The 49,433-nt window shown below is 44.5% G+C and carries 43 protein-coding genes and 1 other annotated feature; of the genes, 30 read left to right on the top strand and 13 right to left on the bottom strand.

All coding sequences use genetic code 11. From position 1 onward, the window contains the following. Window positions 1–13: 13 nt before the first annotated feature. The gene (locus AACQ17_RS16605; protein ID WP_013857112.1) at window positions 14–607 is read right to left on the bottom strand and encodes a TfoX/Sxy family DNA transformation protein; all 594 of its coding nucleotides are present in this window, start codon (window positions 605–607) and stop codon (window positions 14–16) included. Between the two features lie 370 nt (window positions 608–977). On the opposite strand from AACQ17_RS16605, the gene AACQ17_RS16600 reads away from it, so the two are divergent. The 5 genes from AACQ17_RS16600 (at window position 978) to AACQ17_RS16580 (ending at window position 6,336) form a co-directional block, all read left to right on the top strand. Then, window positions 978–1,898, top strand: a complete 921-nt coding sequence (locus AACQ17_RS16600) for an HDOD domain-containing protein (protein ID WP_026028826.1) — start codon at window positions 978–980, stop codon at window positions 1,896–1,898. A gap of 24 nt (window positions 1,899–1,922) precedes the next feature. Continuing rightward, the gene (locus AACQ17_RS16595) at window positions 1,923–2,828 is read left to right on the top strand and encodes a lysine exporter LysO family protein (RefSeq protein ID WP_017047741.1); all 906 of its coding nucleotides are present in this window, start codon (window positions 1,923–1,925) and stop codon (window positions 2,826–2,828) included. A gap of 86 nt (window positions 2,829–2,914) precedes the next feature. Beyond that, the gene (locus AACQ17_RS16590; protein WP_017044636.1) at window positions 2,915–3,427 is read left to right on the top strand and encodes a hypothetical protein; all 513 of its coding nucleotides are present in this window, start codon (window positions 2,915–2,917) and stop codon (window positions 3,425–3,427) included. Window positions 3,428–3,526: 99 nt separating this feature from the next. Continuing rightward, window positions 3,527–5,170 carry a pyridoxal-dependent aspartate 1-decarboxylase PanP gene (gene panP / locus AACQ17_RS16585; protein ID WP_017047742.1) on the top strand — a complete coding sequence of 548 codons (1,644 nt, stop codon included), beginning with the start codon at window positions 3,527–3,529 and terminating at the stop codon, window positions 5,168–5,170. Window positions 5,171–5,481: 311 nt separating this feature from the next. Beyond that, window positions 5,482–6,336 carry a MurR/RpiR family transcriptional regulator gene (locus tag AACQ17_RS16580; RefSeq protein WP_010320194.1) on the top strand — a complete coding sequence of 285 codons (855 nt, stop codon included), beginning with the start codon at window positions 5,482–5,484 and terminating at the stop codon, window positions 6,334–6,336. Between the two features lie 57 nt (window positions 6,337–6,393). On the opposite strand, the gene AACQ17_RS16575 is transcribed toward AACQ17_RS16580, so the two are convergent. Beyond that, complete coding sequence (locus AACQ17_RS16575; protein WP_094133527.1) at window positions 6,394–7,635, bottom strand: iron-containing alcohol dehydrogenase; 1,242 nt, start codon at window positions 7,633–7,635, stop codon at window positions 6,394–6,396. A gap of 294 nt (window positions 7,636–7,929) precedes the next feature. Here AACQ17_RS16575 and AACQ17_RS16570 point away from each other — a divergent pair, with 294 nt between their 5' ends. From AACQ17_RS16570 to AACQ17_RS16560, 3 genes are all read left to right on the top strand, one after another. Next, complete coding sequence (locus AACQ17_RS16570) at window positions 7,930–8,196, top strand: GrxA family glutaredoxin (protein ID WP_010320195.1); 267 nt, start codon at window positions 7,930–7,932, stop codon at window positions 8,194–8,196. Window positions 8,197–8,381: 185 nt separating this feature from the next. After that, window positions 8,382–10,064: an aspartate:alanine antiporter gene (locus tag AACQ17_RS16565; protein WP_013857120.1), complete on the top strand. Its 1,683-nt coding sequence runs from the start codon at window positions 8,382–8,384 to the stop codon at window positions 10,062–10,064. 301 nt (window positions 10,065–10,365) lie between these two features. Continuing rightward, entirely contained in the window at window positions 10,366–11,469 is a 1,104-nt protein-coding gene (locus AACQ17_RS16560; RefSeq protein WP_094147364.1) for a phosphoribosylaminoimidazolesuccinocarboxamide synthase, read from the top strand. A gap of 50 nt (window positions 11,470–11,519) precedes the next feature. On the opposite strand, the gene AACQ17_RS16555 is transcribed toward AACQ17_RS16560, so the two are convergent. Next, window positions 11,520–11,897 carry a hypothetical protein gene (locus AACQ17_RS16555; RefSeq protein ID WP_026028577.1) on the bottom strand — a complete coding sequence of 126 codons (378 nt, stop codon included), beginning with the start codon at window positions 11,895–11,897 and terminating at the stop codon, window positions 11,520–11,522. 438 nt (window positions 11,898–12,335) lie between these two features. Here AACQ17_RS16555 and AACQ17_RS16550 point away from each other — a divergent pair, with 438 nt between their 5' ends. The 3 genes from AACQ17_RS16550 to AACQ17_RS16540 all read left to right on the top strand — a co-directional run bounded on the left by AACQ17_RS16550 (window position 12,336) and on the right by AACQ17_RS16540 (window position 15,131). Beyond that, the gene (locus tag AACQ17_RS16550) at window positions 12,336–14,024 is read left to right on the top strand and encodes an NAD-dependent malic enzyme (protein ID WP_017044631.1); all 1,689 of its coding nucleotides are present in this window, start codon (window positions 12,336–12,338) and stop codon (window positions 14,022–14,024) included. Between the two features lie 61 nt (window positions 14,025–14,085). Beyond that, a complete protein-coding gene (locus AACQ17_RS16545) occupies window positions 14,086–14,409 on the top strand; it encodes a DUF3392 domain-containing protein (RefSeq protein WP_017042030.1) in 324 nt (107 codons plus the stop codon). Continuing rightward, a complete protein-coding gene (locus tag AACQ17_RS16540; RefSeq protein ID WP_026028824.1) occupies window positions 14,382–15,131 on the top strand; it encodes a SanA/YdcF family protein in 750 nt (249 codons plus the stop codon). Before AACQ17_RS16545 ends, AACQ17_RS16540 begins: the two co-directional genes overlap by 28 nt. A gap of 55 nt (window positions 15,132–15,186) precedes the next feature. Here AACQ17_RS16540 and AACQ17_RS16535 read toward each other — a convergent pair whose 3' ends face one another. Both AACQ17_RS16535 and AACQ17_RS16530 read right to left on the bottom strand, forming a co-directional pair. After that, window positions 15,187–16,425, bottom strand: a complete 1,239-nt coding sequence (locus AACQ17_RS16535; RefSeq protein WP_094147805.1) for a cysteine desulfurase-like protein — start codon at window positions 16,423–16,425, stop codon at window positions 15,187–15,189. Next, window positions 16,400–17,056: a 2OG-Fe dioxygenase family protein gene (locus tag AACQ17_RS16530; RefSeq protein ID WP_161439592.1), complete on the bottom strand. Its 657-nt coding sequence runs from the start codon at window positions 17,054–17,056 to the stop codon at window positions 16,400–16,402. The genes AACQ17_RS16535 and AACQ17_RS16530 overlap by 26 nt, the downstream gene beginning before the upstream one ends. Before the next feature lie 520 nt (window positions 17,057–17,576). On the opposite strand from AACQ17_RS16530, the gene AACQ17_RS16525 reads away from it, so the two are divergent. The 4 genes from AACQ17_RS16525 (at window position 17,577) to cydC (ending at window position 24,339) form a co-directional block, all read left to right on the top strand. Further along, entirely contained in the window at window positions 17,577–19,607 is a 2,031-nt protein-coding gene (locus AACQ17_RS16525) for a GGDEF domain-containing protein (protein WP_094167819.1), read from the top strand. A 133-nt stretch (window positions 19,608–19,740) separates the two neighbouring features. Then, window positions 19,741–20,700, top strand: a complete 960-nt coding sequence (gene trxB, locus AACQ17_RS16520) for a thioredoxin-disulfide reductase (RefSeq protein WP_094147828.1) — start codon at window positions 19,741–19,743, stop codon at window positions 20,698–20,700. A 137-nt stretch (window positions 20,701–20,837) separates the two neighbouring features. After that, a complete protein-coding gene (gene cydD / locus AACQ17_RS16515; protein ID WP_094147829.1) occupies window positions 20,838–22,625 on the top strand; it encodes a heme ABC transporter permease/ATP-binding protein CydD in 1,788 nt (595 codons plus the stop codon). Beyond that, window positions 22,618–24,339, top strand: coding sequence for a heme ABC transporter ATP-binding protein/permease CydC (cydC, locus tag AACQ17_RS16510; protein WP_094147830.1), 1,722 nt, complete (start codon window positions 22,618–22,620; stop codon window positions 24,337–24,339). Before cydD ends, cydC begins: the two co-directional genes overlap by 8 nt. Window positions 24,340–24,569: 230 nt before the next feature. Here cydC and AACQ17_RS16505 read toward each other — a convergent pair whose 3' ends face one another. The 4 genes from AACQ17_RS16505 to rnm form a co-directional block, all read right to left on the bottom strand. Continuing rightward, entirely contained in the window at window positions 24,570–26,060 is a 1,491-nt protein-coding gene (locus tag AACQ17_RS16505) for a putative bifunctional diguanylate cyclase/phosphodiesterase (protein ID WP_094147831.1), read from the bottom strand. Between the two features lie 276 nt (window positions 26,061–26,336). Further along, window positions 26,337–27,380 carry a 23S rRNA pseudouridine(2605) synthase RluB gene (gene rluB, locus AACQ17_RS16500; RefSeq protein WP_013857138.1) on the bottom strand — a complete coding sequence of 348 codons (1,044 nt, stop codon included), beginning with the start codon at window positions 27,378–27,380 and terminating at the stop codon, window positions 26,337–26,339. A gap of 121 nt (window positions 27,381–27,501) precedes the next feature. Then, window positions 27,502–28,122, bottom strand: a complete 621-nt coding sequence (locus AACQ17_RS16495; RefSeq protein ID WP_094124084.1) for an L-threonylcarbamoyladenylate synthase — start codon at window positions 28,120–28,122, stop codon at window positions 27,502–27,504. Next, on the bottom strand, window positions 28,119–28,988 hold the full coding sequence (gene rnm / locus AACQ17_RS16490) for an RNase RNM (RefSeq protein ID WP_017042022.1): 870 nt from the start codon (window positions 28,986–28,988) through the stop codon (window positions 28,119–28,121). Before rnm ends, AACQ17_RS16495 begins: the two co-directional genes overlap by 4 nt. Window positions 28,989–29,052: 64 nt before the next feature. Between rnm and AACQ17_RS16485 the strand changes: the two genes are divergently transcribed. The 13 genes from AACQ17_RS16485 to AACQ17_RS16425 all read left to right on the top strand — a co-directional run bounded on the left by AACQ17_RS16485 (window position 29,053) and on the right by AACQ17_RS16425 (window position 40,134). Next, window positions 29,053–29,190: a hypothetical protein gene (locus AACQ17_RS16485; RefSeq protein ID WP_010318233.1), complete on the top strand. Its 138-nt coding sequence runs from the start codon at window positions 29,053–29,055 to the stop codon at window positions 29,188–29,190. Further along, window positions 29,137–29,239, top strand: a sequence feature (Trp leader region). It overlaps the preceding gene by 54 nt. 124 nt (window positions 29,240–29,363) lie before the next feature. Continuing rightward, window positions 29,364–30,929: an anthranilate synthase component 1 gene (locus tag AACQ17_RS16480; protein ID WP_088721136.1), complete on the top strand. Its 1,566-nt coding sequence runs from the start codon at window positions 29,364–29,366 to the stop codon at window positions 30,927–30,929. Window positions 30,930–30,934: 5 nt separating this feature from the next. Next, window positions 30,935–31,525, top strand: a complete 591-nt coding sequence (locus AACQ17_RS16475; protein ID WP_013857142.1) for an aminodeoxychorismate/anthranilate synthase component II — start codon at window positions 30,935–30,937, stop codon at window positions 31,523–31,525. Window positions 31,526–31,545: 20 nt separating this feature from the next. Further along, window positions 31,546–32,544, top strand: a complete 999-nt coding sequence (gene trpD / locus AACQ17_RS16470; protein ID WP_094147832.1) for an anthranilate phosphoribosyltransferase — start codon at window positions 31,546–31,548, stop codon at window positions 32,542–32,544. Between the two features lie 5 nt (window positions 32,545–32,549). After that, window positions 32,550–33,959, top strand: coding sequence for a bifunctional indole-3-glycerol-phosphate synthase TrpC/phosphoribosylanthranilate isomerase TrpF (gene trpCF / locus AACQ17_RS16465; protein ID WP_094147833.1), 1,410 nt, complete (start codon window positions 32,550–32,552; stop codon window positions 33,957–33,959). 131 nt (window positions 33,960–34,090) lie between these two features. Further along, window positions 34,091–35,281 (top strand): tryptophan synthase subunit beta, encoded by a 1,191-nt coding sequence (trpB, locus tag AACQ17_RS16460; protein ID WP_094147834.1) that lies wholly within the window; start codon window positions 34,091–34,093, stop codon window positions 35,279–35,281. Continuing rightward, window positions 35,281–36,087 (top strand): tryptophan synthase subunit alpha, encoded by an 807-nt coding sequence (trpA, locus tag AACQ17_RS16455; RefSeq protein ID WP_017047754.1) that lies wholly within the window; start codon window positions 35,281–35,283, stop codon window positions 36,085–36,087. The genes trpB and trpA overlap by 1 nt, the downstream gene beginning before the upstream one ends. A gap of 326 nt (window positions 36,088–36,413) precedes the next feature. After that, window positions 36,414–37,673, top strand: a complete 1,260-nt coding sequence (locus AACQ17_RS16450; protein WP_094147497.1) for a dicarboxylate/amino acid:cation symporter — start codon at window positions 36,414–36,416, stop codon at window positions 37,671–37,673. Window positions 37,674–37,902: 229 nt separating this feature from the next. Continuing rightward, window positions 37,903–38,154, top strand: coding sequence for a hypothetical protein (locus AACQ17_RS16445; RefSeq protein ID WP_017044617.1), 252 nt, complete (start codon window positions 37,903–37,905; stop codon window positions 38,152–38,154). 102 nt (window positions 38,155–38,256) lie between these two features. After that, window positions 38,257–38,823: a septation protein A gene (locus AACQ17_RS16440; RefSeq protein ID WP_017042013.1), complete on the top strand. Its 567-nt coding sequence runs from the start codon at window positions 38,257–38,259 to the stop codon at window positions 38,821–38,823. Window positions 38,824–38,954: 131 nt separating this feature from the next. Beyond that, window positions 38,955–39,356, top strand: coding sequence for an acyl-CoA thioester hydrolase YciA (yciA, locus tag AACQ17_RS16435; protein ID WP_013857152.1), 402 nt, complete (start codon window positions 38,955–38,957; stop codon window positions 39,354–39,356). A gap of 90 nt (window positions 39,357–39,446) precedes the next feature. Next, a complete protein-coding gene (locus AACQ17_RS16430; protein WP_013857153.1) occupies window positions 39,447–39,743 on the top strand; it encodes a YciI family protein in 297 nt (98 codons plus the stop codon). 1 nt (window position 39,744) lies between these two features. After that, entirely contained in the window at window positions 39,745–40,134 is a 390-nt protein-coding gene (locus AACQ17_RS16425; RefSeq protein ID WP_017047758.1) for a GspS/AspS pilotin family protein, read from the top strand. Window positions 40,135–40,217: 83 nt separating this feature from the next. On the opposite strand, the gene metE is transcribed toward AACQ17_RS16425, so the two are convergent. After that, complete coding sequence (metE, locus tag AACQ17_RS16420) at window positions 40,218–42,512, bottom strand: 5-methyltetrahydropteroyltriglutamate--homocysteine S-methyltransferase (protein ID WP_094147496.1); 2,295 nt, start codon at window positions 42,510–42,512, stop codon at window positions 40,218–40,220. A gap of 310 nt (window positions 42,513–42,822) precedes the next feature. On the opposite strand from metE, the gene metR reads away from it, so the two are divergent. Continuing rightward, entirely contained in the window at window positions 42,823–43,734 is a 912-nt protein-coding gene (gene metR / locus AACQ17_RS16415) for an HTH-type transcriptional regulator MetR (protein WP_038148387.1), read from the top strand. A gap of 73 nt (window positions 43,735–43,807) precedes the next feature. Here the strand turns inward: metR and AACQ17_RS16410 are convergent, their stop codons facing one another. The 3 genes from AACQ17_RS16410 to AACQ17_RS16400 form a co-directional block, all read right to left on the bottom strand. Next, a complete protein-coding gene (locus AACQ17_RS16410; RefSeq protein ID WP_010316942.1) occupies window positions 43,808–44,008 on the bottom strand; it encodes a DUF4250 domain-containing protein in 201 nt (66 codons plus the stop codon). Between the two features lie 69 nt (window positions 44,009–44,077). Beyond that, entirely contained in the window at window positions 44,078–44,758 is a 681-nt protein-coding gene (locus AACQ17_RS16405) for a hypothetical protein (protein WP_017047761.1), read from the bottom strand. A gap of 70 nt (window positions 44,759–44,828) precedes the next feature. Further along, window positions 44,829–47,303, bottom strand: a complete 2,475-nt coding sequence (locus tag AACQ17_RS16400; protein ID WP_094147099.1) for a sensor domain-containing phosphodiesterase — start codon at window positions 47,301–47,303, stop codon at window positions 44,829–44,831. A 380-nt stretch (window positions 47,304–47,683) separates the two neighbouring features. Here AACQ17_RS16400 and AACQ17_RS16395 point away from each other — a divergent pair, with 380 nt between their 5' ends. Continuing rightward, on the top strand, window positions 47,684–49,321 hold the full coding sequence (locus AACQ17_RS16395; protein WP_240507718.1) for a S1 family peptidase: 1,638 nt from the start codon (window positions 47,684–47,686) through the stop codon (window positions 49,319–49,321). Window positions 49,322–49,433 lie beyond the last annotated feature (112 nt).

Genomic DNA, 49,433 nt, shown 5'->3' with positions numbered 1-49,433 from the left:
TGCTACAAAACTGTCAGCGTAATGAGCAGCTTTCTAATAATTGACGCTTGCGAGGCTCTTGCAGCAATTTCCAATGAATACCTTCGATCGCACCAGCAAACTTCCACAGTAGTTTTACATCGACGTCACTACCGTACGTTTTTCTCACTTTAGAAAATATCGTAGGAGCACCTAAGCGCATGAACGTTTCCACATCATTAATGCCCGCTTTTTTAACCATACGCTCTAACGTTAACTGCATGTTTGGTAAGTCACGTAGTCGACGGCTTGCAGAGGATTTTTGAAAGCTACGTTGCTCAACAGAATAACGAATGGAACGTTCAATAATCGTATCTAGGCTCTCATGATTGCTCACAAAAAGCTCAGTAATATCATAATAATTAACGGTTGCTGTGGTCTGCTTTTTAACGTGTTTGTATTTTTCGCAGCCTAATTTTGTGAGTGCATCATCGAGCTCTTCACCTCCACGAATAAAAACAGACTCTTCACTAATCAGTGAATACATCGCTTCTTTTTGGAAAAGCCCAACACCGCCAAACATTGAACGCTTTTGAAATGCGCCAAATTTAATAACGTAATTGAAAAATGCATGCTCAATCATATCCATTGATCCTTAATCAAGTTCCCCGATTAATAGTGATCACCAGATAGCAGCGTATTTTTGCGAATAAAAAGAGTAAGTTAGTAACAAGCTTGTAGTAGTTTAGTATTAGCTTGCTTAATATGGGTACTATCATAGTTAACGATACAAAATAAGTCTGGGCATACATCACATCAATAGACATATCTGCGCAGAGTTATGAGATAGAAATCACATCATTGTGTTTATGAATAAATTTTTTTGACACATACGCTTTCCATTAACGTATTAAGATTAATACATCAAGAAAACAAATTAATGCGATTGATGGTGAATTGATTGCTTATTTGGGTTAGCAGACGGTAAAATGCCTTCAGTACAGATTGAGCACAAATTTATGAATCATCTATCTTTTTACTGGCTTCCAGATCATCATCAAATGCTCATCCAAGGGTTAGAAAGTGAATTTTCTCAATTGGTTGAACACTCACTCAGCACAGGAAAAATTTCACTTCCTCCTATTCCGGATGTTGTTCTAAAAATACAGCGCTTATGCACATTAGAATCTACTGAAATTTCAGATGTCGCCGATTGTCTACTTGAAGATCCCGGACTGACTGCAATTGTAGTACGCGTAGCAAACTCTGTTGTCTTTAATCGTCGAAATATTACCTGTACGGATTTAGTCACGGCTGTATCACGCTTAGGCATACTACGAGTACGCGACATTGTAACAGCTCAAGCGATTGAGCAGTTAAAGCACTCCGTAAACTTAAGTAAAGAATGCAATAAAATATTGGTTAATAGCGCCGCCATATCGCGAGAGCTTGGCGCAACCATGGTGATGGTAACTCACGCATTTAAACAGCTAGAACCAAGCCGATATCAACATTTAGAGCAAGAAAAAGCCTTACTTGTCGGTCTACTTGCGGATATTGGCTTGTTTTGTCTTGTACACGAATATCATTTATATCTTGAGAAAGGCAACTATCTCGATCAAGACATCGCCCTACAGATTTTTCAGTCGCGATGTTCAAAAACCAGTCAGCTTGTGTTAAGAAGTTGGGGGTTCGACTCAGATTTCCTTGAAGTAGCAGGAAATCAATCTTTAGTCGCATCTTCTCACGAAGTCAGTTACCTTGATGTGGCACGTATTGCTCACCATCTTTTACTGTTTCGTCGTCAAGATGAAGAGATTGAAGAGCATGACGTCGAAATTAATGCGACCGGAGCTGAGGTGCTGTACAACTTAAGTAACCTTAGTGAGCTTGAATTCAAATCAAAACTCAATGATGTGATCAACGCAAGCGGCTTCTAAACCCAAAATAATTCAGAGGATGAGATGTTCTCAGGGATGTTATTTATTTTTGCCCCACTAATCGTGGGGTATCTATTTTCTATTGCCAATCAACAGTGGCTAGCAGCATTAAATAAAGCCACGTCTTGGTTAGTTTACGTCATTCTGTTTCTGATGGGTTTAAGCTTGGCAGCCCTCGATAACTTGGGCAGTAACCTACAGTTGATACTCAAATTTACCACCGTATTTTTCTTGATGATTGGTGCTTGCAACTTATTGGTCTTGCCTTTTATTGACAAATTTCTACCCATAAAAACCGATGCGAACCATTCAAAACTGCCACTATCTAGCATGGCGTTAGAATCCGTAAAGCTGATTGTGGTTGTCGGTGGAGGATTGGCGCTTGGGGTTGTATTAGGATTCGATTTAAGTTGGGTGAGCACCGCCAGTGAATGGATCTTGTTCGTATTACTTTTCTTTATTGGTATTCAGTTGAGAAATAGTGGTTTAACTCTACGACAAATTTTGCTCAATAAATACGGAATGGTCATCGCATTAGTCATTATATTGACCTCTTGGATTGGGGGGATCATTGCGGCCATGATTCTTGATATCCCAATTTATCGAGGACTAGCCATGGCTTCCGGTTTTGGATGGTATTCACTTGCCGGGATTTTAATGGGTGATGCTTTCGGCCCAGTCTATGGTGGTGCCTCTTTCATGATAGAGCTACTTAGAGAACTGGTTGCTTTAGTGATGATCCCCATGCTAATCCGAACCAAACCTTGCTCTGCCATCGGCTATGCTGGGGCAACCGCGATGGATTTCACCTTGCCCGTGATCCAGACAACTGGCGGGGTTCGTTGCGTACCGATCGCGATTGTTAGTGGGTTTATTCTCAGCCTACTGGTGCCTATTCTTATGCTGTTCTTTGTATCACTTGCAGGCTAGATCTCAGGAATCACTTTAGCCTTCATTTAAACTAACAATAGGGAGTGGAAAACTCCCACACAATAACAAAGCCCAAAGGAAGATTTATGAAACGTGTTATCGTTGCCCTACTGCTCTCAACTTCAGCGAATGTTGCTCTCGCTGCTGATAACCAATGCTTATCCGAAAAATATGACGCTTATGTCGACGCGTCTCTCCATTGGTATAGTGATCTCGCAGACTTAACGACCGCGCAATATCCTGAACTTACTGAAGTTAGCCAATGGTTTCTACAAGGACGCCAGCATCACTTTGAATTAAGCCGTGCGGCAGTCCACTATTACCTAAGCAACGATCCTTCTAAAGTTGCCACCTCGCAACCTGTAGAAGCTTGGTTAAAACTAGAACAGCACGACATTAAAGTATTGGCCTCACGCAGTGATGATCTCGGCCACATTGCTAAAATCACCTATGAAGATCGCCAAGCAAAGCCTAACGAAAAAAACTATGAATTACGTTCAGCTTTAGCCGAATTGCTCAGTCATCCGAAGCAGATCGAAGCTGCGTTGAATAAATATAACGATGCCATCGCCTTGATCGAAAAGAAAGTCTGTAACTAGTCGCCGCCTCTACTCTAGCCGAATTAAGACGGGACAACTGTCCCGTTTTCGTTTAGATTGTGCCGCTCGCATTCCATAAAATCAAAATAACGAAGCTGTATGGTATCAGAACAAAAAACTGCAAATGTGAGTTTCGAGAGCTTGTTACGGATCTTCACTGTGCCCGAAGGCCCCGACTCAACACTGACAAAAATAGACCAAGAGCTATCGCGCAATTTGAACCTCTTCTTGCGTGAACATATTGTCGCTGAAGAAAAACCACTCAAAGAGATCGAAAAAGATTTCTCTAATCCGCAAATTCCAGAGTCACCGGAGTTCGTTTCAGAACATACTCAGCATTTGTTGGATAATTTAGTCGCTCATTCAGTGCATACCTCGGCTCCTAGCTTTATTGGTCATATGACATCTGCACTGCCATATTTCTTGATGCCGTTATCAAAGATCATGATTGCGCTGAATCAAAACTTAGTCAAAATTGAAACGTCAAAAGCGTTTACACCGCTAGAACGGCAGGTTTTGGGTATGTTGCATCGTTTGATCTATCAAAAAAATGACGCTTTTTACAGCCAATGGATGCATAGCGCTAATCATTCGCTCGGTGCATTTTGCTCTGGCGGAACAATTGCCAATATCACGGCATTGTGGGTGGCTCGTAATAATGCTTTGAAAGCTGATGGTGATTTCCAAGGCGTCGAAAAAGAGGGGCTGTTTAAAGCCATGCGTCATTATGGTTACCACGGGTTAGCCATTTTAGTGTCTGATCGTGGCCATTACTCTTTAAAGAAAGCCGCTGACGTATTGGGTATCGGCCAAGAAGGCTTGGTTTGTGTAAAAACCGACCACAACAACCGCTTATGCCCACAAGATTTGAAAGCCCAAATGGCACACCTAAAAAGCCAGAAAATTAAACCTTTTGCGGTTGTTGGCGTCGCCGGAACGACAGAAACGGGCAACATTGATCCCTTAAGAGATATCGCCAATATTTGCCAGCAAGAAGGTTGTCATTTTCACGTAGACGCCGCTTGGGGCGGTGCAACATTAATGTCGAATAATCACCGACACTTACTCAATGGTATTGAGTTGGCTGACTCCGTCACGATTGATGCACATAAACAGCTCTACATCCCTATGGGTGCAGGCATGGTACTATTCAAAAAGCCTGATGCTATGCATTCAATTGAGCACCATGCGCAGTATATTTTGCGGAAAGGTTCAAAAGATCTAGGCAGCCATACGTTAGAAGGTTCTCGTTCAGGTATGGCCATGTTGGTGTACGCTAGCATGCACATTATTAGTCGCCCTGGCTACGAATTATTGATTGACCAAAGCCTAGCTAAAGCTCGCTATTTCGCCGATCTAATTAAAGAACAAGACGATTTTGAGCTGATTTCTGAACCCGAACTGTGTCTTTTAACCTATCGTTATATTCCTGCTTTTGTTCGCCAAGCACTGCAACAAGCCTTGCCCAATCAAAAAGCAGAACTGAACGAGTTGCTAAATGAAATCACCCAGTTTGTGCAGAAAAAACAAAGGGAAACGGGGCGTTCATTTGTCTCTCGAACCCGTTTAAACCCAGAACGCTGGGACAAGCTTGATACCATCGTATTTCGCGTGGTACTAGCCAACCCGCTAACAACACATGCTATCTTGCACTCGATCTTAGATGAGCAGCGACATATTGCCACGCTAGCGCCTAATTTGATGGCCAAAATTGAGCTGCTTGCTCAAAGAATCATCAGCTAGAATCCCTATAAGTTACAGCGAATTGAAAATTTATTTCTTTTTGCTGTAACTAATACATCATTAATGAGCTAGAAATTTCCATTAATCATCGATTTAAATCTAAATTCTGTAGTTTTCATGAAATTTTGTTTGAGGCTTGTCATGTTCTCATCAATTGTTAACTTGAATTGTTACGGAAATCTACATCCTAGGTTTATACTCATTGCATGGCGTTGGTTTAACTTACCTTTTTGGAAATGTGTTATTTCCAATCCCCCCAAAGGGCGACCGGGTAAAACCAACGAGTTGTTCTCTTCGCCCGCGTGAACACTATGAATACATTAGAAAAAATTCAAAAAAATCTGGAAAACTTTAGCAAGTCGGAACGTAAAGTCGCCGAAGTAATTATGGCTTCGCCCCAAACCGCGATTCACTCAAGTATTGCGACGCTCGCCAAAATGGCCGATGTCAGTGAACCAACGGTAAACCGCTTTTGTCGACGACTCGACACCAAAGGCTTTCCCGACTTTAAGCTTCATTTAGCGCAAAGCCTTGCTAACGGGACTCCGTATGTAAACCGAAATGTTGAAGAAGATGATGGCCCAGACGCCTACACCCATAAGATTTTCGAATCGACTATGGCGTGTTTGGATGTGGCTAAAAACAGCTTGGATCCAATGCAAATTAACCGTGCAGTTGACTTACTCACACAAGCAAAACGGATCTCTTTCTTCGGTTTAGGAGCCTCTTCTGCTGTAGCAAAAGATGCCCAAAACAAATTTATTCGCTTTAACATTCCGATCACTTGCTTTGAAGATATCGTGATGCAACGCATGAGTTGTATCAACTGTACCGACAATGACGTAATTGTTTTGATTTCGCATACAGGTCGTACTAAAAGCCAAGTGGAAATCGCCAATCTTGCGCGCGAAAATGGTGCGACTGTCATTGCGATTACGGCAAAAGATTCACCGCTGGACAAAGCAAGCTCGTTGTCGATCTCTCTTGACGTACCTGAAGATACTGACGTCTATATGCCCATGGCAAGCCGTGTGGTGCAAATGACGGTAATTGATGTACTGGCTACTGGTTTCACCCTGCGCCGTGGCTCTGGTTTTCGTGAAAATCTTAAACGCGTCAAGGATGTACTAAAAGACTCGCGCTACGATAAGCTGTCACAGTTCTAAGATAATCGCGATCCTAAAATAATCGTTAGAACGGAGCTCAATTGCTCCGTTTTTTTATCAACTTTGCTTGCTACTTTCAGGCGCGACTGGATCATGCCTAACTTCTACCTGATTGGATGAATTCGGTTGCCACTCCTCACACTCACCTTGGCACTCGCAAACTTGATTTAATATATGGATTAACCTTTCTTGTGTTAAAGGCAAAGGGTTACCTTTAATCGCGACCGACTTTAAAGCATCTAACGCCACGCGATCAAACGAGGTATTGCACACACCAAACTGGTTGAGTTTAGGTAGTTGCAACTTATCTAACATCATTTTCACCCACAGCACGCCATCTTCAACGTGAACATTTGTTCTGCCAGTCACAATTTGAGCGATTTTTTTATAACGTGTAAGTACATCATTTCGCCCTGCTTTTTGCGCTGCTCGAATGTTTTCTCGCATAACATGAGGGGCCAAACGCGCCGTGATCACGCTGTGTGGAGCATCAAGTTTCCCTCCCAATGCCGATGCCAAGCCATGTGCCGCGCCAAGTTTTGCATTGGTAATCGCCATTCCTCCAAGCATTGCTGCAAAAGAGAGATCCGCTCGCGCTTTATGATCATCTTTTCGGCACGCTGGCAATATAGAACGACTGAGTTTGCGCAGCCCCTCTTCACAGACCATATCGGTGAGTGGATTGGGTTCACCACACACATAGGCTTCCATTAAATGCGTAAAAGCATCCATTGCGCCTCTGCCAGATGTGTAACTGTCGGTACCATAGGTCAACGTGGGGTCAACAATCGCAACATCTGCCAGCATATCTGGGCTGCGCAAGCTTACTTTTACTTTGTCTTGTCCCGATTTCAACACGGCATTACGCGTGACTTCGGATCCCGTACTGGCGGTGGTTGGAATAGCAATAAATGGCAGCGGTTTTGTCTTTAACGGCACATTTCGGCCAACCACTTCCACATAATCATAAACGTTACCTTGGTTAGGAATGATTGCCGCGAGTGCCTTGCCCATATCAATCACACTACCGCCACCAATAGCAACGACCATGTCCGGTTGAAAACGTCGGCCTAAAATGGCCGTTTCCTCCACCATGGTAATATTAGGTTCACCAACAATAGCTACATGCTGATAGCGCATATTCTGCATTTTCAGGTATTGAACAATAGGGGAAGCTCGTTGTTGTTCTTTTCCCGAAACCAGCAGTACGCTATAACCATATTGGTTAAGAACAGAAAGTGAATTCAATAACGCTCCTTCTCCAAAAATGATCCGCGTCGCCGTCATAAATTGGAACATGAATAACTCCCTTTTCTCTCATCTAGATTAGCTCTGTTTAGAGTGCACCTATCGTTAAAAAAATTTTTTGATGCAGTGCAATGTGGAGCAAATAACCACATAAAAAACACAAGTTTATGCGGCATGTCACAGCCAAGCCATTGTTGATCTATTCCCAACACCATCGAGAGGTAAGCTTGCTTTGATTAAGGAATAAGCAATAGCTTTTACCTATTGAAGTAACTGGTGAATGCCACTTTATTTCCGACCTTGAATCGGGCATAGTTGCATGCAACAAGAATGAAGGAGAAAGCTATGTTCGTTGTTATTTTTGGCCGCCCTGGTTGCCCCTACTGTGTTCGCGCAAAAGAACACGCTGAAACATTGAAATTAAAACGCGATGATTTTAACTATCGTTATGTCGATATTCACGCGGAAGGCATCAGCAAAGCTGATTTAGAAAAGACAGTGGGTAAACCGGTTGAAACTGTGCCACAAATCTTTATTGATCAAGAACACATCGGTGGTTGCACTGATTTCGAAGCTTATGCGAAAGAACATTTAGGCTTATTCGACGAATAAAACCAAGAAACATAAAAACCCGCTGATTTTTAGCGGGTTTTTGCTATTTATAAATAAATGGCTCTTTCTCTCAAATTAGGTCAATGAAATGTCAATTGTCACAAATTTCACTTATCTTTTTGCAATATTCAGATACAATTCCCACACTTTACCTACCCCACTTGGCACACATAACGAGTTGAGCCGTGAATATCGACGTCGTACTTTTGCTTGATCAGAACCCTATTCTTCTTATTTTTGTTGTCTTAGCGATTGGCCTTGGTTTTGGCAAAATTCGTTTTGGTAGCTTACAACTGGGCAACTCTATTGGGGTGTTAATTACATCTCTCATCATGGGGCACCTTGGTTTTTCCTTCAATGCTGAAGCCTTAACCATCGGTTTCATGCTGTTCATCTATTGTGTCGGCATTGAAGCTGGCCCTAACTTTTTTGGCATATTTTTCCGTGACGGAAAACATTATCTCATCTTAAGTTTAGTGGTGCTCATTACCGCCACTTGGATTACCTATTTTGGCAGCTATTATCTCGGCCTCGATTTTGGCTTAGCTGCTGGTATGATGGCAGGTGCATTAACCTCCACCCCCGTATTAGTAGGCGCACAAGATGCGTTAAACTCCGGGCTAGCCACCATTCCAAGAAATATGGATTTATCCCTTATTTTAGATAATGTTTCGGTGGGTTATGCGATGGCTTATCTAATTGGCCTTATCAGTATGATCATGTTTGCCAAGTTACTGCCTAAGTTGCAAAAACAAAACCTCTCTGATTCTGCTCAACAGATTGCTCAAGAGCGTGGTTTGGGTGGCAGCGGTCAACGCAAAGTCTATTTACCCATCATCCGTGCCTATCGCGTTGGTCAAGAGTTGATCAACTGGATTGATGGGCGCAATTTACGTGAGCTTGGTATTTATCGCCAAACCGGTTGTTATATTGAACGCATCCGACGTAATGGCATTCTTGCCCATCCTGACGGTGACGCCATCTTGCAAGAAGGGGATGAAATTGCACTGGTTGGCTTCCCTGACAGCCATGCAAGGCTAGACCCTAGCTTTCGAAATGGCAAAGAGGTGTTTGATCGCAACCTACTTGATTTGCGCATCTCTGAAGAGGAAATTGTCGTAAAAAGTGACAGTATTGCCGGTAAACGCCTATCGGATCTGAATTTATCCGAATATGGCTGTTTCCTGAACCGAGTGATACGCGCACAAATTGAAATGCCAATGGACTTAGACATTGTGCTTGCCAAAGGTGATGTGCTGCAAGTCAGTGGTGAAAAAAGCCGTGTTCAAGGCTTGGCCGATAAAATCGGTTTCATCTCTATCCATAGTCAAATGGCCGATTTACTCGCCTTTTGTAGCTTCTTTATTCTCGGCATTTTGTTTGGTTTGATCACCATGACCTTTGGACAAGTCTCCTTCGGTTTAGGCAACGCGGTTGGGCTACTGCTTTCTGGCATTATGCTTGGTTTTTTACGAGCCAACCACCCCACTTTCGGCTATGTACCGCAAGGGGCATTAAATATGGTCAAAGACCTAGGTTTGATGTTCTTTATGGTAGGCATTGGCTTAAGTGCTGGCGGGAAAATGTTCCAGCACCTCTCAGAAGTGGGTGTACAAGTGATCGGCCTTGCATTTTTAGTCAGTGTGGTGCCAGTCGTCTTTGCCTATTTGGTCGGTGCGTACATTTTGAAAATGAACCGCGCGCTTCTATTTGGTGCGATTATCGGGGCACGAACTTGCGCACCGGCGATGGATATCGTTAACGACTACGCAAAATCGACCATTCCCGCATTGGGTTATGCTGGCACCTATGCTATCGCCAATATACTGATGACACTGACAGGAACTATTTTAATTTTACTCAGTTAAACCTAATAATCCTCAGTGCGACTCGCCAAAGTCACATATGTGGCTTTTGGCGAGCTATCGCCCCTCTATTTACTTCGCTTTTATCTCAATGTTTGCCGCTTTATCGGCTCAGAACTGCATCTTTTCTCCTGAATTCAACTCACCACTGCTTAATTTTTCAAACAAAAGGCAATCGTTTGCTTTTTATCTGGCAGCAGAAAATAGTTCTGGTATGATGCGCACAGTTTATCGATATCCTTATTAGTGTTGAGCTAAGCGATATCTTCTCTGTATGACGTTTGAAAAAGATAGGAATGTCTAAATGAGCCTTGCTGATCAAATCCTTGCCGTCAATGACGACCTCCCAATTCGCACTCACCAACCTGTTCATAGCGGCAAAGTTCGCTCTGTTTATTGGCTAACTCCAGAAGATAGCCAGCGTTTGATCAAAGAAAAAGGTTACAACGTTGCTCCTGATGCACCTTTAGCCATTATGGTAATCAGTGACCGTATTTCTGCTTTTGATTGTATCTGGCATGCCGAAGGTGGCATCAAAGGTGTACCGGGTAAGGGCGCGGCATTGAACGCGATTTCAAACCACTGGTTTAAGCTATTTCAAGAGAACGGGTTAGCCGATAGCCATATTTTAGATATTCCCCATCCTTTTGTATGGATTGTGCAAAAAGCCAAGCCAATCAAAATTGAAGCGATTTGTCGCCAGTATATTACCGGTTCAATGTGGCGTGCTTACGAAAAAGGTGAACGAGATTTTTGTGGTATTCAATTACCAGAAAGCTTGCAGAAAGATAAAAAACTGCCAGAACTGCTCATTACACCATCAACCAAAGGCATCTTAAAAGGCATTCCCGGTGTTCCAGAAGCCGATGATGTCAATATCTCACGTCATAATATTGAAGAGAATTTTGCCGCTTTTAACTTCAGTCGTGTCGAAGATATTGCCTTGTACGAAAAGCTATTAAAAGAAGGCTTCAGCGTCATTAGCCATGCACTCTACCAAGTAGAGCAAATTTTCGTCGATACCAAGTTTGAGTTTGGTTATGTCACCGATGCCAACGGCGTTGAGAAACTCATTTATATGGATGAAGTGGGTACGCCGGACTCTTCTCGCATCTGGGACAGTGCTTCCTATCAGCAAGGACGTATTGTGGAAAATTCGAAAGAGGGTTTTCGTCAATTCTTGCTCAACTACTTCCCTGACCCAGATATTTTACTCAACAAAGAACGGATGGCTGAGCGAGAAGCGCTTGCACGTGATAATGCGCTGCCTTTGGCTGCATTGATGGATATTTCCAACACCTATCTTGCGATTGCAGAGAAAATTGTTGGCCAACCGATCGTATTAAGCCAAAACCCAAAGCAAGAGATCATTACGATCCTGCGTTCTCAATATGGCTTGATTGACTAGTACTCAACAATAACGGGACATTAAATATGCCCCGTTATCGGTTTATCCCCTTACAGGGTGATAATAAATTCGTCTGGTTTTGTATTTTTTATCAAAGATTGGCTTTTATTTTGAATCAATTGGATCTGTTCAGAATCCAACGCATACGGCATTACTAATTTTAGCTCTTCAATCCCCTCTAATTTCGCCAATCTCACCAGTGAAATTAAATTCGCTTCATCACTACGGCGTGTTGATAACGACTTCAACGCCATTTCCCATAGGCGATCCTCTGGGCTTGATAATTCTTTAATGCTGTCTTTCCATACCGTACCAAAAATCGGTGCAAATGACGTCATGGCTTCGAGGAATGTCCATTTCTTATTACATGACGCACCAAGAAATGTAGTGTAATCAAACACCACCCGTCTCCTTTCTTGTGTATTCATTTTGTCCCCCGACAAATTGGCAGCACACTGTACTCAATATCATCCATGATTGTTCATATAGCAATAGGATATAAAAAAACAGTCTTTTATGCCTTAAAACCGAATGGATTGGCTATATCAAAACCAGATTTGTAACAAGGCATAAACAGACTTACTGACATATGTGTCTGATTGATTAATATTTCAAACCGTGAACAAAAAGTCGCTTTATCACTTAAAGTAATCATCGCTCAACACTACTTTTGAAATCTCTGCTTAAGGAGACCAATAGACAAAAATGTGTACATTGATGCCCTCAGCAATTAACACGGAGAATTCTACCGTTTTTATCGGCATTCTTCAGTATTCTGTGCCATGTGTCGCCGCTCGTCTATTTACAATCTCATGAGTAAACCGTTATCATTTTTGAGTTCCCTTCTACCCTAAAATAGGCCGACAATGAATAATGATAAACGCCCTCTTTATATTCCCTATGCGGGCCCCGCTCTACTCAGCACGCCTTTGCTCAATAAAGGCAGTGCATTTTGTGCTGAAGAGCGCAGTTCCTTCAACTTAGAAGGCCTGCTTCCTGAAACGACGGAAACGATACAAGAACAAGTTGTTCGCGCATACCAACAATACTGCAGCTTTGAAAGTGATATGGATAAGCATATCTATCTGCGTAATATTCAAGATACCAACGAAACCTTATTCTATCGTTTAGTACAAAACCACATCACTGAGATGATGCCCATCATCTACACACCAACGGTGGGTGCCGCGTGTGAAAACTTTTCAAATATTTATCGTCGCGGCCGCGGTCTGTTCATTTCCTTTCCGAATCGAGATCGCATCGATGACTTACTCAATAATGCAGCGAACCATAACGTAAAAGTTATCGTAGTGACCGATGGTGAACGCATTCTCGGCTTGGGCGACCAAGGAATTGGTGGCATGGGTATTCCTATCGGCAAACTGGCACTTTATACCGCATGTGGTGGTATTAGCCCTGCTTATACTTTACCGGTCGTGCTCGATGTTGGAACCAATAACCCACAGCGCTTGGCTGACCCGATGTACATGGGCTGGCGTCACCCTCGGATTACCGGGGCCGAATATGATGCATTTGTAGAAGAGTTCATCCAAGCGGTGCAACGTCGCTGGCCTGATGCACTTATCCAATTTGAAGATTTTGCACAAAAGAACGCAATGCCACTATTAGAGCGTTATAAAAACCGTATTTGTTGTTTTAACGATGACATTCAAGGCACTGCGGCGGTGACTGTAGGTTCGCTATTGGCCGCATGCAAAGCCGCGGGCAGTCAACTCTCCGAGCAACGTATCGCTTTTCTTGGTGCGGGCTCTGCAGGCTGTGGTATTGCCGAAGCAATCATCGCGCAAATGGTGTCAGAAGGTATTTCAGATGCTCAAGCTCGTTCTCAAGTCTATATGGTTGACCGCTGGGGTCTGCTGCAAGAAGGAATGCCTAACCTACTTGATTTCCAACAGCGCCTAGTGCAAAAAAACAAAGACACGCATGATTGGAACACTGAAGGTAATGGTTTCTCATTATTGGAAGTAATGAAAAATGGCAAGCCAACGGTGTTGGTTGGTGTTTCTGGGGCTCCGGGACTATTCAGTGAAGAGATTATCACAGAGATGCATAAACACTGCCCACGCCCGATTATTTTCCCACTATCGAACCCAACCAGCCGTGTTGAAGCGACGCCCAATGACATTATCCGTTGGACCAACGGTGAAGCACTCGTCGCCACAGGCAGCCCGTTCGCTCCCGTGTTGCATAACGGTAAAACCTACCCAATTGCGCAATGCAACAATAGCTATATTTTCCCTGGTATCGGCTTAGGCGTACTGGCGGTCAATGCACGTCGAGTTACTGATGAGATGCTGATGGAATCAAGCCGTGCACTCGCCAACTGTTCGCCTCTGGCGCTTAATGGGCATGGTGCGTTACTTCCGCCACTGGAAGCCATTCACTCCGTTTCCAAGAAAATTGCGTTTGCGGTAGCGAAAAAAGCAATTGAGCAAGGCGTTGCACTGGAGATCCCAGATGATGTGTTAGAAACCGCCATTGAGCAGCATTTTTGGCAGCCAGTATACCGTCGCTACAAACGCACTGCTTTCTAAGCTCCTACTCCGCTGCCCCTAAGCTTCGGCTGATGTTTAGGGGCTTTTTCTGTGAGTCAATATGATGAACTTTTTAGCGCCCGCAGGGCATTACTTATCACCGTATTTAACGGAGATATCAACTGCATTGATCGCTTGTTTGCTCGTGATGCTCGGTGGAGAGATTAACGCCGCGATGCGCAAGCTAATGCGCAACCAACACTTTGTCGTTCGCACATTTACGTTTATATTGATTAACGCTTTCGGCTACGGTTTGGTGATCATCAAAGCGAGCCCTTACCTTGCTCGGACACTTTCGCAGTTAGAATCAGGCATGATGTTTAGCATTATTATGCTCTGCTTTATTGCTATCGGGATCTGGGCACAAAGGAACCGTCAAATTTAGTGTTAAAATTTTCATCTTCAAATCACTCTCGCCCTGTTTGGAAAAAGCGGGTTCACACGCTGCTTCGCTACGTGTCTGTACTGTTGTTCATTTCAAGCCTTTTTGTGCTTGGCATTGATCGCTGGGTCAGTTGGCAGGCCGAAAAACAAATCGTCACCGAGCAAAATCAAGTCGGTCAATTCCAAGTCGCTGTTGTACTTGGAACCAGTAAGTACTTGGGTAAAACGCTCAATGACTATTATACCCACCGAATTGAAGCCGCGATCGCTTTGTATGAACAAGGCAAGGTAAAAGGGTTTTTACTCAGTGGTGATAATGCTCACCGTTCGTACAATGAACCGTGGACGATGAAACGCGATCTGCTGCGCGCTGGAATCCCAAGTGAGAATATTTACTTAGATTATGCAGGATTTCGTACTTTGGACTCCATTGTTCGCGCAAAACGTATCTTCGAAACCGACAATTTTTTGATCATCTCTCAACAATTTCATTGTGAGCGAGCACTCTTTATTGCCAACTACCATAACATTAATGCTCAGTGTTTAGCGGTTGCAGGGCCAACAACTCGTTCTGGTTTTAAAGTGAGGCTGCGTGAGGTCTTTGCTCGTACGAAAGCATTTTTAGATCTCTATATCACGAATACTCAACCTAAATTTTTAGGTCCCAAAGAGCCAATTGTGATCGAAGAGTTACCCTTAGAGCCAACCGAAGATGAAAGCTAAAAGAGGCACTGCGCCCCAGAAACCTTTCCTTCGACAGATTTCCGGGCCACTTTGGTTACGCTAATGTGGATAAGACATCAAACAAAGCGTCAATTTCACTGCGCGTGTTGTAGTGCATAAAACCGATACGGACAACTCCACCGCTGTTTTCAAGATCTAACTGACGCACTAAACCAAGCGCATAGAAATGCCCATTCCACACACAAATATTATGCTCGCCCAATGTTTTGGCCACAAATTCTGGGTGGTGATTAGCTAAGCGAATGGCAAAGGTCGGTGTACGTAGCTCACTGTTAGCCTTGGTCAGGCCATAGAGCTTAGCCGAACTCAATCCTTTAAGTTTATACAGAAAATACTCACTTAATTGGCGTTCATGCTGGTTGTATTGAATGAAACTATCGATCAAACGCTCTCTTAACGAGCCACTCGCGTCTCCCCATTGCGCCAAATATTCCACTGCAGCAATCACGCCTGCCAAACCTTCAAAACTCTGCGTACCCGTTTCAAAACGTCCCGGACCAATATTGGTTGCAGGTTCAACTTTGTAGGGTTTAAGTGCATGTAACCACTGCGAAGCGATATAAGCGATACCAACGTGTGGACCAAAAAATTTATATGCCGAACAGGTTAAAAAATCACAGCCTAATTCTTGTACATCAATCAAATGGTGCGGAGCATAGTGAACGGCATCCACATACACCATCGCGCCGACTTGATACGCCGCATCCACAATGCGTTTAACATCGACAATAGATCCTGTGGTATTCGAAGCATAAGTGACCGCTACCAGCTTTGTTTTAGGATTGAGTAATGACAGTAAGTGCTCAACATCCAAAGTACAATCTTGTTGGTTCACCTTTACCTGGTGCACTGTAACGTGCTTATCCTGCGCCGCTTGCTGCCAACTGGAGACATTGGAGTAATGGTCAAGCGCAGTAACAATCACTTCATCGCCCGCTTGCCAATCTCGGCTAATGGCTCGACTTAGCTGAAAAGTCAACGAGGTCATATTCGCGCCAAATACAATATTTCCTGATGACTCAGCGTTCAGAAGCGCTTGCACCGACTCACGAGCCTGCTGCATTAAATCAGTGGTAATTTGGCTTGAAAAATAGTGTCCGCCCAAATTAGAGTTGAAATGGCCCAGATATTCACTCATTTTTTCTATTACCGACTTAGGTACTTGCGAGCCACCTGGACCATCTAAGAAACTCACTGACTTACCATGATATTTTTGCGACAAAGCACTAAACTGGGTACGCACTTTTTCAGGAGTGAAGATCATTTCGGCCATCCTTAGCGGTTAACACAAAAACATCCATATGACCTTCTTGCCCATGCTCAATCGAGCGAATAGGACAAGCGTTATGCCATAACTTACTGTCCGCGAGCATCGCAATCTCACCATTTTCTAACACTTTCCGAAAGAAAGGGGCTTCATGGCAGTCTTGATAAAGCATAATTTCACCGCCGACAATGTTGTGGCGATTCACCCCCACCAACGCAATATGATCAAAACCATCTTGATGGACACCTTCTGGCGCGACTTGCGTCTCATCAAACACAGCAGCAATTCGGATCTGATGGATTTCAATCTCTTGCCCATTAGGCAGACCATTCGTACTCACAAACACCTCGCACACTTCTCTCATCCCCTCACTTTGTAACGTAGAGGGTAAAATAGGATCGAAATGACGCTTAATGTTGCCTTGAAAATGATTGATTTGATCGGTTTGCATAAAGTCATGCTTGTCCAACGCCTCGACTTTCCCTTGGTTAAATTGAACCACAGAGTAGCGCCGTAAACGATACTGACCATCAGCATGCTCCGTATGTGGTAATTGCGCAAAGGAGGGAGCAAGTTGTTGAATCGCTTTTTGACTTAATTGCGTAATCTGTAAAGTGTTTTCGTGTACAGCTAACATCACCAGCTCCTTAATCAAATTATTGGACACATTAAATTAACAATTAATTTACATTAAGGATACGCACTAATATTGCACATTCAAGTAAAAATGAATGTTATATCTGTATGTGACTAGCAATATAAAATTTAATACTTAAATAATCACAAAAATAAGAATTAACATCCAATAGCGAGCATGACACATAGCGATTTTTAGACAAGCTCACTACTTCAAGGTTAATAGGCTTTTAAAAACAATGAATTACCAACATTAGGATGATGTAGGAATGGTATGTAGACCATGGGCGGGTTTAAAGGACATATCAGTAACTAATTTATCAACTCGATTCGACTAAATTTAGCATGTATTAATCCATGAGCCATATAGCATCTCATTAACTCGAAATTAGCACCATTTAAGTAGTAAGCCATGCCAAAAATTAGACTAAAGTTAATACTAGATCATCAAACTAATTGATATATTTGACTATTAAGACTTAGTTGAAACATCGCTCAACTGATAAGGAGATCCTCAACTCGTGAACTCTAGTATTAAAGTCACACTGTGGACTTTCATCGCATTAGGTTTCAGTGTAATCAATGCCTATGCGGCTATGGATCCTAAAGATAAATTTCTCCAAGCATTGGAGGGCATTGAGCAGATCACCTATTCACTACCGATCAAGGCAAAAGCACAAATTAGTGAACTAGAAGAAGACTACATCATATTGTCACAGCCTTCCGCTCTCGTTGTTCGTTACTATTTGGCCAAAGCCACTGTATATGGGCTACTAGAGGAATATGATAGGAGCTTAGAAGCGGCACAATTAGGATTAAAGCGAACAGAACACACCAACGTTGAAACGCTCACTCTCAAACTAAGAGAGATTCAAGCTTTACGGCACCAAAAAGTCGACGTGTTGCCGAAACTTGACGCACTGTTAGTTGAAGCAGGAAACGATCACAATGCACAAATCGAATCAGAAGTATTACTAGCTAAAAGTCTCTATTACCAAGAGCAAGGCGAGTTTAAAAAATCGTACGCCGCAATAATGACCTCAATTGATACAGCAAAATCCATTGATAACAAAGAGTTAATGGAGAGAATATCTCACGGTCTAGGTCAAATACTGGTTCAGCTACAAGATTTTGATCGTTCACAGCTGTTACTTGAAAATTCCTACAGTTACTTCAAGCAACGTAAAATGTCTTATAGCCAATTGGTTAGCTTACTCGACATCTCTAAGTTGCAAGAGTCACGTAATCAAATCACGGCGGCGATCGAAACCTATAAAACCGCACTCAAGCTGGCACAAATACTGGGTGACGGGCGACATCGCTTTCGTATTAACATTGAACTTGCACGGCTTTATCGAGATACCAACAACCGAGATCAAATGCGCTTTTTCTTGAAAAAAGCGGAGGAACTGCAGTACAGAGAAAGCCAACCAGGCTACCTTGCCACTTTTCAGCTATTACAAACACAAGATCTATTGGAACAAAAACGCTACGGTGAAGTGATTGAATTTGTAGAACCACTCATTGTGCATATCAAGCAAAGATCAAATCTACTTATTCAACAGATAGAGTTGTTAAAAGTGGCAGCACAGGCTTATGCTGGGCAAAACAACTACAAACAAGCCTATGAAACTTATGATTTTTATCATTTACGATCGCTCACACTTCGCAATGTTGAACAGATAGAGAACTTACAGAGACAACAAATGTTGTTTGATCTTGAGCGTCTACAATATGAAAATCAGGATCTAAACTGGAACAACGTACTTCAAAAGCTAGAAATTGAAAACCATCAGAAAACGTTTCATCTATTAGGTGAAATCGTCTTTTTCCTTGCTCTTGCATTAATCGGATTATTGGTCATATTTATCTGGGCCAACCGCTCTCGCATCAAAATGGGCATGCTTGCCAAAACGGACACCTTGACTGGCTTGTATAATCGACGCTACATGGAAGAACGATTTGCAAAACATCAATCCAAATCTTACCAAAATAGTAGCGAAGCGCTTATTAAACTCGCACAACGGATTTTGATGTGGCAACAGACTTGGTTCAAAGGTCAATCTTCACCTAAAAAAAACGCCGAACCATTCGACTCAGCGCAATTAGACGAACAGATCCAACATAATGAAGATGCAAAACCGATTAGCCTTATTTTGACCGATATTGATTATTTTAAAGTCATTAATGACACTTATGGTCACGCCTTCGGCGATCAAGTATTAGTGGAAATTGCGGCTATCTTTAAGTCATCGGTACGCTCTTCCGATGTTGTCGCTCGCTACGGTGGGGAAGAGTTTCTCATCTTACTACCCGACACTGACTTAAGCATCGCTAGCGAAATTGCCGAAACCTTGCGCCGAAAAATTGAAGATCACCATTTTGTAACCGAATCACGAGAATCGGTATCCGTCACTTCGAGTTTTGGCGTGTTGACCGCAACGAATACTGATTTAGACCTCCAAGCATTGTGTGAAGAAGTCGACCAACTACTTTATGCGGCTAAAGCCAGCGGCCGAAATTGCTTAAAAACACGTTGGCTGACTTATTAGCCAAGTCCCATCATTGCTTAGTTTGGCTATATAACGATTATTTCTAAGCTAGCCCATGTAATCGCTTTAATTGACTCGAGATATTCCCTACAATCGTGTTAAATTTTCGAGCATTTTCGATACTGGAGTCCCCATGAGCAACGTGAAACATTGCAAACTTCTTATTCTTGGTTCAGGCCCGGCTGGTTATACGGCAGCCGTTTACGCAGCTCGCGCTAACCTTAATCCAGTTCTCGTTACCGGTATGCAGCAAGGTGGTCAGTTAACGACCACTACAGAAGTAGAAAACTGGCCAGGAGACGCCGAAGGCCTCACGGGCCCTGCTTTAATGGAGCGAATGAAAGAGCATGCCGAGCGCTTCGAAACTGAGATTGTGTTTGATCATATTAATGAAGTTGATTTTTCACAGCGGCCATTCCGCCTTAAAGGCGATAGTGCAGAATATAGCTGCGATGCTCTCATCATTTCAACAGGTGCATCCGCACGTTACCTAGGTTTAGATTCAGAAGAAACCTTTAAAGGACGAGGAGTTTCCGCTTGTGCTACTTGCGATGGTTTTTTCTATCGTAACCAAAAAGTAGCCGTTGTAGGTGGCGGCAATACCGCTGTGGAAGAAGCGCTTTATCTATCTAATATTGCGGCACAAGTTCACCTCATCCACCGCCGTGATTCGTTCCGCGCAGAAAAAATACTGATTAACCGTCTGATGGATAAAGTCGCAAGCGGCAATATAGTGCTCCACACTGACCGTACCTTAGAGGAAGTCTTAGGTGATGATACTGGCGTGACGGGTGTTCGTATGAAACACACCCAATCAGAAACGACAGAAGATCTGGACGTGATGGGCGTCTTTATCGCGATTGGTCACAAACCGAATACCGACATGTTTGCTGGTAAGCTAGAGATGAAAGAAGGCTATATCGTAGTCAGATCTGGCCTTGATGGTAATGCAACTCAAACTAGTATTGAAGGTGTGTTTGCTGCTGGTGATGTGATGGATCACAACTATCGCCAAGCGATCACTTCGGCAGGAACGGGTTGTATGGCCGCCTTAGATGCGGAACGTTACCTAGATAGCTTGAACGATAAGTAGGCATGAACGGCAAGTAAGCAAAAGGTTATTTTCCAGTTTTATAACAAAACCCTACAGCCCGGTGGTATATCCATCGGGCTTTATTTTGTATACTACCGCCCTTCCGTTTACATAATAATTCTCATTAAGCCTTCGAAATGGATAAGAAAAAGCAACGTAGCTTGAATAATTGGCTCAAACAGCAAAGTAAACTGGCAAAACGCTGGTTAATGATTGCTGTTGGCCTTGGCGTATTATCAAGTGTGTTTTTGCTGGCTCAGGCCGCACTCCTCGCCTCCATTCTGCATCAACTGATTATTGAACAAGTTGATAAAGCAGAGCTCATTCCCTATTTTCTTGGTTTGGTGGTGACGATTGCCGCACGTGCCGCGTGCGCATGGGGGCGTGAAATTGCGGGTTTTCGCTGCGGAGAGCAGATCCGCATTTATATCCGTCAGTTAATACTGGATAAAGTTCGCGAGTTGGGGCCTGCTTACATTAAAGGTAAGCCTGCCGGTGCATGGGCAACATTACTGCTTGAACAAGTCGAAAACATGCAGGACTTTTTTGCGCGCTATTTACCGCAGATGTCATTATCTGTGTTGATCCCGTTTATGATTTTGATTGTGGTCTTTCCCGTCAACTGGGCGGCGGGTTTGATTTTCTTAATCACCGCACCCTTAGTGCCGCTGTTTATGGCCTTAGTCGGTATGAAAGCAGCCGATGCTAATCGTAAAAATTTCAAAGCTCTGCAGCGGTTATCTGGTCACTTTTATGATCGCCTGCAGTCGATGACTACAATACGCCTATTCAACCGCACACAAGCCGAAGCCGATCAGCTTAAAGGCGCTTCTGAAGTCTTTCGCACTCGCACAATGGATGTATTGAAAATCGCCTTTCTATCATCAGCAGTGTTAGAATTTTTCACCTCGATATCGATCGCCATCACCGCCGTTTACTTTGGTTTTAGCTTTATTGGCGAGTTGAATTTCGGCTACTACGGTACAGCCGTAACTCTATTTTCCGGCCTATTTATCTTGATCCTTGCGCCTGAGTTTTATCAACCATTACGTGATTTGGGCACCTTTTATCACGCCAAACAACAAGCTGTCGGCGCGGCTGAAAGCATTGTCGAGTTTTTGGAAACAGACATCAGCAAGGTGAAATCAGGATCTATCTCGCTCGACGGTGCACAGCGGATTGACATTGTAGCGCAAGATCTCGAAGTGTTTAGCCCAGAAGGAAAACGCTTGGTCGGTCCAATTTCATTTACGTTAGATAACCATTCAACCACTGCGCTTGTCGGGCCAAGCGGTGCAGGTAAAACCAGCTTAGTAAACGCCATTTTAGGCTTCATGCCTTACCAAGGCAGTTTGAAAATTAATGGTATTGAACTGAGCGATCTTGAGCATACCAGCTGGCGTAAGCAGATCAGTTGGGTTGGGCAAAACCCACTATTGGTGCACGGAACCATCGTTGAGAATATCAGCCTCGGCAAGCATGACATGAGTGACGAAGCGCTTCATTCGGCTTTAGACAATGCCTATGCAGCTGAATTTGTCGACAAACATGGTTTGGATTACGCCATCACCGATCGATCTGGTGGATTATCTGTCGGACAAGCTCAGCGAATTGCACTTGCTCGCGCGCTGCTACAAAACGGCAATTTTTGGCTACTTGATGAACCAACCGCCAGCTTAGATGCCCGCAGCGAACAGTTAGTGATGCAAGGTTTGAACCGCCAAATTCAACACCACACCGCTTTAATCGTGACGCACCAATTAGCACCATTAAAATCGGTGCAACAGATTTTGGTGATGCAAAATGGGGCGATAGTTCAAACAGGCGATTACAATACACTCAGCCAGCAAAAGGGTCTGTTTTCCGATATGTTACAAGCTAATCAAGCGCTTGATGAAGCCAATAAGGGGAACCTTGATGCGTGATCTCATCCCTTACCTTAAATTGTATAAAAAGCACTGGTTTGGTTTATCTCTCGGTATGCTGCTGGCCTTTTTAACCCTGTTTGCCTCGATTGGTCTACTGACCTTATCCGGCTGGTTTTTATCCGCAGCGGCCATTGCTGGCTTAACCATTGCTCGTGAAACATTCAACTACATGCTACCGGGCGCGTTTGTACGTGGGTTTGCCATGGGACGCACTGCAGGACGTTGGGGTGAGCGTGTTGTCAGCCATAATGCTACATTCAAGCTGCTGACGGATCTGCGTATTTTCTTCTTCCAAAAACTCGCGCCACTGATCCCAGGACGTGTGTCAAACCTCCGAGACGCTGATTTACTCAACCGTCTAGTGGCAGATATCGATGCTATGGATCACGTCTATTTACGCTTAATCAGCCCAGTAACCGTGGGTGTACTGGGCATTAGTGCGTTAACGGCATTCTTATGTTGGTTCGACCCTGCGATTGGCTTAACCCTTGGTGCAATTCTTCTGACGCTACTGCTCGTGTGGCCTGTCCTCTTTTATAAACTGGGTCAGCGTAATGGTGCCGAGCTCACCCAGCACAAGGCGGATTTGCGTATTGCAACGCTTGACTGGTTGCAAGGCTACACTGAACTGACCCTGTTTGGTGCAGAAAACCGTTACCGTGAAGCGATTCTTAGAGCGCAGCAAAAATTGCTGGTCAATCAATTGGCTAACGCTCATTTTTCTGGCCTTGCACAAGCACTGCTCATGCTCGCTAATGGCTGGACGCTTGTGTTAGTGATCTGGCTTGCCGCCGATGGTGTGGCAGGTAATCAACCCGACCCGATGATTGCACTGGTGGCTTTTGCAACTATGGCAAGTTTTGAACTGCTGATGCCGATTGCTGGTGCATTTCAACATTTAGGACAAACACTCACTTCTGCTCGCCGCCTCAACGATATTATTCTGGCTGAGCCTGAAGTCCAATTTCCTACCGCTTCAACTCAGCACTCAGGTCAATTCGATATTGAATTTTCAGACGTAACCTTTCACTATCCTGACAGCAGCCAAGATGTGCTACGCGGTGTCAACCTCCATATTCCCGCAGGGCATCGCGTTGCAATAGTGGGACAAACAGGCTCTGGCAAATCAACCTTAATGCAACTGCTGTCACGCTATTGGGATCCACAGCAAGGTAGCGTCTCCATTGCAGGTACCCACTTAACAGCGTGGAATGAGAGTGAACTTCGCCAAACCATCAGTGTGGTTAGCCAACGTGTAGATGTACTCAATGGCACGCTGCGAGACAACCTCGCGATGGCCAATCCAAGCGCAAACGATCAACAGTTGGCTCACGCCTTAACGCAAGTCGGTTTACATACTCTGTTGGACGATCTAGGTTTGGACGCATGGCTGGGTGACGGCGGCCGTCAGCTCTCTGGTGGAGAGAAACGCCGCATCGGTATCGCGCGCGCACTGCTCCACAACGGTTCAATTTTATTACTCGATGAACCCACGGAAGGCTTGGATAAACAAACAGAGCAGCAAATTCTGGCTCTGTTTCAACAGCATTTTGCGCATAAAACGGTCCTCTTTATTACTCACCGCTTGGTCGAGTTAGAAACAATGGATGCTATTTGCCTGATTGAACAAGGTGAAATCGTAGAATACGGTAGCCACCAAGCGTTATTGGCCAAACAAGGCCGCTATTTCCAACTACAGCAAACCTTGTAGCCATAGTTTGTCATTTGCTCGTTATGAGACTTATCTTTTTTAGGAACACTATGCTGAATTAGGTAACTGAAGCTTGGTATGAAAAATCTTCGCCCTCTTGCTTTGAGAGTCAGTGCATGAGGGTGAAGAAGCGGCCTTGCAAAGAAGCGGCAGTCAACCAAACTCGCTAAATACGTACCTCATCAGCTTAATAAGTACTGAGCGTACTACTCATTTTATAGGTGAGATTTTTAATTAATATTCAAGGACAAATGGTTAATGAGATCTTCCACTGGCATTGGGTGTCCTAGGTAGTAGCCCTGCACTTGTTGGCAGCCCATTGCCTGCAAAATTTTCAATTGGTTGGCTGTCTCTACGCCTTCTGCCACAATATTGATGTCAAAACTTTGCGCCATAGCAATAATGGCATTCACTATCGTTCTTGAACGATCATCATGTTCTACTTCAGAGACGAAACTGCGGTCAATTTTGATTTCATCCACAGTAAGATCTTTGAGCATGGCAAGTGACGTATAACCTGTGCCAAAATCATCGATGGAAAAAGTAATCCCGTTAGATTGCAGATTAGAAATAATTTCAACACTCTTTTTCATATCGGTAAGCGTTGCTGTTTCCGTAATTTCAATGCGTATGTATGAGTTCAAATTCTCATGCTGCTGAATAAATCGCGTGAGTTCATACATCTCATCAGCATTATTGAACTCAGTCGCGGAGACATTAACAGCAACGTGTTTAATTTGTGTCCCCAATATTCCTGAACGCCCCAGCTCCTGTGATACTTTTCCAACCACAAATTTGGAGATAGCGCCCGTCAAGCCATTGTCCTCGGCTAATGGGATAAAAACATCAGGCGGGATAGCGCCTTTAACAGGATGGTTCCAACGAATCAGTACTTCGACACCGTTGACTGTTAATGTTTTTAGGTCATATTTAGGTTGATATACAACCGTTAAGCTATCGTCGTCGATCGCTAAGCGCAGGTCGAGGACCATTTGCCGGCGCTGCATCGCTTTTTCTGTTAATGTTTTGTCATGATACTGAATGGCATTCTTTTGTTTCTTTGCAACATTAAGAGCCTCAGTCGCGGAAACCATCAGTTCTCTAGCACTGATACCATCGGCTGGGTAAATGGCAACACCTATACAGCAAGTTGTTTCAATATTGTGTTGCTTGGCCCGATGGGTATACAGACGTTGGACGCTCCGAACATGAGAATCCATATCTACAGCGTCACTCAACTTTACAAAACTGGCAAACTGATCGGCATGTAAGCGCGATACTAATGAGCCGGGCAAAGCCATTTCGTTAATATCGTGAGCTAAATCCTGCAAAAATGCATCTGCACGCTCAAACCCCAGAGTTTCGTTGATACTTTTAAAATCGTCGACATCAAGGTAACAAAGAATAAATCGCTCATTAGACTTTAATTTTTTGATCGTTATATTGAGAGTACGCACAAACATACTAAGGCTGTGCAGCCCAGTGAGGCTGTCCATATCATTGGCTTTTTCTAGTAAGCGATTCCCTCTAAGCACCAACATGAGCAAAAGTAAGGCGGTAATAATGACAAACATCAACCCCTTATAGGTTTGAGCGAGAGCGCGCAACTGGGCGTTATCTAGCAATAATTCGACTGTCATATCCGAGAATAATATCCAGAGCACGGCAAATGTTGCGTAGATAAGTGCCACTTTAACGGCTGAGATGCCTGCTCTATCCATGTTTAACTGACTCCAAATGTACCCGCTTATGATCGTAACATTGTAGCATCACTAAAATTTAGTCAACCATACCATACATGCCACATGTAGCCTGTTTCTTCACTCTACTCACTTAAATACCAGAAAATATGAACATAGGGATGTCAATCATGCACAAGTGCTCAATACCAACTCTATTGTTTTAATTTTTATTTTATTATCAATGTATTAAACGAAAAAATCCCGAGCTTAGCTCGGGATTTTAATATCAATTAACAGGCAACGAGAAAGTTTCGCTTATCGACGTGGCGCTTTCGCTTTACCAGTTTGAGGCCGACCAGTGCCGCGGCTACCATCGGCACCACTGTTACGGGTACTTGAAGCAGGCTTGCGACGGCCAGTAGTTGTGCCATTGGTTGTCGTACCGTTAGTTTTCTTACCATTCGTCGTTGTACCATTGGTCGTACGACTTTTAGGCTTGCCCGTCGTCGTTACGCGCTCTTCATGGCGCTTAACGGCACGGCGAATTTTTTGGCTACGCGCACGCTCACGAGTACGTGAAGTGTTGTCTTTGCTCAAATCTAGCATCGTCTCTTTTTCAGGACGCAGTTCAACCAATTCACGTAAATAGTTTACATCTTTAAGATCCAGTTCCATCCAACCGCCGCGTGGCAGTTTTTTGTCCAAATAGATCTCGCCGTAACGAACGCGTTTCAAACGGCTCACTGTGGTATCTTGAGATTCCCAAAGACGACGAACTTCACGGTTACGGCCTTCGTTAATCGCGACGTAGAAAGTATGGTTCATACCTTCACCACCAGCGTAAACAATATCTTCAAAGCGTGCCAAGCCATCTTCTAGCTCAACCCCTTTAACGAGGTTACGCACTTTCTGCTCGTTCACTTCGCCAAAAACACGCACTAAATATTCGCGTTCTACTTGACGGCTTGGGTGCATAAGGCGATTAGCCAATTCACCATCGGTAGTAAAGAGAAGTAAGCCTGAGGTGTTGGCATCTAAGCGGCCAACTGAAATCCAACGCGAACCACGAATTTTAGGTAGACGATCAAATACCGTCCGACGACCTTCTGGATCATGACGGGTACAAAGCTCACCTTCCGGTTTGTAGTAAGCAAGCACTCGACAAATAACCTCTTCTGGCGCTTTAACGGAAACAGCATGTCCATCAATACGCACAACCGCGTTATCATCTTCTAGACGCTCGCCCAACATAGCTACCTTGCCATTAACACTGACACGTCCTGCTCTAATCAAAGCTTCTAACTCACGACGAGAACCATGACCAGCTCGTGCTAAAACTTTTTGTAACTTTTCGCTCATTTATCTACCTATGTGTCGTCTTCACAGACGTCGAATGAAAAAATGCGACCCCAAAATCGCGGCCGCATAGTATCTCAAATTCTACGCCAAAAAGCACTCGTTTTGATGGCCTACTCAAAAGCTATTCAAAAGGTGTTGGATCGCCCGCTCCCACGCGAGCAACCACCATATCATCTTCACTGAAATCAATCACTGTCGTCGGCTGTTCACCTAAATAACCCCCGTTTAAAATGACATCCACGGCGTGCTCAAGGCGATCCCGAATCTCTTCTGGATCCGATTCTGTATGGGTGTTGCCGGGCAAAATAAGTGAAGTGGACATTAGTGGTTCACCTAACGCTTCAAGTAAATCAAGTGCAATACGGTTATTAGGCACGCGGATACCAATCGTCTTACGCTTCGCATTCATCAACCGACGTGGCACTTCTTTGGTCCCTTTGAAAATAAACGTATAAGGGCCAGGTGTATTATTCTTTAGCAAGCGAAAAGCGGTATTATCCACACGCGCATAAAAAGAGAGCTCTGACAAATCACGGCACAGCAAGGTAAAATTATGCTTATCATCAAGGCGGCGAATTTGGCAAATACGCTCTAATGCTTGTTTATTTTCTAGTTGGCAGCCTAGTGCATAACCAGAATCCGTTGGGTACACAACAACTCCGCCATTGCGGATAATAGCAACCGCTTGAGTAATCAAGCGAGTCTGCGGGTTTTCTGGATGAACGTAAAAAAACTGGCTCATTGTAATTCCTCATTATTGAGTCTATCTACGGGGCTTAAACCCCAATCTTTCCAGACAGGATCGACGCCAGAAGGCAACCAAAGATTTCGCCCCAGTTCCATCCAAGGTGAGGGGTAATGAAAGTCACTGCCTTGAGAAGCTAATAGATTGTATTGTATGGCATAATCAGCCAAATTACGTCTTTCTTGTGGCGCTTGTTGTGGCTGTGCCACTTCCATAGCGTCACCACCCGCTTCTACAAACGCCGTTATTAAGCGCTTGAGCCACTTGGTCGTCAAGTCATATCGTCCAGGATGCGCTAATACCGCTTGGCCACCAGCGGCGTGTATTGCTTCAACGGCATCGGTCATCGAGCACCAACTTGGTGGTACATACCCGGGATTATCGCGGGTGAGAAACTTTTTGAACACCTGCTGCATGTTCTTCGCAAAACCCTGTTCAACCAGCCATTTTGCGAAATGCGCACGAGTAATCGGTGCCTCTCCGGCGATGGCTTGCACCTCTTCTAACACCCCTTCACGTGTCACTTTTTGCAATCGTTGTGCAATCAATTGTGCGCGCTGCACACGATGTGCCTTTTGCTGCTCAATTAACTGCTGCAGAGCTTGAGCGTTTGAGTCGATGTTGAGCCCAACAATATGAATATCTTTATTTTGCCAAACCGTGGAAATCTCGATGCCATCGATCAAGGTGATGGGTAATTGTTGCTGATTAATATAGTCATGAGCAATAGTTAATGCATCAGTCGTATCGTGATCAGTGATCGCCAATACCTCAATATCAAAGCTTAGCGCTCTATCGATTAAGGCTTGCGGCGATAACCTGCCATCTGAAGAAGTGGTGTGGCTATGTAGATCAATTCTCATAATTTTATTTTGGCCATCTTTTAGGCTTGACTTTTTACTCTCGCACTAGTTAACTAGTACACAAATGCAAGGCACGTATTTGAGGTTGACCATGTTACAAGAATTTAACCAAAACCATAATCACAATTTAAGCGCAGCTTCATCTGAGCTCAATTGGTGGCACACTTGGACAAGTTCTTGGTGGGCAACCGTGTACTTTTAAAATAGAACACGAATTCACAAAGCCCGCCTCAATGAGCGGGCTTTTTATTTTGTCGAATAGCTCACATTACATTGCGCAATAAAACAGCGAACCCCCCAAAGTGATGATTGGGTCTCTAAGAGGATTATGCGAGTATGGACGACAGGAACATTAAAATTCATCAAGGAGGTCTTGTGAATAAGACCATTGAAATTAAAAACTTAGGCCAAATTGACGTAATCAATATGTCCGTGCCTTATACCCAAGATCCAACACGTCTATTTCATACGCTATGTGAGTCAAAAACAGATTGTTTGCTATTAGAATCCGCCGAGATCGACTCAAAACAGGATCTCAAAAGTCTATTATTGGTTGATGCTGCCGTGCGCATCACCTGCTTTGGTCACGTTGTCACTTTTCACGCATTGACAGACAATGGTCAACAGCTCATCGAACATCTACAGCGTAATATTAAAGCGGATATTGAACATCAGTTACAACAAAATACCTTAACGCTTCAATTTCAAGCACCATGCGACACGCTAGACGAAGATTCTCGCCTACGCGAAGCCTCTTCTTTTGATGCACTACGCCTCGTGCAGCACAGTTTCGATCTTCGTCATCACGATAAACATGCCCTCTTTCTAGGCGGTTTATTTGCCTACGATTTGGTGGCCAACTTCGAACCGCTAGGAAATGCCGATACGACTAATCAGTGTCCAGACTACGTTTTTTATATCGCAGAAACCTTGTTGGTGATTGACCATAAAACTGAGCATTGTCAGTTGCAAGCCAGTGTTTTTAACCCCACGCCAACAATGCGCGAAACATTAATTACTCGTTTACAAGAGATCGCGCAGCAATGTGCCGCACCCAAATTACTACCGCAAGCCAAAACCGTAGCTAACGTAAGCGTGACAACGAATATTTCTGACCAAGAGTTTTGCAAGACCGTTCAAGCGTTAAAAGAATTTGTCGTGAAAGGCGATGTTTTTCAGGTGGTCCCTTCTCGCCGATTTACCCTGCCTTGCCCTTCACCACTTGCTGCTTATAAAAAACTGAAAGAGAGCAATCCAAGCCCTTACATGTTTTATATGCAAGACGAACGCTTTACTCTGTTTGGCGCTTCTCCTGAAAGCGCATTGAAATACGCCACCGAAACCAACCAGATTGAGATTTACCCTATCGCAGGGACTCGCCGCCGTGGTAAACGCGCCGATGGTTCAATTGATTTTGATTTAGATAGCCGCATTGAACTTGAACTACGTTGCGACAAAAAAGAGAACGCTGAACACATGATGTTGGTCGACCTTGCGCGCAACGATGTCGCGCGTATTGCACAAGCAGGAACGCGCCACGTCGCTGATTTATTGAAAGTGGATCGCTACAGTCACGTTATGCATTTGGTTTCTCGCGTGGTGGGTCAACTCCGAAGCGATCTCGATGCACTGCACGCTTACCAAGCGTGCATGAATATGGGCACACTCACTGGTGCGCCGAAGATTCGCGCCATGCAGCTTATCCGTAACGTGGAAAAAGCCCGCCGTGGCAGTTACGGTGGCGCGGTAGGCTATCTTACCGGGGAAGGCGATTTAGATACTTGCATTGTGATCCGCTCGGCTTATGTCGAACAGGGTATTGCGCAAGTTCAAGCGGGCGCTGGGGTCGTTTATGATTCAGACCCTCAATCGGAAGCCGACGAGACACGTGGTAAAGCACAAGCCGTGATCTCTGCAATTCAAGCCGCGCATCAGGAGTAGCAGACATGGCCAACATTATTTTTATCGATAACTTTGATTCCTTTACCTACAACCTTGTTGATCAATTCCGCTCACTCGGCCATACGGTGACAGTTTATCGCAACAACATCGCCGCACAGAGCATTGAACAAGCGGTCTTTCAATTGGATGAACCGCTGCTGCTACTCTCCCCCGGACCGGGCGCGCCCGCAGACGCGGGATGCATGCCACAATTAATCCAACGCCTTAAGGGCAAAGTGCCGATCATTGGCATCTGTTTAGGTCACCAAGCGATTGTTGAAGCTTACGGCGGCACCGTCGCGGGTGCTGGCGAAATTATCCATGGCAAAATCTCGATGATGGAACATCAACATCACCGTATTTACCAACAGCTACCGTCACCACTAGCCATTGCTCGTTATCATTCCCTAGTGGCTACTGAGGTTCCAGATAGTTTAACCATCACGGCTGAGGTTGATGGGCTCGTGATGTCCGTGGTGCAAGAGCAAGATAAAGTGTGCGGCTTTCAATTTCATCCAGAGTCCATCATGACTACTCATGGCGCAGCATTGCTTGCCAATGCGATCGATTGGGCTTTAGAAAAAAGCACCCACTAACGGATTTATAGGGATATTTTATGGAAAACATCATTAATAAACTTTACGCGCAGCAGTCGCTCTCGCAAGCAGAAAGCCAGCAACTGTTTGATGTCATCATCCGTGGTGAACTCGACTCTATTTTGATGGCGGCGGTATTGACGGCACTGAAAATCAAAGGTGAAACACCCGATGAAATTGCTGGCGCAGCCAAAGCATTATTGGCTAACGCGGCCCCGTTTCCAAGGCCAGACTATGATTTTGCAGACATAGTCGGCACTGGTGGTGATGGCTCAAATACTTTTAATATTTCAACCACCGCAGCATTTGTTGCTGCTGCCTGTGGCGTAAAAATTGCCAAACATGGTAATCGTGGAGTATCGAGCAAATCAGGCTCTTCTGATCTACTGGATTCATTTGGTATTAACCTTGCGATGAGCGCTGAAAATACTCGCCAAGCCATCGATGATTTGGGCGTCGCTTTCCTATTTGCGCCGCAATATCATGGTGGCGTGCGTCATGCGATGCCCGTGCGCCAAACCATGAAAACGCGCACTATCTTCAATATATTAGGACCGCTAATTAACCCTGCTCGCCCCAACATTGAACTGATGGGTGTTTACAGTAAAGAACTGGTTCTGCCTATTGCCCAAACCATGTTACAAATGGGATTGAAACGTGCAGCGGTCGTTCATGGCAGTGGTTTAGATGAAGTGGCGATTCATGGTGAAACCTTAGTGGCTGAAATTCGTGATGGACACATCATCGAATACACCTTAACACCTAAAGATTTTGGTGTTGAAAGCTACCCACTCGAAGCCATTCAAGGTGGTGAGCCTGCGGAGAATCGCGCCATTATCACCAACCTGCTGATAGGGAAAGGCACGCCAGCGCAATTGGCTGCCGTCGCTGTTAATGTGGCGCTGCTGCTGCGTCTTTTTGGCCAAGAAGATCTCAAAGCCAATACACAACAGGCCATTAGTGTAATGAACTCGGGCAAAGCCTATCAGCTTGTCCAACAACTGGCACAAAGAGGTTAAGCCCCATGCCTGAGCAACTTTCTGACCACATTTCAACCCAGCATACTCAAATGGCTGAAGTATTGGCCAAAATCGTCAATGACAAATATGAATGGGTCGAGCAGCGTAAAACGCAGCAACCATTGGGCAGCTTCGAACACTTATTAACCGTATCGGATCGCTCGTTTTATGATGCGTTAAACACGGGTAAAACCGCTTTTATTTTGGAGTGTAAAAAAGCGTCACCTTCCAAAGGACTCATTCGCCAAGATTTTGATTTGGATTATATCGCCTCGGTTTACCATCAATATGCAGACGCCATTTCAGTTTTGACTGATGAAAAATATTTCCAAGGCAACCTCGAATTTCTGCCACGCGTTCGCGCGCAAGTAAGCCAACCTGTGATTTGCAAAGACTTTATGGTTGATGTTTATCAGGTTTATTTGGCTCGTCATTACAGTGCAGATGCCATTTTATTGATGCTGTCCGTCCTTGATGATCAACACTATCAAACGCTAGCCAATGTGGCTCACCAACTGGGTATGGGTATTTTAACCGAAGTGAGCAATGAGGAAGAGCTGCATCGGGCTGTCGCCCTGCAAGCGAAAGTTATTGGCATTAATAACCGCAACTTGCGCGATCTCTCAACCGATCTAAATCGCACTAAACAGCTGGCACCTTTACTCCCAGAAGGAACCGTGATCATCTCTGAGTCTGGCATTTATACTCACCAACAAGTGCGTGAACTTTCGCAATACGCCAACGGATTTTTAATCGGCAGCTCGTTAATGGCCGAAGAAAATTTAGAGCTAGCGGTACGCAAAGTGACGCTCGGCGAAAACAAAGTGTGCGGCTTAACTCATGCTGACGATGCGGCCAAAGCCTATCAAGCTGGAGCCGTGTTTGGTGGCTTAATTTTTGTGCCGCAATCCAAACGCTATGTCGACTTGGACAATGCACGTTTGACGATGAGCGGCGCGCCGCTGCGCTACGTGGGCGTGTTTCAAAATCACACTATTGAAGCCATTACGCAGATTGCTACGACGTTAAAACTCTTTGCGGTGCAACTGCATGGCGAAGAAGATCAAGCCTATGTTGACCAATTGAGAGCTCACTTACCTAGCCAGATTGAAATCTGGAAAGCTTATGGCGTGAGCGACTGCGTACCGACCAAACTTGAGCGCCACATTGACCGTCATTTATTCGATGCCAAAGTAGGAACGCAATCTGGCGGCACTGGCCAACGTTTTGACTGGCAATTACTAACCGAGGTAAACGATGTCATGTTGGCGGGTGGCTTATCCCCTGAAAATGCTCAGCAAGCAGCAAACATCGGTTGTTTAGGGCTCGATCTCAATTCAGGTGTTGAGAGCGAACCGGGGAAAAAAGACTTACACAAGCTAACCCTAGCGTTCGACGCTATTCGGCAGTACTAACACTAAATCGATTCCCATTGGCTTGAAAAGCGAGTAACTCAACCAGCCGCAAGGTCAAGTAGCAAGGGATAACAACAGATTCATTACCACTGAATCACTCAGTAGTAACACAGAGACTAAGGATACGAATCATGGCAAAACTCGATGCCTATTTTGGCGAATACGGTGGTCAATACGTTCCACAAATTTTAGTACCAGCGCTTGACCAATTGGAACAAGCTTTTATTGATGCGCAGGAAGATCCTGAATTTCGTGCTGAATTCATGACGTTACTACAAGAGTATGCAGGTCGGCCAACGGCGCTAACTTTGACGCGAAATCTCACGAAAGGCACAAAAACCAAATTGTACTTAAAACGTGAAGACTTATTGCACGGTGGCGCACACAAAACTAACCAAGTACTTGGTCAGGCACTGCTTGCTAAGCGTATGGGTAAACATGAAATTATTGCCGAAACAGGCGCAGGGCAACATGGTGTTGCAACGGCGTTGGCCTGCGCACTACTGGGGCTAAAATGTCGCGTTTATATGGGCGCAAAAGATGTTGAACGTCAAAGCCCCAACGTGTTTCGTATGAAGCTAATGGGCGCAGAAGTGATCCCCGTTCATTCAGGATCAGCAACACTTAAAGATGCGTGCAATGAAGCGCTACGTGACTGGTCTGCCACCTATGAAACCACCCACTATTTATTAGGTACAGCAGCGGGTCCTCACCCATTTCCAACCATAGTCCGTGAATTTCAACGCATGATTGGCGAAGAAACGAAACTGCAAATTTTGGCTCGCGAAGGTCGTTTACCAGATGCGGTGCTTGCTTGTGTCGGCGGCGGTTCGAACGCGATTGGCATGTTTGCTGACTTTATTGAAGAAAAGAGTGTCCGTTTGATTGGCATTGAGCCAGCAGGAAAAGGCATTCATACCCACCAGCATGGCGCGCCATTAAAGCACGGCAAGACAGGTATTTTCTTCGGTATGAAATCACCTTTGATGCAAGATGAAAACGGGCAAGTAGAAGAGTCTTACTCGGTGTCCGCTGGGCTTGATTTCCCTTCTGTTGGCCCTCAGCACGCTCATCTTTATGCGATAGGCCGCGCTGAGTACGAAAGCATTACCGATGACGAAGCACTCGATGCTTTCCAATCGCTCGCACGTAACGAAGGTATTATTCCCGCGCTGGAATCATCACATGCGGTTGCTTACGCCGTGAAGATGGCGTATGCCGAGCCAGAAAAAGAGCAGTTATTGGTCGTGAATCTATCCGGTCGCGGCGATAAAGATATTTTCACCGTCCATAAACTATTAGAAGAGAAAGGAGCGCTGTAATGGATCGCTATCAAACCCTATTTCAGCGTTTAGCTGACAACAATCAAGGTGCGTTTGTTCCATTTGTGACCATCGGGGACCCAGATCCAGAGCAATCACTGCGCATCATGCAAACGCTAGTGGAAGCAGGAGCAGACGCATTAGAACTCGGTATCCCTTTCTCTGATCCGCTCGCTGATGGCCCAACCATCCAAGGGGCGAATATTCGTGCACTGGATGCAGGGACGACTCCAGATATCTGCTTTGAGTTGATCACCAAAATTCGCGCGCAATATCCCGACCTGCCTATCGGACTACTCATGTATGCCAACCTAGTTTATTCACGCGGCATCGAAAACTTCTACCAACGCTGTAAAAATGCGGGTGTAGATTCAGTATTGATCGCCGATGTTCCGACTAATGAAAGCCGTGAATTTGTCGCGGCGGCAGACAAATACGGGATTCAACCCATTTTCATCGCACCACCCACCGCCAGTGATGAGACCCTAGCCGCGGTCGCCAAACTTGGCCGTGGCTATACTTATCTACTGTCTCGATCCGGTGTGACAGGAGCAGAAACAAAAGCCAATATGCCAGTACATGCCTTGTTGGAAAGACTGAACCAATTTGATGCCCCACCCGCATTGCTTGGGTTTGGGATATCAGAACCTGAGCAAGTCAAACAGGCCATCACCGCCGGTGCCGCTGGCGCAATATCAGGATCCGCAGTGGTGAAAATTATTGAACAACGACTTAATCAGCCAGATGAAATGTTAACGACTCTCAGCCATTTCGTTTCCAGCATGAAAGCAGCGACGTTGAAATAAATTGCTTTACAGCAAAAACCAACCCGATCGATTTCTGAATCAAACCAAGAAATCGATCTTTTTTTTAACATTTACGCCTCGCCAAATTCATTCACAAAACACAAATCAACCACTCATTGAATTGACAAAACAAATAGCAAACGTTTTCTTTTTGAAAAAACCACGTTTCATGTCAATGAACTATCAATAATCTTGTCAATTTACCTTGTTACCATATTGCTAAATGTAAAATATCCGTGTAAAAAGCTAGTCGAAACATTTATCCGCCGATTGATATTTATGTAGTGGGTAACACTAGGAATTTACAATTAATTAGCACAGAGGTTATGGAAGTGTTAAACAAAAAGAGTTTGTTAAGCAACATTGGCGTGCAAGTCGTCATTGCAATGATCATTGGTACTGCCGTTGGTGCCATGATGGGACACGATGCGGCCGTCTTTTCGCCACTGGGTGTCATTTTTATCAACCTAATTAAGATGCTGGTGATCCCACTGGTGGCCGTTGCGCTTATTTCAGGTGCTGCGGGCCTTGGTAATAGCCACGCGGCGGGTAAAGTCGGTTTTGTCACACTCAGCTTTTTTGCAGTCACTTCCGCACTCGCCGTGACGCTGGCACTGGTAATGGGCGAAGTCTTCCAACCGGGTATCGGCGTCGATATTTCGGGCGTTGAAGGTATGTTTTCTGCCGAATATGCAGCAAAAGGTGAACTACCTACTTTTTGGGCAACCATTACGGGTATGATCCCAACCAACGTTTTCCAGTCACTAAATAATGCCAACATTCTACAAATCCTTGTTTTTTGCTTGTTCTTTGGCATTGCCATTTCTAAACAGAGCAAAGAAAAACGTGACCCGATCATCAATGGCGTAAACACCATTGTTGATGCCATGGTGTGGATGATCAACAAAGTGATGATCATCGCGCCTATCGGTGTATTCGGTTTGATGGCTGAAGCCGTCGGCACGTTTGGTTTTGGTGCACTGATGGTGGTATTTAAGCTGTTTGTCGTTTATGTCGCGGCCATTTTAATTTTCGGCTTTATTGCTTACCCGCTGATGATTCAGGTCTTAACCAAGACGTCAGCTAAGAAATTTATCCTTGCGATGAAAAAGCCTCAAGCCGTAGCCCTTTCAACCGCGTCATCAATGGCGACACTCCCTGTCACTATGGATACCGTAGAACACGACCTTGGCGTACGCAACTCAACTGCCGCCTTTGTTTTGCCGTTAGGTGCCACCATCAACATGTCTGGCAACGCCATCTATTACGGTTTAGTTGCGATTTTCTTCGCCCAGCTATTCAATATTGATCTCTCGATGGGCGCTTACATTGCCATCATCGTAACAGCGACACTGGGCGCCGTCGGTCAGGCAGGTGTTCCTGGTCCTTCTTTCCTTGTAGTGGCCGTTTTGCTAGCGGCTGGAATTCCAATTGAAGGTTTGCCACTACTGTTCGCCCTAGACCGTATCTTCGACATGATCCGTACCGCGCTCAACATCACAGGGGATGCCGCGTGTGCCGTTATTGTTGATGCTTTGATTGAAGAAGAAGCCACTGAGGCCTCATTGGAGCAGCAAAAAGCTTAACTCATCACAGAGCATCATTGATCCAATACAAGCCGCATCCTATGCGGCTTTCTTTTTGCATCGCAATTTGCAAAAAGAAACAGTTCTCATACTAAAGTTAATCATTAAAGCGCCCTATGACTGACGATAAAGTTGGCATTGCGATTGCTATAATAAACGACACCTCTTTCGTGCCACATAGCAGCGGCAAACTTTTGGCGTTAGCACGAATCGACTTGGAGTATGAGTAATGGATATTCATCGTGATACTTATTATGGTTTGATTCACCACGGGATCCGAGAATTGGTTATCGATCGGATTGGCCATTTCAGTGAATTTGAATACCACCAATATCTAGGCTTAATTACTGGCAAAGATTCCTGTTTTTCAATGACAGATGAAGAATTGCAGATAGCCGTCGCCAATTTAAAAAGTGAAGGCTATTTAGAAGATATGAAACGAGCAATACCACAACTTGAAACCAGCGGCTGGGAACGCTGATCCATTTCTAGTTAATTTGTTTCGAATTGTCTCTTTCTATTTAGCTCTGACACGGTTTTGGTTAGACTGTGCGCAACGTTTAAATCGGAAGCATAAATACGAATGAAGCAACTTATTGATTTTATACCACTTATCATCTTTTTTGCCCTTTTCAAGATGTACGACATCTATGTCGCCACAGGGGCACTTATCGTGGCCAGTGCGGTACAGATTGCCCTGACCTACGCACTGTATAAGAAAGTTGAAAAAATGCAGATCATCACGTTTTTGATGGTGACTATCTTCGGTGGTATGACGATTTTCTTTCACGATGACAATTTCATTAAATGGAAAGTCACCATTGTTTACGTTGTTTTTGCCTTGGGCTTGACCATCAGCCACATCATGGGCAAATCAGCCATTAAAGGAATGCTTGGCAAAGAGCTAACCTTACCTGAACACGTATGGGCAAAAATCAACTGGGCGTGGGTTTTCTTTTTCAGCGTTTGCGCTGTACTAAACATCTACATTGCATATCAACTACCATTGGATGTTTGGGTCAACTTCAAAGTATTTGGCTTATTAGCCGCAACTTTTGTTTATACCTTATTAACGGGCGTTTTTATCTACAAACACCTGCCAAAAGAGAAGCAAGTTTCCGAGAGCAAACCCTCCTCGCACGAGCACTGATTGCACTAACCTTCTCGCTAGGATTCATTCAGAGGACTCTTTGAGTGCAAAACAGGCTGTCTTTGGTATAATCCGTCCCTATTTTTCAGCGACCACTTTGGTCGCTGTTTTGTTGTTGTGGATGTCGAAAAATGAATCAGGAAAATAGTGCCCCAAGAGGCCAATTATTGCTACGCACCTTAGCCATGCCAGCAGATACTAACGCCAACGGTGACATTTTCGGCGGTTGGATCATGTCTCAACTCGACTTGGCTGGCGCAATTTTAGCCAAAGAGATCTCATTTGGCCGCGTTGTCACTGTGTCTGTTTCTAGCATTACGTTTAAAAAACCCGTCAAGGTAGGTGATGTGGTGTGTTGTTATGGTGAATGCACCAAAATTGGCCGCACTTCAATGTCAGTCAATCTTGAAGTATGGGTAAAACCCATCAAATACGACAGCGTGGGAGATCGTTTCCAAGTATGTGAAGCAACCTTCAATTATGTCGCCATTGATACCGATGGCCGCCCTCGACCGATTAAGCCTAGCAACTGATCACAGAAATTCAGTTTGGTTGCTTTCAATGCGCGCCAGTTTCAGTACAGTAAGGCCTCGACTTCATTATCAAACAATAAGGATATCAATATGTGGTACGTTATTTTCTCTCAAGACGTAGAAAACTCGTTGGAAAAACGCATGAGTGTCCGGCCACAACATTTAGAGCGCTTACAAACCTTGCAAGATGAAGGTCGTCTATTAACCGCAGGGCCAATGCCAGCAATTGATTCGGAGAATCCAGCAGAAGCTGGGTTTACGGGGTCAACAGTCATCGCTGAGTTTGATTCTTTAAGACAAGCTCAAGCATGGGCGGATGCCGATCCTTATGTTGCTGCCGGTGTGTATCAACATGTTATCGTTAAACCCTTCAAGAAAGTGTTTTAAGATGAAAGTCATTCTCTGTGCTCTGTTTACAACGCTGGTACTGGTGGGTTGTAGCTCGAATGGTGATCAGCAAAAATATTTGGAAGCCGTAGCCAGTAATCGCGCGAATGTGATTAGCGCTGAGTTACCCTTAGAATTTGGGCCTTTGTCCGTGATGCGTGCCAGTGCTAAAGGCAGTACGGTGGAAATTATGATGATTTACAATGAGGGTCAAAAAGGAGCAAAGCCGATTGATCAAGTGTTGAAAACCAGCATCAATACCTACTGCTCGGATTCAACCACACGCGCTAACCTCGACCTCGGCTTGACTTATCGAATTAAAATGCGCAATACGCGGGGCCAACTTGTTGTGGACCAATTCATTAGTAAAGCAACTTGTTCGGCACAATAGTCCTCCCCTTATTAGTGATGACCACCACTTTATTCGTAAAAAACAGAGGCTTCATTTGAGGCCTCTGTCAAGATTAATGTGGCTTAACTTTGCTGGGGTTTAAGCTCTTTGCGCAGCGCTTTAGCTGCTGACACTAAGTTGGTCAGTGCTGCCTCCACTTCATTCCAATTGCGCGTTTTTAAGCCGCAATCAGGGTTAACCCATAATCTCTCTGCTGGAATTTTTTCCGCCGCTTTACGCAACAAACCTTCAATCCACTCTTGAGAGGGAATGTTTGGCGAGTGTATATCGTACACACCTGGGCCAATTTCATTCGGGTAGTTAAACTCTTCAAACGCTTTGAGCAGTTCCATATTCGAGCGAGAAGTTTCAATCGTAATCACATCGGCATCCAGTGCCGCTACTGAGTCAATGATTTCATTAAATTCGCTGTAACACATGTGAGTGTGGATCTGCGTTTCGGGTTTCGCACTCGCCGCCGCAATTTTAAATGCCTCAACTGCCCACGCCAGATATGCTTGATGGTCACGCTTCTTCAATGGCAATCCTTCACGAATCGCAGGTTCATCAATTTGGATGATGTTAATGCCCGCTTGCTGCAGGTCTGCCACTTCATCACGCAAAGCGAAAGCCAATTGCTGTGTGATGGTTTGACGAGAAATATCTTCACGAGGAAACGTCCAGCATAAAATCGTTACAGGCCCAGTCAACATTCCTTTCATTTGCTTCGCAGTCAATGATTGAGCATAAGTAGACCACTCCACCGTAATCGGTTTTTCACGTTCAATATCGGCCACCACGATAGCCGGTTTTACGCAGCGTGAGCCGTAACTTTGCACCCAGCCAAATTGTGTAGTCTGGAAACCGGCTAAGTTTTCGGCAAAGTACTCCACCATGTCGTTACGCTCAGCTTCACCGTGCACTAACACATCGAGATCAAGTGCCTCTTGACGTTTTACTGCATCGGCAATGTGCCCTTTCAATGCATTGATATAATCAGCGTGTGCCAGTTTACCTTGGCGGTAAGCACTGCGCTGATGACGGATCTCACTCGTTTGAGGGAATGAGCCTATGGTTGTCGTTGGCAAGAATGGCAACCCTAACACTTCAGCTTGGTGATGAGCGCGCTCTGAATAAGGTGCACTGCGCTCAGAGAGTGCTGCCGTTATGCTGTTGACTCTCGCCTGTACATGCGGTTTATTAACGTGAGTTGCCGTTTTACGTGCAAGTATCGGTTGGCTATAAGTTTCACAAGCCAGAATCGCCGCGTCATCACCGTCCAGTGCCTTACCAAGTAAAGCAACTTCTGTCACTTTTTGTTTGGCAAATGCAAACCAACTTTGTACTTCATCACTGAGCTGCTGCTCAAGATCTAAATCAACTGGGCTATGCAAGAGTGAACACGAACTCGCAATCCACAGATGCTCCCCCAGTTGCTGCTTCACTGGCTGTAAACGAGCCAATAACGTCGCAAGATCGGCGCGCCACACATTGCGTCCATTGACCACACCTGCCGAAAGTACCCAATTTTTTGGCAATTTCTCTAGTACCGCGTTCAATTGATCGGCAGAAGCGGAGAGATCGATGTGCAATCCATTTACTGGTAGCTCAATGATTTTATCGAGCGTATCAAGCACCGAATCAAAATAAGTAGTCAGTAACAGTTTTACATCGCCAGCGATCACTTGATAAGCCAACTTAAATGCATCTTGCCACTTTGATTCTAGCTCTAACGCTAAAATAGGCTCATCGATTTGTACCCATTCCACTCCTTGTTTAGCAAGCTTAGCTAAAATTGCTTGATAAGCGGTCAATAAACGAGGCAGTAAGGTCAGGCGATCAAATCCCTCTTCGACCTCTTTACCCAAGTAGAGGTAGCTCAGCGGGCCAAGCAGTACAGGCTTAACTTGGTGGCCTGCTTTCGACGCTTCATTGACTTCCTCAAACAGTTGAGGCCAGCTGACTTCGAACGTATCGTCTTGGCTGAACTCCGGCACAAGGTAGTGATAATTGGTATTAAACCATTTAGTCATATCAGAAGCGGCACTTCCGCTACAGCCGCAACCCGCTTGTGATTGACCGCGTCCAACGCGAAAGAGTGTATCTAAATCAGGAAAGCCGTTTTTATGACGTTTAGGAACGTGTCCAAGGAGCAATGTGGTTGTGAGTACGTGATCATACCAAGCGAAATCGCCTACGGTTGAAAAACTCAGACCCGCTTGTTGCTGCTCAGCCCAGTTTTTCTGACGAATGTCATGCCCTACTTGCAGTAACTGCGCTTGATCGCTTTCGCCACGCCAATATTTTTCTAACGCAAATTTCAGTTCGCGTTTTTCACCAATACGTGGATAACCTAAGATGTGAGTCGTCGTTGTCATGTCCCTAGTCCTTTTGCTGTTGATCGTATCTGATTCTTTATCGCATGAGATAAAGATGTCTGGATGGCTAGAATATCCATCTAAACTGACCTACAGACAAGGTGCAATTATTCAACTTGTTTATTAAAAAAATTCATGTTGATTGCAGAGAGCTTTAATTGACATCAAGATAAATAGACGTCTAGATGTTTACAGCTCCATATTAAAAGCGTAACTTAGCTCAGAACAGCAGAATGGTCACCGTGTTGATGCAACCCACGATATGGTATCAACCACCGTTCTCTCAAAGGGATGAAGGAAAATAATGGCAATGATTGAACTTAAGCATCTGAAGACTTTAGTTTCTTTAAGGGACAGCGGCTCACTCACCTCAACAGCTACCGCGCTCCATTTGACGCAATCGGCCCTTTCACATCAGATTAAAGATCTCGAAACACGCATTGGCGGGCCACTGTTTTTACGTAAAACTCGCCCAGTGAAATTTACCTCAGAAGGAGAGATCCTACTGAAACTGGCTGACGAGATCCTGCCAAAGCTGGCCAGGGCTGAAAATGACTTGGCCAGTTTGAAAGAAGATGTCAATGGGCGCTTACACATGGCGATTGAATGCCACTCTTGCTTTCAATGGTTGATGCCAGCGCTGCGCGAATATCAGCTTGCTTGGCCAAGTGTGACGTTAGATTTTTCGTCCGGCTTTGGCTTTGAACCTTTACCCGCATTGCTGGCTGGCGAACTTGATTTGGTCATCACTTCCGATATTTTGCCTCGCTCAGAGGTACATTACGAACCACTCTTTGATTTTGAAATGCGCCTTATCACCTCTACAACTCACCCACTTGCAGGAAAATCGGTGATTGAGCCAGAGGATCTCGCCTCACAAACGATGCTCACTTACCCCGTACAAAAGCAGCGTTTGGATGTGGTGAAACACTTTCTACAACCTGCTAGTGTTGAACCCGCGAAGTGGAAACAAGCCGACAACACTTTGATGCTAGTACAAATGGTCTCTGCTGGATTAGGTGTGGCAGCACTGCCAAATTGGGCCATCAGCGAGTTCTCTAGGCAGGGGCTTATCACCAGCAAGCCACTAGGGAAAGGTTTATGGCGTCGACTATTTGCCGCAACACGCCACAGCGAAAAAGATCGCCACTATTTACAAGCTTTTTTTGCCACCGCGCGCCAACAATGCAAAAGCCATCTTGACGGGATCAAGATGGCTTAAACTATTCGTCGTGTCGACATGGCTATTTGAATGACAGTGCGGTTGGTTAACTGTCACTGCACGCTGCTTAGCACTAGCGTTGGTTCGCTTTAAATTGGTTGGTCAGTGGGTCGTATTGGTAACCTAAAACATCCAGCTTACCGACTACATTTTCTCTATCCATTTCATACATACTGGCAAGCTCTTCGAAGCTGTCACACTCTAAGCGTAGCTTCTCATTGACGATGCCAAGTAATATATTGCTATCAAAACGGCTGACGTTACTCAAATCCATGGCTCACTCCTATAGCAAAGAGACCACTAAAGACTAGCGGTAAAATTCGCACTAAAGAGTGACCCAGGTCTAGAGATTAAACAAACCTTGAAAACAAATACTGGCTGCCAGCATCAATAACAAGGCTGCCGTTAATTGAATTTTCTCAGCGCTTTTGGCAAACAGGATATGCCAGCACCACACGATAATACCTGCAATCATGAAACCGAATGTCGTTAGTAACGGCAATGTTGCTTGAGCCAACGTTTCATCATCTAACCCGTACGCGTGCGGCACAACGCATAAAGCGATCCCCATCGAGCAGAGAATGCCCACAACGGGTAGAACTCGATGGAAAGCTTGTAAACGCGAGCGCGCTATCGTTAGTAGAAGGTGCGAGAAACTCGCGCCCAACAAACCAACCAACAGCAACATGGCAATAGAAGCTGACCAATGACCCTGCTCTGATATCTGAATCGCGACATAAGCCAAGGCAAGGCCATTCGCCAAATACAGTGCCCATAACGGGCCTTCATCTCGAGTTTTCTTGGTTTGAACTTGTGAATAGAAATAGAAGATGGAAAAGACGACCAAAAAGGCTTCAATTTTTAGTGAAGCCACTGCCAACCAAAGCACACCAATAGCTGGCAATACGCGATGAATACGGCCACGTTGTCCAGGACAAATATCCCCTTTGACCAGCACTAACGTCAGTAAGATTTGCGCACCGAGCAGCATGGGTGAAAAAACAGAAAGTAAGGTTTGAATCATAATCGAAACATCATCTGGAAACATCTGGGCGCGATAATAGCAAAGAGTAAGCGCGAATGCCCAGAGAAGGTTACTGACTTTCGGCCAAATACCTCAGCACGTCCGCTTGAGTCAATAAGCCTTTGTAACGAGTGTTATCGACCAGTACCCATGGAAACGCATGTCCTTTTTCGATCAAATTCACCACTTGATTCAGCTCGGTGTACGCGTCAAGCTGAGTGAAATGAAATTTCATGATCTGATTCACGGGCTTACGCCATACGGCCGCTTCACGCGTGGTTTCAAGATCGGTCCCCATGTTTGGCGTCAGATATAAATTGAGTGAGGCTACATCGACAATGCCGACACACTCTCCTTGATTGACGACTGGCAGCACATCAACTTTAGTCGCTTTAATATACTGATAAGCAAGAGAGATTGGCTCACTGGGATCCAGATGTGGTTTCCCCTCTTTGAACAGATTGAGCAAACAGTTGGGTTTTCGCTCTTGTTCCACTTTAGCGCCTGAATACGCAAAACGGTTACGATACTCCTTAGCCCGAACCAGTTCCTTAAGCGGTAGTGGTTTTGAAAAAATATAGCCTTGTATGTAGTCAATACCCAATGATTTAAGCACCCAAACCTCATGCTCTGTTTCCACCCCTTCAGCAACCACTTTCACGCCGAGTGTGTGCGACAGCTCAGTGATCATTTTAACAATACTGTACTTATTGCTGTTGACCTGAATGTCTGTGACAAACTCGCGATCTATTTTTAAATAATCAAAATTGCAATCACTGAGGTAGGTAAAAGAGGAATAACCCGTACCAAAATCATCAATCGCAACCGTTACGCCGCGCGATCGAAGAGCATTGAGGGCATCAACCTGATGAGATTGACTATCAAAATAGGCGCTTTCGGTTAGCTCAATGGTGACTGATTGAGGCGTATCCGTGTAGCGATCAATGATCTCCATGGTATTGGTTAAAATCTGCGTCGCATCCATTTTGGTATTGAAAGAGCGGTTGATCGTTACCCCAACACCTTGGCCAAACAAGGTTTTTATCTTTGGTAAATCTTGCAAAGACAAGATACTGACACAACGATCAAGCTCGGCAATCAAATCCAGATCTTCCGCGATACCAATCATTTCTTGCGTGGTAAAAGGTAAATCGGGCACAGGCTTAAAACGGCATAACGCTTCGAATTTCGCAATGTTCCATGTTTTAGTATCGACAATCGGTTGGTAGTGTATCTCCAAGTCCTTCTGCGCAATTGCTTTAGCGACTCTGTCTTCCAAGTTTTTTCTACGTTTCACTTGTTGATGTATTTCACTGTGATAGAAACTGATGTTACGCGCTTCCCCTGCATGTTGTTCAAGCATCGCTTGCATCGCATGCGTCACCATTCGAGCTGGCGTTTTTGCATCGAACCCTAAAACAGACACACCAATTCGGCCATTAATAATCGCGGTATGTGAGCTGGATTCGTTCTTTAATTCTTTCATAAAGAGGCGGATCGCATGCTGGATGAGCCGAAAATCTGTGTTTTTTTGGCACTCTGAACAACTCAAACTCACTAAATAAATATCTTTTCCCACATAGCCCACCAACTTAGCTTCTTTACAGCGCGCCAAAAAACTGGAAAGCATTAAAGTTTCTACATGGTGTCGATCTGATTCAAACGCAGGTTGAAAAGCCAAAACAATTTGTGTTTGGCCTTTGGGGTACTCCATGCAATATGTTTCGAGCAAGGCTTTAAACTTTTGTTCGGTAGGCAGTTGCGTCAAAAGATCGATATCCCCAAGTGCCGTATCGGCTACGCGGTGAAGATTATCGGCTAAATCAAGCGTCATCCCTACAAAGAACACTCGGCCATCTTGCAGTATGATTTTTTGAATAGTTAATTCTTGTGGTGCAACCAGCCCAGATGCCCGACGATTGAGAATGACACCGCTCCAATGATCTTTGGTGTTAATGTCATGCCACATCGATTGGTAAAATTCTTTGGAATGCTTGCCTGCATTAAATAGGTTGGCTTTTAACCCAAGTAGCTCATTTTGTTTGAAACCTGAATGCTGCTCAAAATAGTGGTTACAAGCCAAAACCCGCGTTTGATCGTCGGTTAGGATCAAACCATGATGTGTATTATCAAACACTCCTTCAAAAAGCTTGGCCACCTCTTGCAATGACTCAAGTTTGAGCAGCGGTCGAATCGTACCTTGCAACTGCGTGAGAGAAGTACGCTCGATAAAAATTTCCACATAAGTTAACGCCTGATCCGAAATAACAAGGTTGCAATTTAAAGCATGGCTTTTGCCACTTTCAATCACATACTTGAAGCAGCGCTTCATCTCTGCAGCTTTGCTCGGCGTCATATAACGCAAGAGTTCTTGGATATTGGCTATCGAAACACTGGAATGAAATAACGCATTCGCCGCTTTCAGATCACAAATAAACTCGGAAGTCGTCAGGTTAAACGACCAATCAATCGCATCATATCGAGCCACTGGCGGTTCTCGAAGCACTGCCTTTTCTCGTAGCTCTTGAGACTTCACCTGTGTCATATAGACTCCAACTCATTCAAATGATTTACCATTAATGGCACAGCATAGAGCAAAACTTAATCACAAGCCGTGAGTTAGCACTAATGATGTAAATGCAGTTGCTTATTTATTATTTTAGGCCAGACAAGCCATATAAAAAACGCCGAACATCAATACACCTCAAAAGGAGTAGCCTAGAACTATCGTAATCGAAAGAAAAAAATGGATACAAAATGACCAATTGGTTCATTTTGTAAACTACTGAAATACATTAACTTGCCTTATCTGATTAATATATATTGTCGATATGATAATTATCATTGATTGACGAGATTCATTAGCCCCTATATGGTACCGTTCCCACACCCAAGAGGTGCTGGAAAAACTAATCCGAGGTACTAATGAACAAACCCCTTTTTTCAGTCGCGCTAGGAGCGCTTCTGTTTACATCTTTTGAGTTCAGTGCTTCTGGAACGGAATCTGGAATATCAACTAGAATCATCAATGGAACCCCTGCTGACGCGGGTAACTTTCCCTTTATGGTTGCCTTACACTATTCAACTCTTCAAAGCTCTTTTTGTGGTGGCAGCTACTTGGGTGATAAGTATGTACTTACCGCTGCTCACTGCGTAACAGGAAAAAATCCGCTCAATGCAGAGGATATTGAAGTGACGGTTGGAGCGTATGACTTACGTACTAATGCCGGTCGTCGGGTGAAAGTCAAACAAATCTATTATCATGAAGCTTATGATGATGAAACTCATGCTGACTATAACGAAAGATTCAACGACATCGCGATCCTTGAATTAGAAACGTCATTACCAATACAAGCAGTCACTCGACCTAATACTGGTGCACTTGATACGCTAGCCGCTGGCACGGTTCTAGAGACCATTGGCTTTGGTACAACGAGTTACAATCAAGTGTTGAATAAATCGAGCAATCCTTCTCAAGTATTACGTAAAGCAGAAATATCGTTAATGGATACTGCAACGTGTCAAGCTTTAGGTGGTAGTAACTACCCTCGTATAAGAAATGACGCTTTTTGTGCAACCAGTTACCCGCAAGATACCTGTCAAGGTGATAGCGGTGGCCCTGTTTTTATCAATGACGGCGGTAATTTTATTCAATATGGTGTCGTTAGTTGGGGGCGTGGTTGCGGCTTACAAGACGCGGCTGGCGTTTATGCCAAAGTCGACCATTTTAATGATTGGCTGACTCAAAGAACATCAAAGGTTTCTTTCCGACAATCTCAACACAAAAACGAGATTAAATATGGGCTTCATACCCATCGCTTTAATTTTGTAAACGGCTCTGATGAGATTATTACCGCAAACAACGTCACACTGTCTCCAGCTTCTGCAAATATCACAGCCGAAAACTGTTCACAAGGCTTGGCTCCGAGTAGCCAATGTTATGTTGATGTTTCTTATACCATTGATTCAATGACACCTGCTGATGTGCGCTTAGAGATTGACACTAACAGCCCACTAAATTTAGGAACCGTCACCTCATCACTAAAGCTCAATACGGTTCTACAACCTGCTGCAAAATCACTAGAGGGGTTAATTACCATACCCAATAGCAGTATTAGTGTGAATGTAAACCCTTGGCTAGAAGAAGGTGGTTGGCTACGTTCTGCCGTTATGAACGATAAAGCGAGATCGGTTTTGTTTCTTGAAAACGTCCCTAAAGGAAAAGTAAGTTTTGATTTCCAAGTCTCCTCTACTTTTCTTTATGATTCCTTAATTGTGAAAGTGAACGGTAGCACTTACATAATCGAAGATGGTGAACGTAGTGGCAACAGAACGTTATATTTGAATGATGAAGTCAACGATATACGCTTTGAATACGTAAAGACATCAAATACAGCAACTGGCAATGATGCGGCTTATATCAAAAATTTGAAATATGAAAAGCCTTACTCCTTTACCTTACCCCCAGTTTCAGGAGGTTCAGGCGGCGGTAGCACTGGTGGAATGACTTTATTGTCAATGCTGGCAGCCTTATTGATTCGACGTCGTTACATGAGCCACTAACTCTTGTCTAAAGGTCAACCCGTTTTATTACTGGTTGACCTTTTTACTATTGCTGCATCCTTCTTATCACATATCACTTAGTATCTCTCCGACACACTTACCACTCACTTTA

Source organism: Vibrio sp. V10_P2A27P122 (assembly GCF_963874335.1).
Taxonomy (GTDB): domain Bacteria; phylum Pseudomonadota; class Gammaproteobacteria; order Enterobacterales; family Vibrionaceae; genus Vibrio; species Vibrio anguillarum.
Note: the sequence above shows the minus strand (reverse complement) of the source record. Positions and strands in the feature narration are given on the sequence as shown.

Bases quoted from the DNA above. Each gene is read 5' to 3' on its own strand.
- AACQ17_RS16605 (WP_013857112.1), bottom strand. From the start codon at position 607: ATGGATATGATTGAGCATGCATTTTTCAATTACGTTATTAAATTTGGC.
- AACQ17_RS16600 (WP_026028826.1), top strand. From the start codon at position 978: ATGAATCATCTATCTTTTTACTGGCTTCCAGATCATCATCAAATGCTC.
- AACQ17_RS16595 (WP_017047741.1), top strand. From the start codon at position 1,923: ATGTTCTCAGGGATGTTATTTATTTTTGCCCCACTAATCGTGGGGTAT.
- AACQ17_RS16590 (WP_017044636.1), top strand. From the start codon at position 2,915: ATGAAACGTGTTATCGTTGCCCTACTGCTCTCAACTTCAGCGAATGTT.
- panP (WP_017047742.1), top strand. From the start codon at position 3,527: ATGGTATCAGAACAAAAAACTGCAAATGTGAGTTTCGAGAGCTTGTTA.
- AACQ17_RS16580 (WP_010320194.1), top strand. From the start codon at position 5,482: ATGAATACATTAGAAAAAATTCAAAAAAATCTGGAAAACTTTAGCAAG.
- AACQ17_RS16575 (WP_094133527.1), bottom strand. From the start codon at position 7,635: ATGTTCCAATTTATGACGGCGACGCGGATCATTTTTGGAGAAGGAGCG.
- AACQ17_RS16570 (WP_010320195.1), top strand. From the start codon at position 7,930: ATGTTCGTTGTTATTTTTGGCCGCCCTGGTTGCCCCTACTGTGTTCGC.
- AACQ17_RS16560 (WP_094147364.1), top strand. From the start codon at position 10,366: ATGAGCCTTGCTGATCAAATCCTTGCCGTCAATGACGACCTCCCAATT.
- AACQ17_RS16555 (WP_026028577.1), bottom strand. From the start codon at position 11,897: ATGAATACACAAGAAAGGAGACGGGTGGTGTTTGATTACACTACATTT.
- AACQ17_RS16550 (WP_017044631.1), top strand. From the start codon at position 12,336: ATGAATAATGATAAACGCCCTCTTTATATTCCCTATGCGGGCCCCGCT.
- AACQ17_RS16545 (WP_017042030.1), top strand. From the start codon at position 14,086: ATGATGAACTTTTTAGCGCCCGCAGGGCATTACTTATCACCGTATTTA.
- AACQ17_RS16535 (WP_094147805.1), bottom strand. From the start codon at position 16,425: ATGGCCGAAATGATCTTCACTCCTGAAAAAGTGCGTACCCAGTTTAGT.
- AACQ17_RS16530 (WP_161439592.1), bottom strand. From the start codon at position 17,056: ATGTTAGCTGTACACGAAAACACTTTACAGATTACGCAATTAAGTCAA.
- trxB (WP_094147828.1), top strand. From the start codon at position 19,741: ATGAGCAACGTGAAACATTGCAAACTTCTTATTCTTGGTTCAGGCCCG.
- cydD (WP_094147829.1), top strand. From the start codon at position 20,838: ATGGATAAGAAAAAGCAACGTAGCTTGAATAATTGGCTCAAACAGCAA.
- cydC (WP_094147830.1), top strand. From the start codon at position 22,618: ATGCGTGATCTCATCCCTTACCTTAAATTGTATAAAAAGCACTGGTTT.
- AACQ17_RS16505 (WP_094147831.1), bottom strand. From the start codon at position 26,060: ATGGATAGAGCAGGCATCTCAGCCGTTAAAGTGGCACTTATCTACGCA.
- rluB (WP_013857138.1), bottom strand. From the start codon at position 27,380: ATGAGCGAAAAGTTACAAAAAGTTTTAGCACGAGCTGGTCATGGTTCT.
- AACQ17_RS16495 (WP_094124084.1), bottom strand. From the start codon at position 28,122: ATGAGCCAGTTTTTTTACGTTCATCCAGAAAACCCGCAGACTCGCTTG.
- rnm (WP_017042022.1), bottom strand. From the start codon at position 28,988: ATGAGAATTGATCTACATAGCCACACCACTTCTTCAGATGGCAGGTTA.
- AACQ17_RS16485 (WP_010318233.1), top strand. From the start codon at position 29,053: ATGCAAGGCACGTATTTGAGGTTGACCATGTTACAAGAATTTAACCAA.
- AACQ17_RS16475 (WP_013857142.1), top strand. From the start codon at position 30,935: ATGGCCAACATTATTTTTATCGATAACTTTGATTCCTTTACCTACAAC.
- trpD (WP_094147832.1), top strand. From the start codon at position 31,546: ATGGAAAACATCATTAATAAACTTTACGCGCAGCAGTCGCTCTCGCAA.
- trpCF (WP_094147833.1), top strand. From the start codon at position 32,550: ATGCCTGAGCAACTTTCTGACCACATTTCAACCCAGCATACTCAAATG.
- trpB (WP_094147834.1), top strand. From the start codon at position 34,091: ATGGCAAAACTCGATGCCTATTTTGGCGAATACGGTGGTCAATACGTT.
- trpA (WP_017047754.1), top strand. From the start codon at position 35,281: ATGGATCGCTATCAAACCCTATTTCAGCGTTTAGCTGACAACAATCAA.
- AACQ17_RS16450 (WP_094147497.1), top strand. From the start codon at position 36,414: ATGGAAGTGTTAAACAAAAAGAGTTTGTTAAGCAACATTGGCGTGCAA.
- AACQ17_RS16445 (WP_017044617.1), top strand. From the start codon at position 37,903: ATGGATATTCATCGTGATACTTATTATGGTTTGATTCACCACGGGATC.
- AACQ17_RS16440 (WP_017042013.1), top strand. From the start codon at position 38,257: ATGAAGCAACTTATTGATTTTATACCACTTATCATCTTTTTTGCCCTT.
- yciA (WP_013857152.1), top strand. From the start codon at position 38,955: ATGAATCAGGAAAATAGTGCCCCAAGAGGCCAATTATTGCTACGCACC.
- AACQ17_RS16430 (WP_013857153.1), top strand. From the start codon at position 39,447: ATGTGGTACGTTATTTTCTCTCAAGACGTAGAAAACTCGTTGGAAAAA.
- AACQ17_RS16425 (WP_017047758.1), top strand. From the start codon at position 39,745: ATGAAAGTCATTCTCTGTGCTCTGTTTACAACGCTGGTACTGGTGGGT.
- metE (WP_094147496.1), bottom strand. From the start codon at position 42,512: ATGACAACGACGACTCACATCTTAGGTTATCCACGTATTGGTGAAAAA.
- metR (WP_038148387.1), top strand. From the start codon at position 42,823: ATGATTGAACTTAAGCATCTGAAGACTTTAGTTTCTTTAAGGGACAGC.
- AACQ17_RS16410 (WP_010316942.1), bottom strand. From the start codon at position 44,008: ATGGATTTGAGTAACGTCAGCCGTTTTGATAGCAATATATTACTTGGC.
- AACQ17_RS16405 (WP_017047761.1), bottom strand. From the start codon at position 44,758: ATGATTCAAACCTTACTTTCTGTTTTTTCACCCATGCTGCTCGGTGCG.
- AACQ17_RS16400 (WP_094147099.1), bottom strand. From the start codon at position 47,303: ATGACACAGGTGAAGTCTCAAGAGCTACGAGAAAAGGCAGTGCTTCGA.
- AACQ17_RS16395 (WP_240507718.1), top strand. From the start codon at position 47,684: ATGAACAAACCCCTTTTTTCAGTCGCGCTAGGAGCGCTTCTGTTTACA.